The 57,671-nt window shown below is 40.3% G+C and carries 55 protein-coding genes and 7 tRNA genes (2 of these 62 cut by a window edge); 50 read left to right on the forward strand and 12 right to left on the reverse strand.

Annotation, left to right across the window (positions count from 1 at the left end):
- Positions 1–723: the 3' portion of an ABC transporter permease gene (locus AC0YN7_RS14675; RefSeq protein WP_475810761.1), read on the forward strand. Its footprint begins 72 nt before the window's first position; the window shows 723 of its 795 coding nt (coding positions 73–795); its start codon lies beyond the left edge, outside the window; the stop codon is at positions 721–723.
- Positions 724–823: 100 nt separating this feature from the next.
- Here AC0YN7_RS14675 and AC0YN7_RS14680 read toward each other — a convergent pair whose 3' ends face one another.
- The 5 genes from AC0YN7_RS14680 to AC0YN7_RS14700 form a co-directional block, all read right to left on the reverse strand.
- On the reverse strand, positions 824–1,267 hold the full coding sequence (locus tag AC0YN7_RS14680) for a bactofilin family protein (protein ID WP_475810762.1): 444 nt from the start codon (positions 1,265–1,267) through the stop codon (positions 824–826).
- A gap of 29 nt (positions 1,268–1,296) precedes the next feature.
- Positions 1,297–2,307, reverse strand: a complete 1,011-nt coding sequence (locus tag AC0YN7_RS14685; protein WP_475810763.1) for a M23 family metallopeptidase — start codon at positions 2,305–2,307, stop codon at positions 1,297–1,299.
- 178 nt (positions 2,308–2,485) lie between these two features.
- A complete protein-coding gene (locus AC0YN7_RS14690) occupies positions 2,486–4,747 on the reverse strand; it encodes an O-antigen ligase family protein (RefSeq protein WP_475810764.1) in 2,262 nt (753 codons plus the stop codon).
- A 200-nt stretch (positions 4,748–4,947) separates the two neighbouring features.
- A complete protein-coding gene (locus tag AC0YN7_RS14695; RefSeq protein WP_475810765.1) occupies positions 4,948–6,534 on the reverse strand; it encodes an S-layer homology domain-containing protein in 1,587 nt (528 codons plus the stop codon).
- Between the two features lie 140 nt (positions 6,535–6,674).
- Positions 6,675–9,122, reverse strand: a complete 2,448-nt coding sequence (locus AC0YN7_RS14700) for an O-antigen ligase family protein (RefSeq protein ID WP_475810766.1) — start codon at positions 9,120–9,122, stop codon at positions 6,675–6,677.
- 567 nt (positions 9,123–9,689) lie between these two features.
- Between AC0YN7_RS14700 and AC0YN7_RS14705 the strand changes: the two genes are divergently transcribed.
- The 19 genes from AC0YN7_RS14705 to AC0YN7_RS14795 all read left to right on the forward strand — a co-directional run bounded on the left by AC0YN7_RS14705 (position 9,690) and on the right by AC0YN7_RS14795 (position 29,156).
- Entirely contained in the window at positions 9,690–10,625 is a 936-nt protein-coding gene (locus AC0YN7_RS14705) for an NAD-dependent epimerase/dehydratase family protein (RefSeq protein ID WP_475810767.1), read from the forward strand.
- A gap of 22 nt (positions 10,626–10,647) precedes the next feature.
- Complete coding sequence (locus tag AC0YN7_RS14710) at positions 10,648–11,430, forward strand: ABC transporter permease (RefSeq protein ID WP_475810982.1); 783 nt, start codon at positions 10,648–10,650, stop codon at positions 11,428–11,430.
- 18 nt (positions 11,431–11,448) lie between these two features.
- Positions 11,449–12,177 carry an ABC transporter ATP-binding protein gene (locus AC0YN7_RS14715; RefSeq protein WP_475810768.1) on the forward strand — a complete coding sequence of 243 codons (729 nt, stop codon included), beginning with the start codon at positions 11,449–11,451 and terminating at the stop codon, positions 12,175–12,177.
- A 19-nt stretch (positions 12,178–12,196) separates the two neighbouring features.
- Positions 12,197–13,324, forward strand: a complete 1,128-nt coding sequence (locus AC0YN7_RS14720; protein WP_475810769.1) for a class I SAM-dependent methyltransferase — start codon at positions 12,197–12,199, stop codon at positions 13,322–13,324.
- Positions 13,325–13,335: 11 nt separating this feature from the next.
- Positions 13,336–15,369 carry a glycosyltransferase gene (locus AC0YN7_RS14725; protein WP_475810770.1) on the forward strand — a complete coding sequence of 678 codons (2,034 nt, stop codon included), beginning with the start codon at positions 13,336–13,338 and terminating at the stop codon, positions 15,367–15,369.
- Positions 15,370–15,383: 14 nt separating this feature from the next.
- Complete coding sequence (locus AC0YN7_RS14730) at positions 15,384–17,582, forward strand: glycosyltransferase (RefSeq protein WP_475810771.1); 2,199 nt, start codon at positions 15,384–15,386, stop codon at positions 17,580–17,582.
- Between the two features lie 119 nt (positions 17,583–17,701).
- Positions 17,702–19,282, forward strand: a complete 1,581-nt coding sequence (locus tag AC0YN7_RS14735; RefSeq protein ID WP_475810772.1) for a hypothetical protein — start codon at positions 17,702–17,704, stop codon at positions 19,280–19,282.
- 58 nt (positions 19,283–19,340) lie between these two features.
- A complete protein-coding gene (locus AC0YN7_RS14740; protein ID WP_475810773.1) occupies positions 19,341–19,781 on the forward strand; it encodes a GtrA family protein in 441 nt (146 codons plus the stop codon).
- A gap of 24 nt (positions 19,782–19,805) precedes the next feature.
- Positions 19,806–20,615, forward strand: a complete 810-nt coding sequence (locus AC0YN7_RS14745) for a glycosyltransferase family 2 protein (protein WP_475810774.1) — start codon at positions 19,806–19,808, stop codon at positions 20,613–20,615.
- A complete protein-coding gene (locus tag AC0YN7_RS14750; RefSeq protein WP_475810775.1) occupies positions 20,615–21,607 on the forward strand; it encodes a lysylphosphatidylglycerol synthase domain-containing protein in 993 nt (330 codons plus the stop codon). Before AC0YN7_RS14745 ends, AC0YN7_RS14750 begins: the two co-directional genes overlap by 1 nt.
- Before the next feature lie 33 nt (positions 21,608–21,640).
- Positions 21,641–23,098, forward strand: coding sequence for a hypothetical protein (locus AC0YN7_RS14755; protein WP_475810776.1), 1,458 nt, complete (start codon positions 21,641–21,643; stop codon positions 23,096–23,098).
- Positions 23,091–23,510, forward strand: a complete 420-nt coding sequence (locus tag AC0YN7_RS14760) for an HAD family hydrolase (RefSeq protein WP_475810777.1) — start codon at positions 23,091–23,093, stop codon at positions 23,508–23,510. The genes AC0YN7_RS14755 and AC0YN7_RS14760 overlap by 8 nt, the downstream gene beginning before the upstream one ends.
- A complete protein-coding gene (locus AC0YN7_RS14765; protein ID WP_475810778.1) occupies positions 23,507–24,238 on the forward strand; it encodes a glycosyltransferase family 2 protein in 732 nt (243 codons plus the stop codon). Before AC0YN7_RS14760 ends, AC0YN7_RS14765 begins: the two co-directional genes overlap by 4 nt.
- A 210-nt stretch (positions 24,239–24,448) precedes the next feature.
- Positions 24,449–24,892, forward strand: a complete 444-nt coding sequence (locus AC0YN7_RS14770; RefSeq protein WP_475810779.1) for a hypothetical protein — start codon at positions 24,449–24,451, stop codon at positions 24,890–24,892.
- A 104-nt stretch (positions 24,893–24,996) separates the two neighbouring features.
- A complete protein-coding gene (locus AC0YN7_RS14775) occupies positions 24,997–25,740 on the forward strand; it encodes a sugar phosphate nucleotidyltransferase (RefSeq protein ID WP_475810780.1) in 744 nt (247 codons plus the stop codon).
- 13 nt (positions 25,741–25,753) lie between these two features.
- Entirely contained in the window at positions 25,754–26,314 is a 561-nt protein-coding gene (gene rfbC / locus AC0YN7_RS14780) for a dTDP-4-dehydrorhamnose 3,5-epimerase (RefSeq protein WP_475810781.1), read from the forward strand.
- 7 nt (positions 26,315–26,321) lie between these two features.
- Positions 26,322–27,344, forward strand: a complete 1,023-nt coding sequence (gene rfbB / locus AC0YN7_RS14785) for a dTDP-glucose 4,6-dehydratase (protein WP_475810782.1) — start codon at positions 26,322–26,324, stop codon at positions 27,342–27,344.
- Entirely contained in the window at positions 27,341–28,195 is an 855-nt protein-coding gene (gene rfbD, locus AC0YN7_RS14790; protein WP_475810783.1) for a dTDP-4-dehydrorhamnose reductase, read from the forward strand. The genes rfbB and rfbD overlap by 4 nt, the downstream gene beginning before the upstream one ends.
- A gap of 7 nt (positions 28,196–28,202) precedes the next feature.
- Positions 28,203–29,156: a glycosyltransferase family 2 protein gene (locus tag AC0YN7_RS14795; RefSeq protein WP_475810784.1), complete on the forward strand. Its 954-nt coding sequence runs from the start codon at positions 28,203–28,205 to the stop codon at positions 29,154–29,156.
- A 29-nt stretch (positions 29,157–29,185) separates the two neighbouring features.
- On the opposite strand, the gene AC0YN7_RS14800 is transcribed toward AC0YN7_RS14795, so the two are convergent.
- The gene (locus AC0YN7_RS14800; RefSeq protein ID WP_475810785.1) at positions 29,186–30,181 is read right to left on the reverse strand and encodes an acyltransferase family protein; all 996 of its coding nucleotides are present in this window, start codon (positions 30,179–30,181) and stop codon (positions 29,186–29,188) included.
- Positions 30,182–30,355: 174 nt separating this feature from the next.
- Between AC0YN7_RS14800 and AC0YN7_RS14805 the strand changes: the two genes are divergently transcribed.
- The 5 genes from AC0YN7_RS14805 (at position 30,356) to AC0YN7_RS14825 (ending at position 34,785) form a co-directional block, all read left to right on the forward strand.
- Complete coding sequence (locus AC0YN7_RS14805; RefSeq protein ID WP_475810786.1) at positions 30,356–31,762, forward strand: undecaprenyl-phosphate glucose phosphotransferase; 1,407 nt, start codon at positions 30,356–30,358, stop codon at positions 31,760–31,762.
- Complete coding sequence (locus tag AC0YN7_RS14810; RefSeq protein ID WP_475810787.1) at positions 31,752–32,723, forward strand: glycosyltransferase family 2 protein; 972 nt, start codon at positions 31,752–31,754, stop codon at positions 32,721–32,723. The genes AC0YN7_RS14805 and AC0YN7_RS14810 overlap by 11 nt, the downstream gene beginning before the upstream one ends.
- Positions 32,724–32,884: 161 nt before the next feature.
- Positions 32,885–34,315 carry a cardiolipin synthase gene (cls, locus tag AC0YN7_RS14815; protein WP_475810788.1) on the forward strand — a complete coding sequence of 477 codons (1,431 nt, stop codon included), beginning with the start codon at positions 32,885–32,887 and terminating at the stop codon, positions 34,313–34,315.
- Positions 34,316–34,393: 78 nt separating this feature from the next.
- Positions 34,394–34,591: a hypothetical protein gene (locus AC0YN7_RS14820; protein ID WP_475810994.1), complete on the forward strand. Its 198-nt coding sequence runs from the start codon at positions 34,394–34,396 to the stop codon at positions 34,589–34,591.
- Between the two features lie 5 nt (positions 34,592–34,596).
- The gene (locus AC0YN7_RS14825; protein ID WP_475810789.1) at positions 34,597–34,785 is read left to right on the forward strand and encodes an H-type small acid-soluble spore protein; all 189 of its coding nucleotides are present in this window, start codon (positions 34,597–34,599) and stop codon (positions 34,783–34,785) included.
- A gap of 89 nt (positions 34,786–34,874) precedes the next feature.
- On the opposite strand, the gene AC0YN7_RS14830 is transcribed toward AC0YN7_RS14825, so the two are convergent.
- Complete coding sequence (locus tag AC0YN7_RS14830) at positions 34,875–35,186, reverse strand: dehydrogenase (RefSeq protein ID WP_475810790.1); 312 nt, start codon at positions 35,184–35,186, stop codon at positions 34,875–34,877.
- 69 nt (positions 35,187–35,255) lie between these two features.
- Positions 35,256–35,702: a cupredoxin domain-containing protein gene (locus tag AC0YN7_RS14835; RefSeq protein WP_475810791.1), complete on the reverse strand. Its 447-nt coding sequence runs from the start codon at positions 35,700–35,702 to the stop codon at positions 35,256–35,258.
- A 167-nt stretch (positions 35,703–35,869) separates the two neighbouring features.
- Between AC0YN7_RS14835 and uptA the strand changes: the two genes are divergently transcribed.
- The 6 genes from uptA to AC0YN7_RS14865 all read left to right on the forward strand — a co-directional run bounded on the left by uptA (position 35,870) and on the right by AC0YN7_RS14865 (position 41,566).
- Positions 35,870–36,478: an undecaprenyl phosphate transporter UptA gene (uptA, locus tag AC0YN7_RS14840; RefSeq protein ID WP_475810792.1), complete on the forward strand. Its 609-nt coding sequence runs from the start codon at positions 35,870–35,872 to the stop codon at positions 36,476–36,478.
- Between the two features lie 108 nt (positions 36,479–36,586).
- The gene (locus AC0YN7_RS14845; RefSeq protein WP_475810793.1) at positions 36,587–37,153 is read left to right on the forward strand and encodes a thioredoxin family protein; all 567 of its coding nucleotides are present in this window, start codon (positions 36,587–36,589) and stop codon (positions 37,151–37,153) included.
- Positions 37,154–37,159: 6 nt separating this feature from the next.
- Positions 37,160–37,834: an MBL fold metallo-hydrolase gene (locus AC0YN7_RS14850; RefSeq protein ID WP_475810794.1), complete on the forward strand. Its 675-nt coding sequence runs from the start codon at positions 37,160–37,162 to the stop codon at positions 37,832–37,834.
- Positions 37,835–37,934: 100 nt separating this feature from the next.
- A complete protein-coding gene (locus tag AC0YN7_RS14855) occupies positions 37,935–40,115 on the forward strand; it encodes a Tex family protein (protein WP_475810983.1) in 2,181 nt (726 codons plus the stop codon).
- Between the two features lie 123 nt (positions 40,116–40,238).
- Entirely contained in the window at positions 40,239–40,661 is a 423-nt protein-coding gene (locus tag AC0YN7_RS14860; RefSeq protein ID WP_475810795.1) for an Rrf2 family transcriptional regulator, read from the forward strand.
- 233 nt (positions 40,662–40,894) lie between these two features.
- Complete coding sequence (locus tag AC0YN7_RS14865) at positions 40,895–41,566, forward strand: nitroreductase family protein (RefSeq protein ID WP_475810796.1); 672 nt, start codon at positions 40,895–40,897, stop codon at positions 41,564–41,566.
- A 111-nt stretch (positions 41,567–41,677) separates the two neighbouring features.
- On the opposite strand, the gene cmpA is transcribed toward AC0YN7_RS14865, so the two are convergent.
- Positions 41,678–41,821 (reverse strand): cortex morphogenetic protein CmpA, encoded by a 144-nt coding sequence (cmpA, locus tag AC0YN7_RS14870; RefSeq protein WP_475810797.1) that lies wholly within the window; start codon positions 41,819–41,821, stop codon positions 41,678–41,680.
- A gap of 86 nt (positions 41,822–41,907) precedes the next feature.
- Entirely contained in the window at positions 41,908–42,270 is a 363-nt protein-coding gene (locus AC0YN7_RS14875; RefSeq protein ID WP_475810798.1) for a hydrolase/acyltransferase, read from the reverse strand.
- Between the two features lie 113 nt (positions 42,271–42,383).
- Here AC0YN7_RS14875 and AC0YN7_RS14880 point away from each other — a divergent pair, with 113 nt between their 5' ends.
- The 9 genes from AC0YN7_RS14880 (at position 42,384) to AC0YN7_RS14920 (ending at position 44,350) form a co-directional block, all read left to right on the forward strand.
- On the forward strand, positions 42,384–42,857 hold the full coding sequence (locus AC0YN7_RS14880) for a SprT family protein (protein WP_475810799.1): 474 nt from the start codon (positions 42,384–42,386) through the stop codon (positions 42,855–42,857).
- Positions 42,858–42,897: 40 nt separating this feature from the next.
- Positions 42,898–42,973, forward strand: a tRNA-Asn gene (locus tag AC0YN7_RS14885).
- A gap of 5 nt (positions 42,974–42,978) precedes the next feature.
- Positions 42,979–43,069 (forward strand) — tRNA-Ser (locus AC0YN7_RS14890).
- 91 nt (positions 43,070–43,160) lie between these two features.
- Positions 43,161–43,235: transfer RNA gene (locus AC0YN7_RS14895), tRNA-Glu, on the forward strand.
- A gap of 50 nt (positions 43,236–43,285) precedes the next feature.
- Positions 43,286–43,361: transfer RNA gene (locus AC0YN7_RS14900), tRNA-Lys, on the forward strand.
- Between the two features lie 55 nt (positions 43,362–43,416).
- Positions 43,417–43,501, forward strand: a tRNA-Leu gene (locus AC0YN7_RS14905).
- A 234-nt stretch (positions 43,502–43,735) separates the two neighbouring features.
- Positions 43,736–44,050, forward strand: coding sequence for a hypothetical protein (locus AC0YN7_RS14910; protein WP_475810800.1), 315 nt, complete (start codon positions 43,736–43,738; stop codon positions 44,048–44,050).
- 90 nt (positions 44,051–44,140) lie between these two features.
- Positions 44,141–44,215: transfer RNA gene (locus AC0YN7_RS14915), tRNA-Glu, on the forward strand.
- A gap of 50 nt (positions 44,216–44,265) precedes the next feature.
- Positions 44,266–44,350 (forward strand) — tRNA-Leu (locus AC0YN7_RS14920).
- Between the two features lie 211 nt (positions 44,351–44,561).
- Here the strand turns inward: AC0YN7_RS14920 and AC0YN7_RS14925 are convergent.
- Together AC0YN7_RS14925 and AC0YN7_RS14930 are read right to left on the reverse strand one after the other, a co-directional pair.
- Positions 44,562–45,458: a phytanoyl-CoA dioxygenase family protein gene (locus AC0YN7_RS14925; protein ID WP_475810801.1), complete on the reverse strand. Its 897-nt coding sequence runs from the start codon at positions 45,456–45,458 to the stop codon at positions 44,562–44,564.
- 135 nt (positions 45,459–45,593) lie between these two features.
- A complete protein-coding gene (locus tag AC0YN7_RS14930) occupies positions 45,594–46,400 on the reverse strand; it encodes a helix-turn-helix domain-containing protein (RefSeq protein ID WP_475810802.1) in 807 nt (268 codons plus the stop codon).
- Positions 46,401–46,666: 266 nt separating this feature from the next.
- On the opposite strand from AC0YN7_RS14930, the gene AC0YN7_RS14935 reads away from it, so the two are divergent.
- From AC0YN7_RS14935 to AC0YN7_RS14980, 10 genes are all read left to right on the forward strand, one after another.
- Complete coding sequence (locus AC0YN7_RS14935) at positions 46,667–47,395, forward strand: MgtC/SapB family protein (RefSeq protein WP_475810803.1); 729 nt, start codon at positions 46,667–46,669, stop codon at positions 47,393–47,395.
- A 44-nt stretch (positions 47,396–47,439) separates the two neighbouring features.
- Positions 47,440–48,162 carry a glycerophosphodiester phosphodiesterase gene (locus tag AC0YN7_RS14940; protein ID WP_475810804.1) on the forward strand — a complete coding sequence of 241 codons (723 nt, stop codon included), beginning with the start codon at positions 47,440–47,442 and terminating at the stop codon, positions 48,160–48,162.
- A gap of 368 nt (positions 48,163–48,530) precedes the next feature.
- Positions 48,531–49,478 (forward strand): ABC transporter permease, encoded by a 948-nt coding sequence (locus AC0YN7_RS14945; protein ID WP_475810984.1) that lies wholly within the window; start codon positions 48,531–48,533, stop codon positions 49,476–49,478.
- Between the two features lie 103 nt (positions 49,479–49,581).
- On the forward strand, positions 49,582–51,309 hold the full coding sequence (locus tag AC0YN7_RS14950) for an extracellular solute-binding protein (protein WP_475810805.1): 1,728 nt from the start codon (positions 49,582–49,584) through the stop codon (positions 51,307–51,309).
- Positions 51,310–51,402: 93 nt separating this feature from the next.
- A complete protein-coding gene (locus tag AC0YN7_RS14955; RefSeq protein WP_475810806.1) occupies positions 51,403–52,311 on the forward strand; it encodes a carbohydrate ABC transporter permease in 909 nt (302 codons plus the stop codon).
- Between the two features lie 28 nt (positions 52,312–52,339).
- Complete coding sequence (locus AC0YN7_RS14960) at positions 52,340–53,227, forward strand: phosphoesterase (protein ID WP_475810807.1); 888 nt, start codon at positions 52,340–52,342, stop codon at positions 53,225–53,227.
- Positions 53,228–53,255: 28 nt separating this feature from the next.
- Entirely contained in the window at positions 53,256–54,143 is an 888-nt protein-coding gene (locus tag AC0YN7_RS14965; RefSeq protein ID WP_475810808.1) for a metallophosphoesterase family protein, read from the forward strand.
- Between the two features lie 137 nt (positions 54,144–54,280).
- The gene (locus tag AC0YN7_RS14970) at positions 54,281–55,291 is read left to right on the forward strand and encodes a LacI family DNA-binding transcriptional regulator (RefSeq protein ID WP_475810809.1); all 1,011 of its coding nucleotides are present in this window, start codon (positions 54,281–54,283) and stop codon (positions 55,289–55,291) included.
- Positions 55,292–55,343: 52 nt separating this feature from the next.
- On the forward strand, positions 55,344–56,300 hold the full coding sequence (locus AC0YN7_RS14975; RefSeq protein ID WP_475810810.1) for a carbohydrate kinase family protein: 957 nt from the start codon (positions 55,344–55,346) through the stop codon (positions 56,298–56,300).
- Between the two features lie 201 nt (positions 56,301–56,501).
- Positions 56,502–57,671, forward strand: partial view of a leucyl aminopeptidase family protein gene (locus AC0YN7_RS14980; protein ID WP_475810811.1) — the 5' portion only. Its footprint extends 288 nt past the window's final position; only the first 1,170 of its 1,458 coding nucleotides appear in the window; it begins with the start codon at positions 56,502–56,504; its stop codon lies off the right edge, out of view.

Below are 57,671 nucleotides of genomic sequence, written 5' to 3' on the forward strand. Positions count from 1 at the left end.
TCTGGAATTATGGTTCTGATCGTTATAATTATTGCTACATTATGGCTTGTAGTTGGTGGCCGAGATTCATCGATGTGGGAAGTGATGTCGATGGAGTCGATGATACTGTTCATGCTGGTAACGATCTTCACAGTCGTCATTGCAGCTGGCGGAGTAGCAGATGAATTCTCGACAGGCACAATTAAGCTATTACTGATTCGCCCTTGGTCACGGTCAAAAATATTGTTATCCAAATATATTTCGAATATGATATTTGCTATTATGCTCGCTGTACTTCTGTTCACGAGCACGCTTCTCGTCAGTTGGATTTGCTTCGGGATTAATCCAGTGGTGACAGATCAAGCTACCACGATTGCTCCAGAAGGAACATCACCATTTTTGTATATGCTTCAGTATTATGCGATGAATTTGGTCTCATTAGTTGTTACAGTTACACTTGCGTTCATGCTATCAACTGTTTTCCGCAGCAGTGGACTGGCTATTGGGTTATCCTTATTCTTGCTGCTTGGTGTTGGCAGCTTTGTACCGCTTCTAAATATGCTGGATTACAAATGGATCGACTATTTATTGTTTATGCATTTGGATTTAACCAAATATATCGGAAACGCTTCGTTGGAAGACGGATCCAGTCTAGGTTTCTCACTAGGTATTCTTGCGGCTTACTACGTTATATTCATCGCACTGACTTGGTATGTCTTTAATAAACGTGATGTAACGGCTTAGTTAATCACTTGGTTATTACTATGAACGTGAATTAAAAGCCGCTCCCTTTGCTGCTCTCGTTGATGAGAGGCGGTGATGGAGCGGCTTTTTTTATACGTGTTTATCCCGCCTGACGAGACTTTTCTTTTTGCCCCTTAGCATTTGTTTCCTTGCTGTGAATATGCGGAGCCTCTGATTCTGCTAATGCACGGTTTTTCGAATCGGATAGCCGCTCCATTTCACAGCCGCCGTTAATCATGCCGCCATCTTGAACGATAAGCGTATTGGCAGACAGGTTGCCGGTTATATGTCCGGAGGATGTAATGATGAGGCGCCCCTTCGTCTCAATATCGCCGAAAACCTTGCCTGCGATCGTAATATCGCGTGCTATAATATTAGAACGAGCAATGCCGCACTCGCCGATTATTACATCGCCCTTACATTCAATGTCTCCACGGTACTCGCCTTCGATACGAAGATTTGCCTCGCATATCATTTTGCCCTCAGTTAGCGTACCTTGCCCAATTAACGTATCCGTTGCCGCAAGCCGTTTATCCTTGAACATGAGCTTAATCCTCCTCAAAGGTTTGTAATCTAGCTTTCGTTAGCGAGAAATTTCAGTGGATTGACTGGCTCATTTTTTTGCATAATTTGAAAATGTAAATGCGGGCCAGTGCTTCTTCCGCTAGAGCCTAATAAACCGATTTTTTCGCCGCGTGCGACAATGTCCCCCTCTTTGGCTTCAATTCGTTTAAGATGCATGTATTTGCTCTGCAGACCGCCTAAATGATCGATAACGATATATCTGCCGAGTGAGCTATCGTAGCCGGTTTCAGCTATTGTACCTTCCGCCGCGCTGTAAACTGGATCCCCAAGCTTGCCCACTATATCCAAACCTGCATGAAAAGTAGCCCGTCCGGTGAACGGGTCCTTACGGTATCCAAATCCAGATGTCAATTGTTTGGAACGTGTCGGCCAGCCAGAAGGATAGCCATCCACGGATGCTTTTCGTGCCTGTGCTAGATTAAGTGTTAACTCCATCGATTCTTCCAACGTATCAACCATAACGCCAAGCGCTCGCAGATCGAGTCCGGTGTGCTGTGCTAGAGAAGCGATTTTTTTTGCATCCTGCATAACTGGAGTGTATGAGGAAGAGGTGTTTGCTGTCGCAGATCGAGCCTTGATTGGTATCTCATTTGTTTCAGCCGGTGAAAAATTACTGTTTGACGGATTAATTGAGCTTCCGTACTTCTCGATAAACTGCTTCAGCTTCAATTCCAGCTCTTGCAGCTCGCCGACCTTCGTTTTCATTTCCTGCGCTTGACGCGACAATTGGAGTATTTCCTGCTGCAAAGAGACGATCGCTTCATCCTTTCCGGATACCGTTTGCGTGAAGAAGACAGTCTGCTTCGACAATTGTTCCTCCAGATGATTCAGCTCATAAGCTGATTTCATTTGTAGTCCCGCAATACAGCCCGAAACCGCGAGAACGGCTGCCGTTGGCGCAGCTAATACCGATCGCTTCGATACGTGAAACTGTTTGACGGATTTGTCAGCGCCGCGCATCACCACAAATGACCATTTTGGCTTCCGCGCTCGTTTCAATAGGGTACTCCTTCCTATTTCGATCAGACATAGCCTTTCAGAACGTTCTTATGCTATTTATTCTTGAAAGCTATAAAACATGCCATAAAACTTATCAAAAAAAGAAGAAGGACTGGCCAGTTCACACTATTAGTGTGAGCTGGCCAGTCCTATTTGCTGCCCCATAGCAAGCTTTTAGTTAGTCTACTTTTGCTAATGTAAGCTCGGTGATCACTTGCTCCATTCCTGGTGTGAAGCCAAAGGAACGACCTTGCTGCTGTTCAGTCGGCAGTAGGCTGAGCTGATCTATTCGGCGATTAACTTCATTAGTGAGTGAAACAATGCGCTCCTCGTATTTCTTAGCTGATGATTCATCCTTTTTCGCTAGAGCTTCCTTGCTTGCAGCTGAATAGGATGTAAATGCTGCCTCATACATGGTAATGTCCCAAGGGAATTTGACGATTCCTTCCTCTAGAGCCTGTAGAGATTGTTCGAGCTGGCCGCTATCTTTAAGAAGTCTGAAATGGGCCATAATTAAGGAACGATTATATGGATCATATTTTTTTGCTTTATCAATTGTACTTAGCGCTTCTGAGAGTGTGGCTTCATCTTTTGTTTGTGCATATACCTGCTCAAGCCAATCTGCTTTTGTTACCGAGAATGCAGTCTGTTTCGGTGATGCTTTAATTGCTGCATTCAGCATCGGCATCATCTGATTTAAAGGTGTCTGCTGCTGAACAGCTAGTGTATAAACCTCGTTGTATTTTTTGATAGCGTTATTCTCACGGATGACCGTAAACAGCAGTACAACGGCCAGTAGAGCCATTGTTGATGGATAAGCAACTTTACTCCAAGATTTGGTACTTGCATGGCTTAGACGCTCAATGAGAAGCTTACCGCTATAAGGAGCGAGCATGCATCCAAGAGAGAGAAAGACAATTGCGCTAATATACACAAAGCTCATATCGAAATCTATCGCGCTATGTACGAGAAGCGTTAACGATAGGATGAAGAAGATGAAATGGCTGCCTCTCAGCTCTGGGAAACGAATATAAGATCTTATATATAACAGATAGATGAAGCCAAGAAAGCCTATTAACGCAATTAGTCCGATCCAGCCGGTCTCGACAAGCACCTGCACGAAGAAGCTATGTGCTTGCCTGCTCCAATAAGGATTGTTCTGATATTCTTCATACATAGCCTGCCAAGCGCCGCCTCCGCCGCCTAGTAATGGATAATCCTTGGCTACACTTAGACCATCCTTGTAAAAGGTGAACCGTTCAAGCACACTGTGCTGTTGCAGGTTAATATTTTCAAAGCGTGATGCTAATTGGTCTGGTAGTATGCCTCGAATGGCGCTGCTGCTAATAAGGCTGACGAAAGCAATTGCAGAAAGAAGCAAGATAACAACCGGCATAGCTGCAAATGACCATTTATACGAAGCAAGCTTCGTTAACTTGAGCTCCAGCCAAGAACTGGCTTTTGCATGATAGAGCATAACAAGTGCTATCATTACAATGGCTGCTAATATGAGCAGGCCCCAGCTTTGAAGGGGGAGGGAGCTGAACAAAGAGATAGGACTTGGAGCCTTCTCCTCAGTTGGCTGAACAATCTTAGCAATCGCGTCCGCATTTGTAGTCAGCTTACCAAGAACGGCCATCGATATTATAATCGACAAGCCCATATACAAAAGGTAAGTGATTTGTTTGTTCAACTTCATAAATGGCATAATAATAAGCACCATTACCGGAACAATAACAATTGCGCCGCGCGAATAGGTGAACATAAAAGAGATCCAGATAGGTACTAGCATAGCTGCATGGATAAGCCGAGCCGAAGGACGGATACAATGAACAGCATAATAGAGTGTGGCAAAAAATATAGCTACAAGAAAGCCTGCATATGTATTCGAGTACTGGAAAACAGATGTTAATCGATATCCATCATGTGCCAGCCATAGAGCATCGCGGGCATAAGTTTGACCGAACAGATTCAATAACCCAAAGATTACAATGAGATATGCTGAGCCCATCAATGCGTATTCGATCGTTTTGCGAGAATTCTTATTCTCAGCAAAATAAAATCCGCTAATAAATAAGAATGCCATCAGAAAGAATACTAGTGTCATAAACTTCGCGTAATAGCTCGAAACCGCTTGAAAGGAAGACAACCAATAAACGACAGGAAGCACCATGACGGCAATCGACAAAATACCGCGATAGCTATTCAGTTGCCAGCTGCGGAATTGATAGGCTGCTAAGACCAATAATAGAACGCATCCGAAAATAATAGCGTTATAGATGTTTGAATCAAAACTCATCTCATATCCATTGAACAGGGCTTTCTCATATGGAAATATAACTAGAAATAGGGCGATGCCGATCGTCCCGATCCACCTTAGCAAAGGAAAATCGGAGCTTAAAGATGTAGTGCTGCCTCTTGCTTTCTTTCTTGCGCTCATTCGTATTTACTCCTAACATAAGATGATTCACTACTTTCAATATTTTAACAAATAAGTAGACTTATATCTACCAAGTGCAGCCAATCCTATTATTCTAAGCAATATAACAAGATTATACAAGATTTTATAATACCAATGATTCCATTGAAGTTCATAAAAAAAACGGCCCAGAAGGGCCGTCTTTAAAATTAAATGATGAATTAGTTGATGAATTCAGCGTTTGTAAGGAAACGAGCTATCATTGTAGCTCCTTCAGCACGTGATGCGTTGCTGGAACCAGCAAGTTCAGTTGTTGTTTTACCTTTAACGATTCCAGTGCTCAGTGCAGCTGCGACTTCGTCGCGTGCCCAGTCAAGAGCGCTTGCATCAGAGAAGTCAGCCAATGCGGCAGATACTTCTTCATCCGTCAATGTAACTTCTTTGCCTGCGTAAGCAAGTGCACGGACAACGATTGCAGCGACTTCGCTACGAGTGATTTTAGCTTCTGGACGGAATGTTCCGTTATAGCCTTCGATAAGACCAGCTTTTACTGCCGAAGCAATAGCGCCTGCATACCATTGGCTTGAAGCTACATCACTAAATTCGTTTGTTGTTCCAACAGCTTCAAGGCCTAGGGAACGAACTACCAATGCTGCAAACTCAGCGCGTTTAATGTCTTGCTCTGGAGCAAACAGGTTAGCGCCTTTTCCTTCAGCAATCAGCTTGGAAGCAAGTGTCGTGATGTCTTCCTTAGCCCAATGAGATTCAGTATCGGTAAAGGATACATCTGCCAATTGAACAACTGTGTAAATACTTAGGCTGTTACGTTTCAAAGTAGCAATCGTGCTGCCGTCTTTTGTAGCAAACGTTGAAGGCACGAAGCTGAACTCTTTAGTAGTTGGATTGTATACTGCTCCAGTCATTTCACTGTTGTAAACAGATCCTGTAACGGATAGAGTACGGTTGAAGTAAGTGCCAAGGTTGTTAACTTCTTGTTCTTTACCGTTCCCTTTAGCAACAATGCGGAAATCTACCGGATCACTAAGCAATTTTGCGCCGCTAGCTTTCGCAGCATTCGTTACTGCCGTGAGGCTGTCTCCAGTAAGCTTCTTCATTTCAACGATAATTTCAAGGTCCTTCAACGCAACACCTTGCGATTTAGCTAGTTCTTCCAATTTCAGTGCTGCAATTGGAAGTGTAATGGATGTTCCATTAGCAAGCTTAAGTGTAAGCGATTTGCCGGTAGCAAGTGCTTCAGCATTCAAGCTTACTACTTCTGAAGTAACCAGAAGTGTTGCGTTAGCGTCAGCTTTGAACAGGTTCATCAAAGTCGAACTGCTAATGACTTCTACGCCAGTCGTTGGATTTGTTGGGTAGAAACCACCACCACCACCTGGGTAAGTTGGGTTAGTTGGAGCTACATAGCTTAAAGATGAACTTTCTACATATGTTGAATTTATAGGATTTACATATGAGAATTTAAGATTGTTCCCAGTTACAAGGTTACTAGCATCATGGTTAAAATTGAAGTAATATGTGCCTGTTGCTGCATCGTAAGTACTGTAAGTAGCATAGGCCGATTTAGAAGTAGTTTGTGCTCCATTCTCATATACCCATACTGTAATTTTTTTTCCCTGCAATGCGTCATATACAGCTTTTTCGACGTATACAGTTCCAGTTACTGTACCGTTGCTGTTGACTACGACATCTTTGAAACTAGCAAATGCAATTACCGGAAGCAGCATTGAAATACTCATGATTGCTGCGAGAAATCCGGCTGTTTTACTGAAAAAAATCTTCTTCTTCAATTCTTTTCCACCTCCATTTAAGATCAGCAAAAATCACTGTCGAATGGTAAGTATACACGAGATTTGGGAAAAATTACAGATAAAATTACATTATTCCTACATTTTTTCATATATTATGTATTTGAAAGATTGAGATCTCATCATCCTATTAACGCCTCCATATAATCTTTCTCTAATGGATCTGCATTGATTAACTGGTTGTAGAGTGGTTCATCCATTTTTCCAACGGCATAAAGCGATGCCAAATAGTAACGGACAGCTATACGAACATAGCCATCGGATAAATCGGATTGAGCAGCCTTTTGAAGAAGGTTTATAGCCGTCTCGTAGTCTTGATTGAAGTAATAAACTTGACCGATCGCCTGCAGCATCATCGACGTATAATCGAAGCTGCGACCTTGCTGCTGTTCATCAGGTAATGTTTGAAGCTGATCCATTCGATGTTGTACTTCTTCGGATAGCAACAAAACCCGATCCCGGTATTGTTCAGCCAGCTTTGGATTACTCGCTTTTTTCCGTTCGCTTGCCTCGAAGTATTCTATTACAGCCACTTCATAATACTTAATGTCCCACTGGAATTTACGTATACCTTCTTCCAGCACGAGCAGCATCTCGTCAACCTTTCCTTCGACCTTCAAGCTTTGATATTCTGCTAACAGAACACTGCGATTGTATGGGTCGAAGCGTTTGGCTTGCTCAAGCGTCATCAAGGCTTCATTCCAATAGGCTTGGTTCTGGGTCTGATTGTACGCTTGCTTCAGCCAATCTACCTTTGTCATTAAATAGGCTGGATGATCGGGAGAGATGTGTATCGCTTCATTAAGCATTGGAAGAAGACCTTCTAAGCTCGTCTGTCCTTGTGCTGCAGAATGGACCGCATATTGATAGCTGCGATTCGCATTGTAATCTCTAATGGAGATAGTTAACAGAGTCATCGAAAATACAACCAATATTGCAGGGTATACATATTTAATAGGGAGACTGCTGAATCTAGCAAAGCGCTTGATTGTCATGTGTGAGGCAACAGGTGACAGCATGCAGCCTAAGCTTAAGAACACGAGAGTGCTCAAATAAATGTAGCTCATATCAAAGTCGATCGCGCTGTGTAGAAGTATGCTTAACGCATATATAAAAAACACAAGGTGGCTTCCGCGCTGCTCGGGAAAACGGATATGAGCTCGAATGTACAAAATAAATGTATAAGCTAAGAATCCAATCAGAAGGGTAAGTCCAACCCAGCCGATCTCCACAAGTGTCTGCACAAAGAAGCTATGCGCTTGTCTGCTTGAATACGGATTATTCTGATAGGTCTCGTACAAAGCCGGCCAAGCGCCTCCGCCGGCTCCAAGCAGCGGATAATCCTGAGCGATTCTGACACCGTCCTTGTAGAACGTCCATCGCTCCAGTACGCTGTGCTGCTGCAAATTAATATTTTCGAATCGAACGGCGATTTTGTCCGGCAGCAAATTCCTCACCGTACTGCTTACGAACAGCACGACAACTGCGATGAGGCTTATGCTGATGACAACAGTCGGAATCACTGCAAATGACCATTTGTAAGTGGACAACTTACTTGTCTTGGCTTCAAGCCATGAATAGAGCTTTAGATGAATAAACGTAATAATAACAGTGACGATAACAGAAATGCCGAGAAGAAGAAGCCAGCTCTGTAACGCCAATTCACTCCATAACGAGATTGGAGCAGCGGCGCGATCGGAAGTCGGCTGAACGATGGCAGCAATAGCATCAGCATTGGATGACAACTTTCCGAGAATAAGGAAAGAGAGCAGCACGGTTGCTCCTAAATAAAGGGTGTATAATAATTGACGAGAAACACGAAGGAACAGTAAAATAACGAGCACGACGATAGGGATAATGACAATCGCACCACGCGAATAGGTAAGCAAGAACGAAATCCAGATCGGGACAAGCATGAGAGCGTGAGCAGCTCGAATATACCACCGTTCACAGTGAACGACATAATAGAGACACATGAGAAACGCAGCCGATAGAAATCCAGCATAGGTGTTCGAGTATTGAAATACAGAAGCAAGACGATACCCATCATGAGCCAGCCACAACGCGTCAGGATAATAAAGCTGGCCGAATAGATTGGCAATGCCGAATAAAACAATTACATAAATCGACAGCATGATCATAGCTTCGAATGTTTTGCGAGAAAGAATGGTATCAGCAAAATACAAACCAATCAGGAAGAAACCTGAAAGCATAACGATAATCAAGGTGATAAAGCTGGCATAATAGGTCGAAACGGCTTGCATAGATGACAGCCAGTAAATAAAGGGCAGGATCATACTTACAATCGATAGAATACCGCGATGAGTGTCTAAACGCCATTTCAACAGAAGGTATACGGCTGTGAGGACAAGCAGTACGTAACCGAGAATAACTGCTTCATAAATGGCGGATTCGAAGCTAATTTCAAATCCGTTGAACAACGCCGACTGGTAAGGGAAAGCAAATACAAATAGGGCCGTGCCTATAATCACGATCCACTTGATAAGTGAAAAGTCAGGCGTTTCTGACTTCGATGTAGCTTGTTTTTTTGCAGTTTTGTTCCATTTCATTTTCGTGAGCTCCTTGCGATATAAGTTTGAAATAATATAAACCTGACTGTAAAGGGTTAATTATACGGTTCTGAGAAACATCTCTTTGTATTCTAGCAAATGGAAGTTTGGATTACTATATGAGGAGCGAGAAAAGGAATACAGTTTACAGATTTGTACAGATTTGTATGGAGTGAAAAATAACAAAAACAGACATATAGTCCGCGAATTCTACTAATTTTTCGAAAAGAGTAGTAAAATAAGGTATCAAATTGGAAGGGACTTTGGTAAGATAGCAAGGGGAATTCGACATTTTTAATTGGGGGATTTGAAGGGGAATGAAAATACATATAATAAGAATTCCTGTGCAGAACTGGAAATAAGATGTCGTCTAGCGACTAAAATCATTCAGAGGGAATTAAAATGGGTTTCGGTGAACCTAACATTCAATGATGTAAGACGTAGATGAAAGATTGATTTCTTAAGTTACAATAACATTACTAAATAACGATCAAAATTATAAATTGGTCAGTTACATAATATAAGCTTAATGAAATTTATAGAGATGATAATTAGATTCTGGAGGTAATGATATTGAAGGTACTAGTTACGGGTGGTGCAGGTTTTATAGGTTCTAATATTGTAGATGAACTGATTAATCAAGGACATGATGTTGTTATTGTAGATAATCTATCGACAGGTAAAAAAGAATTTATTAATGAAAAAGCAACTTTTATTAAAACGGATATTAATTCTGATGCAATCGAAGAAGTATTTAGACTGCATAACATCGATATTGTAATACATCATGCGGCTCAAGTTAGTGTGAGTGAATCTATGAAATATCCTCTACTAGATCAAGAAATAAATATAAGAGGTACTCTTAACGTTCTTCAATGTTGTGTGAAATATAATGTAAAAAAAATAATCTATGCATCCTCTGCGGCAATTTATGGCACACCAAATTATTTGCCAATTGATGAGGTACATGCTATTTGTCCACAATCATTCTATGGAATATCGAAACATGTGCCTGAGACATATATTCAAACATTTGCTAGGTTATATGGTCTAGACTATACAATATTAAGATATGCTAATGTCTATGGCCCTCGCCAAGATCATTTAGGAGAAGGTGGTGTAATTTCAGTTTTTATAAATAAAATACTGAAAAATGAGATTCCAATTATTCATGGGGATGGTAATCAAACACGTGATTTTATATTTGTATCGGATGTAGTGAGCGCAAATTTATGTGCTCTTTCACTAGGGAGCGGAAAAGTAATAAATATAAGTAATAACACAACTATCTCACTAAATGAGCTTGTTTATACTATGGGTGAAGTAGTTAACAAAAAAATAAACCCCCATTACACAGATGTAAGGCAAGGCGATATAAAAGATAGCAGCCTTAATAATGTGCTAGCCAAAACTGAGTTGGGATGGGTACCTAAGTACAAATTGTATGAAGGGCTATTAAAAACATTTGAATTCTATAATAATTATCAGAAAATTTTAATTTGAAAGGGTCACATAAATGAACTCAATGAATCGATCTCGATATCTAAATAATTTTATAAAGTATAGATACCTGCTTATACAACTTGTGCAAAGAGATTTTAAAGTCAAATACAAACGTTCCGTATTAGGTATCGTTTGGTCTTTATTAAATCCATTGTTTACTATGATGATTTTGACGTTGGTGTTTTCTACTTTGTTCAAGTCAAATATTCCGAATTTCCCAGTATATTTTTTATGTGGATCCATAATGTTTAATTTCTTTTCAGAATCTACCAATCTTGCTCTCGGTTCTATCTATTCAAATGCATCATTAATAAAAAAAGTGTATTTCCCTAAATACATGTTTCCATTCTCGAAAAATTTGTTTAGTCTTGTTAACCTTTTCACTTCGTTTCTTGCAGTTATCATAGTAATGATCGCAACGAAGACTGCTTTTCACGCAACTATGTTATTAAGTTTTATACCTATCATGTATTTATTTATTTTTACGGTCGGAATCAGTTTAATACTGTCAAGTGCAGCTGTATTTTTTAGAGATTTAGCTCATTTATACAGTATATTTATGACAGCACTAAGTTTCTTAACTCCTATTTTTTATCCAATAGAAATTTTACCTGAAAAAATATTACCTTTAGTTGAATTAAATCCAATAACACAAGCCATTCAGATGATACGGCAACTAATATTGATGCAGGAAATTCCAGACTTTCAACAAAATATAACTATGCTAGGATTTTCGTTAATTACATTATTGCTAGGAGTTTTGATATTTTATAAAAAACAAGACAAATTTATACTATATATTTAAGTGTGAAAGAGGAATAAAATGGACAATATTGTGATTTCAATAAAAAACGTATCTATAAAATTTAATATGCAGGTTGAGAAAATTGACTCTTTAAAAGAGTATTTTGTGAAATTACTTAAAGGTAAGATTAAGTATAAAGAATTTTGGGCACTCCAAGACATTAGTCTAGATATCCGAAAAGGCGAAGTTTTTGGGTTAGTGGGGTTAAACGGCGCTGGAAAAAGTACGTTACTGAAGGTTATTGCGGGTGTGATGAAACCTACCTTGGGGAAAATAAGTGTGTCAGGTTCAATTGTACCTCTTATTGAACTTGGCGCTGGATTTGATATGGAATTAAGTGCACGGGAGAATATTTATCTTAATGGTGCAATTTTAGGGTATAAGAAAAAGTTTATAGAAGAAAAATTTGAAGAAATTGTTGATTTTGCGGAAACGAGAGAGTTTTTGGATGTACCACTTAAAAATTATTCATCCGGAATGCTTGCAAGAATTGCATTTGCTATTTCTACAGTTGTGGAACCAGAAATATTAATAGTGGATGAGATACTGGCGGTAGGAGATTATAAATTTCAAGAAAAATGTATGGCTAAAATTAATAACATGTTAGCAAACGGGGTTACAGTGTTATTTGTATCGCATAGTTCTTCGCAAATTGAACAGCTTTGTAATCGTGTTGCATATCTAGACAAAGGTAAGCTAATAGAGGTAGGCCCAACAAGTAAGGTGTTAGAAAGATATCTTAAATAATATTAAAGGGTGGAGTTCCATGTTTATAGAGCGTTTGGAATTCGGTAATGAATCAGAATATAGTGCGCTGGAAGGATCTATACATCTGGGAAGATACTTACTGGCAAAACAATATTGTCATAATAAAAAAGTTCTTGATATAGCATGCGGAGAAGGCTACGGTTCCTTCGTAATGGCTGAAAAATGGGGTGCTAAAGAAGTTGTTGGAATAGACATTTCTAAGCATGCAATAGAAAAGGCGAATAATAACTTTAGATTGAACAATACTAGTTTCTTCACTATGAATGCTGAAGAAACTGGTGGTTTTTTTGCAGCAAACTCTTTTGACGTGATTGTATCTTATGAAACGATTGAGCATCTAGCCAATCCAAAAGCGTATTTAGCCAATTTGAGAAAATGGATAAAAGAAGATGGCATCATCATTATTTCTTGTCCAAATGATACATGGTATTATTCTTCTGATAATGAATCGAATCCCTTTCATGAAAAAAAATATACTTTTAGTGAATTTACTGATTTATGTGAATCTGAATTAGGTGAACCAAGAGGGTATCTTTACGGGATGCCAACTAGTGGGTTTTCAAATATTAGTATAAATTCTAGTTTACTTAAAAATAATCAATTCAGTATGAATGATATGTTTAACTATAAGTTGCCTGATGTAGCATTATTACCATCGATGCACAACATAAATGAAAAAAATGTTAGTTATTTTATAGGTGTTTGGGGACCCGATCAAATAGGAATACAAGATACTTCTTGTATATATGGTACTTCAATGGATGAGTCTCGAATTGTAGCTCATTCAGATTATATTAAGATAAAAGAGAAAGTTAGTTTATTTGATAATGAAAAGAAACGATTATTGTCATTGATTGAACAATTAAATGAAGAAGTGACTGTACTAGAGAAGAAATATGTATTAGCTGAAAGACAAAGTAAAAAGCTTGCACTGGCTGTCAAAGGAACAAACAAAGAGAATGATTATTTAAAACATATAATAGGGTTGAATCAAAATTCAATTCCGCAAAACGATATAACTGCTAGAACAATAGCTTTGGAAAATGAATTACACAGTTTATTAAATTCGAAAAGTTGGAGAATCACCACACCATTAAGGAAATTATTTGGGTTATTCCGACGGTAGGAGGCAACTATATGTCTAATCTTAATTACGGAGTGGATAGGACATCCTATTTTTATAGTGCATTTGATAATATGCTAGAAAGTGATAACTTTGTACTCCATGGTAGTAATATTGGCGATCAAGGTGAAAATCTTACTATAACCTTTTTATCCTTAAATAGACCACTGCTTTCAATTAGGTTATTACAGTCTATTAATACGTTTATAGCGAATTTTAAAGGTGAAGTTGTTATAGTTGATAATGGTTCGGAACAAGTGGAATTAGAAAAAGTAAGAGAGATTTGTACGTCACTTCCATTCAATTGCAGAATTATCGAGTTGAAGACTAATTACGGGGTAGCTGGCGGACGAAATCGAACTATGGAATTTATAAACACTGAATGGGTAATGTATTTGGATAATGATATTTATTTTATTAATAATCCTCTTTCAGCGTTACGTAATGAAATATCACTTTTAGGTTGTCACTTTTTGAACCTTCCATTGCTGGATAGTGATGAAAAGCAAATATTTGCATTGGGTGGACACTTATTTGTGGAATCTAGTAGGGGAGAAATTAATGTTGGCGGTGGCTCCTGCTTCAAACAGATGGATAGTCAACAATATATAGCGGAGCTTGATAAGCCTTTTCTATCGAATTTTTTATTTGGTGGAGCCTCTATTGTGAAAAAAGAAACTTTTTTAAAGCTTGGTGGCTTTGATGAAGGTATGTTTATTGGTTTTGAAGATACAGATTTTTCAATAAGATTATTTAGAGAAGGTTATAAAATTGGGAATTCAAGTACCTTTGCTCTCGTACATGATCATCCAGCGCCTGAGTTAAATGCTGATATTGATTATGAGAAAAAAAGATTCTCAGTGAATATTATTGAAAAATCAGCTAAATATCTAGAAAACAAATATGGATACAAAATATGGAGTACAAATTTAATAAAGTGGTTAGAAGAAAAGAATAAACTGGTTGGAAATGTTGTAGATTTAGAACAGGCCGAGCATATTATAGCTCAGAAAAAGCCGAAAATTGCTCTTATTACTGATGTTGATTATTGGGCATTCGGGAATATTGCGCGCCAAATAGAAAAACATCTTAGTGAAGATTTTGAAATAATTATGGTTAGTTTTCAGGATTGTGAGTGGGATCCAGTAAAGTTGTTATTTAGAACAGCTGATTGCGATATCCTTCATTTTTTTTGGAGAGAGATGATACCACATTTTACAAATCATTTATCTCAGAACTACTTTTTTAAGGTTAACAATGTATCCTCAGCTGATTTCATAGAGGAGTATCTTTATAATAAGATCCTTTCTACATCTGTATATGATCACTTGTTCTTGACTAATACAGAAATAAGTAAACGTATTGATCTATATGAAAAATTTAATTATTACGTATGCTCGAATAAGCTAGATGAGATTTACAAAACGATTAACAGTTATCCTAATCCACACATGGTTATTGAAGATGGAGTGGATCAATTATTATTTTACCCTATAAGCTTAGCTAGATTTGAAAGGTATAATAGACCATTAGTTATTGGTTGGGTTGGTAATAGCGAATGGGCAGCTGATAGTTTGGAGGATTATAAGGGATTTAGAACAATTGTTGAACCAGCAATCGCGGAACTTCAAAAAGATGGGCTGATAATAGAAGGGAAATACTGTGATCGTAAAGATGGATTCGTTTCTCATGAGGAAATGGTGAACTATTATGCTCAGGTTGATGTAATTGTTTGTATGTCGAAAATAGAAGGAACTCCTAATCCGGTATTGGAAGCAATGGCATGCGGGGTTCCGATTATAACTACAGATGTAGGGATAGTTCCTCAGGTGCTCGGTCCCAAGCAACAAGAATTTATTGTAGCGGAAAGAACAGTGAGTTCTCTACAAGAGAAAATAATGCAGATTGATCAAAATAGATATCTATTAAAAGATTTGTCCGAAGAAAACCTTAAGTACATAACGCCATGGTATTGGACTAACCAGTGTTTGAAATTTAAAGCTTACTTTGAGTTATTGCTTAGTAAAGTTAAACAAAATAATAAATAAACAAGGTGATTTCAGTGAAAATATGGATACTAACAAGTGAATATCCTCCTGATTATGGTGGAGGAATTGGAATGTACGTGAATCAGGCAGCATCTATGTTTGCAGGTGCAAATCATGAAGTTACAGTTATGGTAAGGGATCCTCATAATTCATCAATAGAGCATCCAGAGATAAATTTACGGTTAGTTAGATTCTTGCATATGCAGGGTGAGTATTATTCATACTTAGGTTATTGGACTGCTTTAGCCTATCAATACGCAGAAGAAGTAGTAAAACAAATCGAATTAGACGGTGTAAAACCGGATATTATTGAAGTTCAAGACTACAATGGTATTGGTTACTATTTGCTATTACGGAAATGGCAATTTGATCCTATCTTAAAAGATATACCGATCGTATTACATCTTCATACGCCAACATTTGAACTAGACAGAGTAAATCAAGCCCCCCAGTATAAATACCCAAATTACTGGATTGGTCAAATGGAAAAGTTTTGTATGAAAGCAGCAGACGCATTGCTTAGCCCAAGTTACTTTCTGAAAGAACAAATACAGCATATAGCGCCTAATAATCCAATAGAGGTAATTCATCTTCCTTATGAATTAGATGAGTATAATGCTGGATATAAACGTGAGATCGATTCTGATACCTTTCTCTACTTCGGAAGAACAGAATATAGAAAAGGTGTTCTTCAAATGATTAAAGGGGCAGAAACGCTTTGGAAAAAAGGTGAACAATTTAAACTTAAGATAATCGGTGGTGATTCTTACTTTCATCCAAAATCCAGGATGCTTGGTGAAATACTTAAGGAACAATTTAGGAATAGGATAGAAGAAGGGAAATTAATTTTTCAAGATGCTATTCCACCTAGAGATTTAAATCCGGAGATACTAAAGGCAAGAGCGGTTATTATTCCATCTTTATATGAAAATTTCCCATACACATGTTTGACATCGATGTGGCTAGGTGCCCCTATGCTTGTATCTAAAGCTGGAGGACAAGCTGAAATGGTAGGTAGTGATGGAAGTGCTGGTTTAATATTTGATTGGGGAATAGAAAATGATTTTAGTGAAAAACTAGAATCATTGATTCATACAACTTCAGATCAATTAGAAAGCTTTAGTCGTAGTTCACATGGTAAAATAAGGGAATTATGTAGTATGGACAAAAATGTTGGAATGAGAATAGAGTTTTTTGAGAGAGTTATTCATTCCAGCCTACAAAAAAGTACTCGTGTGTTTCCTTCTATGTTGGAAGGAGTACTAGAAAAAAACTATCATACCGCGGTGGATAGTTCAAAAGGATTACTATCTATTGTAATACCTTACTACAATCTAGGGGAACATGTAGAAGAAACAATAGATAGCGCTCTTCTGACGGAATATAAAAACTTTGAAATTATTATTATAAACGATGGTTCGACTGACATCCAAAGTATAGAGGTGTTGAATAAATATAGAGATAATGATAGTAGAATAAATGTAATTGATATAGAGAATAAAGGATTAGCAAATGCACGAAATATAGGAGCTTCTATCGCAAAGGGAGAGTATATTGCTTTTCTTGATGCCGATGATCTAATTGAACCTACATTCTATCCTAAAGCTATTAATATTCTTGAGAGTTATGAAAACGTATCTTACGTATATTGTTGGCTGAGATACTTTGGAAATTTAGATAACGTCTGGCCGACCTTCAACGTAGAGTTTCCATATATGCTTGCTTCTAACATGCTTGCGGCGTTTGTGGTTGTGAGGAAAAAGGATTTTGTGAATTTCGGCCAGAACAAATTAGACATGGAATATGGTATGGAAGACTATGAAGGTTGGATGGCTATGTCAGCAAGAGGTTGTATCGGGGTTAGTATCCCAGAAGCACTCGTGAAATATAGAGTGCGGAGCAACTCGATGTCTAGACAGTTTAATCGAGAGATGATTCTTTATCTAAGACAACGTCTTGCTCAATTTAATCCGGAATTATACCAAAAGTATGGTTTAGAGCTGTTTAGCTTAATTGATGCAAACGGACCTGGTTATTTGTGGGATAATCCGACCTTGAGTTATCCAGAGATAGGTTACGGCTCTAATGATGCAGCAGCAATAAGCGATATTAATTCAAAAAAACATGAGCTAATGAGAATTGCACATTCAAAGTGGGGCTCTCGTATTATTAGGCTTTGTTTTAAGTTGAAACTTAATAAAATATTGAAATGAGATTAGTATTGTGAAGGTTTACTTTATGCATGTAAATAATTAAAGGGTAAAAACTAAGATACTACTCTAAATAGAGAAAACAAGAGAAGTATACCTATTTAAATCTGAGGTGGGAATAATTGAGTGACAATCCGCTTGGGGAGAAAAGTGAATTAAGATTTAGTTATTATGCATTTGGAATTTCTGTTTGCTTATTACTGTTATCTTTTTTTACTGAAACATTCTTTAGTCAAGGCATTAATAGTCAGTTTGGTTATATATCATCGAAAATACTGTACTTTATTATATGCTATTTTATATCCAAATTCTTATTAGAATTCATGGGATATCTAAGTGAAGCATTTTATAAAGAATGGGCTGTTAATTTTTTGTGTGTTTTTATTCCTTTATGTGTTTGGTTATTCATGAGTTGGCCTGGTATTTACACTTGGGATGAATTTTGGGTCTATGAATCTGCAACAAAGTTTATAATAGAGAATTGGCAGTCCTACATGACTTCTTATTTTTATATTATGAGTATGTACTTATTCCCTTCTGTCGGAACAATTGTTTTCATACAAGTGTTGTTTATGTCATTTGTATGCTCGTGGTTCGTTACTAAGCTTAATGAGAAATTTAAGATAGGCAATTATAAATACTTGATTTTTATATTTATAAGCTTATGGCCAGCAATTGTATTTAGTACGTTATTAACCTTTAGAAGCACGATGTTAGGTATTTTTGAGCTATGGTTAATAGGCATTATTTATTTTAATACAGATAAGTTATATACTAAAAAATCAATGATTTTATTACTATTATTGACTGTAATCTTATCGACTTGGCGTGTAGAAGGTATATATCATATAGTCTTTATTACGTTGTTTCTATTTGTAAGACGAGGTAAAGTTGTAATAAAACAAGTTTTAATTTTTGGTATAGCTGGTCTTGTCACTGTACTTTTTTTGAATAATATATACGGAACAATAAAAAAAGATGATTATACAAAAATGAAATATGAACTAACTGCTTATATGAACCCCTTATCAAATTTGTTAGCAGATAAGAATGTGAATGTTAGTAATATTAATTTTGATATACTTAATTTAGTGGTGGATATTGAAAAGACGAAAGATCAGGCATATCACTATGAAACTCCAAGTTTCTGGGGTGGCGCTGTTAGAGCAGAGTTTTCAAAAGAACACTTCCTTGAATTCAAAAAGGAGTACATAAAGCTAGTCATACAAAATCCGGATATCTTTTTGGCTGCGCGAATGAGAACATTATTAGGAGCGTCTGGATTTTCGGATAATGGATATTACACGAGTGATTATATCAATAATTATTTAAAAAATAAGCCAGAGAATAAAGCTGCAGAACTTATGATGAGCAACAAGATGAATTACCCACTAAATACATCTTTTAGAGAAGCAGCAGTATCATACTTAGAACGTAGTAAGTCCAGAATGGGATATATTGATTTAAAATTAATATTTTGGAATTTTATTCCTATTATATTCATTCTATTATTTATTATGATTAGGGTAAAAAGTCTTAAGGATCCGCTTTTGTGGATGTGTTTGTTAATTTTAGGACGATTGCCTATCCTATACTTGACACAGCCAGGAAGTTATTTCATGTATTACTATCCGCTGTATCTTTCTGGAATATTTATTATTATTGTTTATGTTATTGAACGACTATATAAGAGTAAGAATTAAGTTGTGAATAACTAAAGTGTTTGAATCTACTTGTTTGAATCTACTGTAGGAAAGCTGGATGGAAATGATTAATGAGTGGGCAAAAATTAAAAACTTTATTGTAGTATCCGGAATAGGGTGGATGATTGATTTACTTGTTTACTCATATTGTATCCATTATTCGGAAATGAGACCACTCTATTCAAACTATATCGGTGCTGTGCTAGCAATAACGTTTGTCTATTTTACCTCGAGTCGAAAAATTTTCAATGTAGATAATGGATTCCTAATCAGAGGCTTCACTGCTTACCTAGTGTACCAAGCCATTTCAATTACATTTTTCTCACTTGTTATTGATTTAGGGGTAAATGAGTTATTAAATTTGAATATCATTTTAGAAACATGGGCGGCGCTTATGGTCAAAATAACTGTAACGCCAATTACATTAGTTACAAATTATTTATTTATGCGATATATTTCGAAAAAATACTTAAAAGTAAATTTAACAAATTCACTATAGAAAATAAATCGGGGAGTTAATATAATGAAAGAAAAAATACTTGTGTTTATTCCTATGTATAATTGTGAAAAGCAAATAGTACGTGTATTAGATCAATTTACGGAGGATATTAATCAAGTTATTGATGAAGTAATTATTGTTAATAATCGAAGTACAGATAATGGTGAACAGGCTGCAATAAACAAAATCCATAAAATATCAGGAGTGAAAGTAACCTTACTTAGAAATGTTGGGAATTATGGCTTGGGTGGTTCACATAAAGTAGCGATTGACTATGGTATGAGGAATGAGTTTAATTACTTAATCGTTCTTCATGGGGATGATCAGGGAGATATTCACGATATCCTTCCACATTTAATTAATGGGGAACATATGGAATTTGATTGTTTACTTGGTGCCAGATTTCAAAAAAATTCAAAACTCCAAGGATATTCTTGGTTTAGAACTTTTGGAAATCGGGTATACAATACTTTGTTTTCGGTGGTTAGTAAAGAAAAGATATATGATCTCGGTTCAGGTTTGAACTGTTATAATCTTGAACTTTTCAAAAACAAGTACTATATTAAGTTTCCAGATGATTTGACATTTAATTATTGTATGATTCTTGCAAGTATATATTACAAACAAAAAATAAAGTTCTTTCCTTTAAGCTGGCGTGAGGATGATCAACAATCTAACGTAAGGTTGTTTCGTCAAGCATTTAGGGTTCTAAATTTGTTATGGCTATTTGGTAAAAACAAGTCCAACTTTTTAAAGTCTGAGCATCGAAGCAAAGAAATCGCATCCTATGAAAGTGAGCTAATAGCTAGTAATTTGAAGGAGACTTTTAGTTAATGGAGTCAGTATACCAAAAGGTGATAGTTAACAAGTTTTTTAATCTAATTTTCTTTGTGTTTATTGTTGCAGGTACTCTATTTACGGTAAAATCATTATACAAAATGAATTTTACAGAGATATTTGATACGGAATATATTAGGTCTATTGTTTTGTTTTTGATATTATATTTCACTGCCCATTTGCTAAGGGTAATTAGGTTATACATATTATTGATTGAAAATAAAATTAGCGTTACTAGGCTACTATCTGTTTACTTTATTACATCATGGGTCAATTTTTTTATACCATTTAAAGTGGGTGAGCTATTCAGGGTTACTGAAATTGGGCGTTTATGTAATAGTATACGTAGAGGCATTGTTGCAATTTGGATCGAACGTTTTTATGATACAGTTGTATTATTTTCATTAATTACAGGATATCTGTTATTATCGAATAACTCTATTGCTAAGTATTCTCCTATTTGTGTATTGTTTATTATGTTTATTTCATTTTCAATATTGTATTATCTTGAGTTCCCGTTTACGAATAAATATATTAATAGATTGATCATGAGTCGAAGCCATTCAATTAGGGGCGTTTACTTGCTTAAATTAAATGGGTTTCTAAAAAAAACTCATGATGACATGAGAGATCTGATACAAGGTAGATCTGCTTTAGTTTTGTTTATTTCGATTTTTATTTGGTTATTAGAAATACTTGCAATCTCTTCATTCACGAGCAATATTAGCTTACAATCATTAGTCAAAAGTTTTTTGGTTTTAATAAATGATTCTTTCTTCTCCATTTCAAATACAGAAATAGATTCTATTCAATTATACAAGACTATTGGTCTTTTCGCACTGACACTTACTGCATGTCTATTTCTTGTAGTCGTTATTAAGAGACGGTTTATTGAATTGTTTGGTAATACTAATAGCGCAGCGGGCATCAGTAGGTACCGTATAAAACCAAATACGTTTTATCAAGATAATATGGAGGATGAATCTTGACCTAACTTTAGATGAAATGGAGTTTTATGCGATATGAAACAAACTGTTTATTTTATTTATGACGATAGTGATATGTTACCTAGTTCTATCTCGTCTGTTGTAGGTGAACGTCAATTTGGGGACATTATCTATAAAAAGATTAGGTTAAAGGATAGAATAAAGCAGTTAGTTGATCAAGTTGGTAATAATAAATATATCTGTTTTTCAACGCAAGAGGATAAAAAAATAATAAGTAATTTGATTAAAGAAAGGAATGAAAATTGTTTAATTATACATTATTATTCTAAGGCAGTTATTGTAGATTTTCAAAAGTTTGAAATATTGATGAATAAAATTATTTTCTCACAATCTACGCTTGTGAATAGAGAATATGATCCATTCATGTTGGTTTTTAATGATATCAATAAGTATGCACAATACTTACAGTTAATAAATCATGATGCAATAATAACCAAGGATGATCTAGGGTCAGATTGTCAAGTATTTAAGCCTAGCGAGTTTGCTATTGATATTTCAGACATTTCATCATTCTTAAACTTTTTTACTGGTGGTTTCGAGGCTCGTTACTTCAATCAACTGATGGGGGATAAACATACCTTAACAAAAAAATCGTCGGACAAAGAGAAGATAGAAAAAGAATATAAATTTTATCAATTAATTCCGGTTAGTATGAAATCATGGTTTGTTATGCCCTATAATTTCACAACGGAACAAAGTTATGCAACCTATACAATGGAACGGTTGAATATTCCTGATATGGCATTACAATGGATTCATAATTCTGTTGAGATAAATCAGTGTAATATCTTTTTGGATAAAATATTTACATTCATCACTTCAAGACCTGTACGAGAAATAAATAGAGGTGAATATATCTCAAGATTCTCAAAGCTGTATCTTGAAAAGATAGTTGAAAGAATTGACAAACTTAAGCAAATGGAAGCTTTCAATAAACTTGATATGTATATCACTCAAGGTACTTCATTCACAATAGATATGATTATAGAGCGTTATGTTTCGTTATTTAATGAATTAAATCACCAAGTGAAGTCTTACAATGAAGTGATTGGTCATGGAGATCTGTGTTTTTCCAATATTCTTTATGATAAAAATACAATTATGATGAAGTTTATTGATACAAAAGGTGCACTAAAAGAAGCAGATCTATGGACAGATCCATATTATGATTTAGCTAAACTATCACATTCTATTCTGGGTAATTATGATTTTATCAATAATGAACTTTTTACAATTGCACTTGATAACTCATTAGCGCTTCAATTGAGCATAAAATCAAAGAATTCGATGCATCATCAACAGCAGTTTATCGAATGGGTAAATAAAGCAGGATATGATATTAGAATTGTTCGTCTTTGCGAAGCTTCGCTCTTTCTGTCTATGCTACCTTTACATATTGACAATCCAAGAAAAGTACTGGGCTTCATATTGAATGCAATTAAAATAATGGAGGAGTTGGAACAGAATGACTGAGCAAAATAGAGGGACTTTAGTTGTTGATCTGGATGGGACATTATGCCCGATAAGAGGGCAGGACGAATCATACGATGAATTGATACCTTATCAGAAAATGATTGATAGAGTGAAGGAATGGAAAGAAGAGGGGTTTACAATATTAATATTTACTGCACGTAGTATGAGAACATATGAGGGGAATTTAGGACTAATTAATGCTAAATCTGCGCGTAGTATAATGAATTGGTTGGATAAATGGGAGATTCCTTATGATGAGATATTGTTTGGAAAGCCATGGCCTGGAAGGGATGGCTATTATATCGATGATCGTGCAATTAGGCCTGATGAGTTTTTGAAATATAATGAGGAAGAATTAAATGAATTATTGAAGAGAGGAAAGGATTACCTAACTAAGGAGGAGATTTTGTGAATATTGTAATTACTATGGCAGGTATGGGAAGCCGCTTTAGAAAAGCTGGATATGATGTTCCTAAATTCATGATAAATGTTAAGGGTAAGTCTCTCTTCTACTGGTCAATGATTAGTTTGAAATCATTTGATTTGTATTCATCTAATGTCATATTCATAGTACGTAAAGAAGATATGGCGTCCGAATTTATTCAACATGAATGTGAGGGCCTGGATATAAAGAAGTTTCAAATTGTTGAATTAGCAAGTTTAACGGATGGTCAAGCGACCTCAACATTACATGCTGAACCTCATTGGAACAATGATGAACCTCTGTTGATTTATAATATTGATACCCATGTAGACCCGAAAGAACTACACAAAGATATCCCTGATGTTGATGGTTGGATTCCTTGCTTTGAAGGTAAAGGTGACAATTGGAGTTTTGTAAGTGTAAACAATGGAGGGTTGGCTACAGAGGTTCGAGAAAAAACAAGAATTTCTAATCATGCTACCATTGGTTTATATTGGTTTTCTTCAGCAGCTTTGTATAAGAATATATATACAAAATATTATACGAAACCAAATAGGGAAGAAAAAGGGGAGCGTTATATTGCACCTTTGTACAATCAGCTTATTGAGGATGGACTTGCAGTGAAAATATTATCAATTCCAATAGATTCAGTTCACATACTAGGAACACCCGAAGAAGTGAATCAATTTTCTGAAAATAATTACGAACTAATGTAATAGTTGAAATGAACAAGAACAATCTTAAAAATGTATTTCATAGCTGTTGATTAGTCAAAAGGATATTATACCTGATAGCAGACCACACCACTTATGGTTTGAAAAATGAGATGTATGATCATACGAAATCGTTATTCTTTTGATGAGAAAGAATAACGATTTTTGGTTAATTTTAAATGAATGATCATTAATATAGGTTTAATTGGCTAAATGAGTTTATTTTTGCTGTTTTACCTATCACTTTTAAAATTTATTTGGGGTTATATATTACCTTTAATCAGTAAACATCCAGACACAAAATTTATTATGTTTTATTCTCCTTACTCTATTATTGAATTTAGACATTGGTATGATGCAGATCGTCAAGTTATTTTAGACATGTTTGAAGCTAAGCGTTACTCTTTTCAAGAGCTGAATAAGTTTGAGAATGTGGAGTTATACGATTTTTCTTCAAATCCCAATCTAACATCTGATCTGAATAATTATAAAGATGTTGGTCATTATTCTCATGAAATTAATCAATATATGGTTGAAGCTATAAATCGTAAGGAGTATATTGTTAATCATGAGAATTTAGAAAAAAACCTTAATAAAATAGATGAAAAAATCCGGAATTTTGATATGGATATGTTTTTGAAATTAAATACTACTTAGTAAAATCTAATCTGGTGAAGCTTTGTTGTGTAAATTGGTTTATTATAACAACTAATAATTTCTACAATTTTAATGAAAATATGATATTTTAGATGAGGTGAACTATGAAAGGAATCATCCTAGCTGGAGGAACAGGCTCCCGTCTATTTCCTTTAACCAAAGTCACTAACAAACATCTTCTTCCCGTTGGCAAATACCCGATGATCTTTCATTCTATTGCGAAGCTAAAGGAATCGGGAATTGATGACATTCTCGTAGTTACAGGCAAGGAGCATATGGGGGATGTCGTCAGCTTGCTTGGAAGTGGGAGAGATTTCGGCCTTTCGTTTACTTATAAGGTACAGGACGAAGCGGGTGGGATTGCACAGGCATTAGGAATGGCAGAGCAATTTGTTAATAATGAAAGAATGGTGGTTATTTTAGGTGATAACGTATTCGCTGATCGAATAACTGACTTTGTATCAAGCTATGATCGTCAGTCTCATGGAGCGAAAATATTAATTCAAGCAGTGAATGATCCACAACGTTATGGTGTACCTGAATTAAATGGAGACAAGATTGTATCAATCGAAGAAAAACCCGCAACGCCGAAGAGCAATTACGCAGTTACAGGCGTATATATGTACGATTGCCAAGTATTTGATATTATTCGCTCATTAAAGCCTTCTAATAGAGGCGAGTTAGAGATTACGGATGTTAATAATGCTTATATCGCTGCTAATTCCTTGTCTTACGATATATTGCAAAATTGGTGGACTGATGCAGGGACGCATTCTTCATATAGTCAGGCTAACGAACTTGCTAAAGAGATCGATTACGGTCCGCGATTTGGCGAGTTCAAAACGTGATTGGCGGTGATTTATGTTGAAGGTTTCGGACTCGAAACTATCAGGTGTGAAAATAATTGAACCAGTGGTATATGAAGATGAACGTGGTTTTTTTATGGAAAGTTATAATCAAGACGCATTGCATAAACACGGCATTGTTAATCATTTTATTCAAGACAATCACTCGCTCTCCTTAGAAACCGGTGTACTGCGAGGTCTCCATTATCAATTAATTCCCAGGGCGCAAACGAAACTTATACGAGTTACTTCGGGTGAGATTCACGATGTCGTAGTAGACATCAGATGGGGTTCACCTACTTTCGGGAAATGGCAAGGTTTTATACTATCGGCAGCGAATAAGCTGCAACTTCTTGTTCCACATGGATTTGCACACGGTTTCTGCACACTCGCACCTAACAGTGAAGTTCAATACAAAGTTGACGAGCTCTATTCTCCCGAACACGACAGAGGTATTGCCTGGAATGATCCTGCCTTAGCGATCGATTGGCCAACGTCCAATCCGATCACTTCCGACAAAGATGGGAAGCATCCAGTTCTTGCCGATGCAGAAATCAACTTTGTATATGAAGGGTGAGTTAAACGTGAAATTATTAATTACTGGCGGTGCCGGCTTTATTGGTAGCAACTTTGTACTGTATATGATCAAAAACTATCCGCAATATGAAATCATTAATGTAGATGCACTCTCGTATGCAGGCAACCTTGAAAATCTGCGTTCGATTGAGCAACATTCTAACTATACGTTCGTAAAGGCAGACATTACTGAACGTACTGCACTAGAACCGCTATTCACAGCTGGAGTCGATGCTGTCATTAACTTCGCGGCAGAGTCACATGTGGATCGCAGCATCATGCATCCGGAGATTTTCGTACAGACTAACATTGTAGGTACACAAACTTTACTTGAGTTGTCGAAGCAATACAATGTTGCTAAATTTGTTCAAGTCTCAACGGATGAGGTATACGGTACACTTGGTGAAACAGGTTTGTTTACTGAAGATACGCCGATCACTCCGAACAGTCCTTATTCAGCGAGCAAGGCTGGTGCTGATTTACTGGTACGCGCCTATCATGAGACTTTTGAATTAAACGTTAATATTACACGATGCTCCAATAACTACGGCCCATATCAATTCCCAGAGAAGCTCATCCCGTTAATGATTCAAAACGCTCTTCAGGATAAACCGCTCCCTGTATACGGTGACGGGCTGAATGTGCGTGACTGGCTATACGTAGAGGATCATTGCAGTGCAATTGACTTGGTGCTACATAAAGGATTAAACGGTGAAGTATATAACGTTGGAGGTCGCAACGAGCGGAACAACATCCAGGTAGTTCGCACCATTTTAGAAGAATTGAACAAGCCTGATACTCTTATTTCGTATGTCAAAGATCGTCTGGGTCATGATCGTCGTTACGCAATTGATGCGGATAAAATCCGTAATGAGCTTGGCTGGGAGCCAAAATTCGACTATGTGAATGGCATGAAAGAAACGATTCGCTGGTATCTTAGCAATAAGGATTGGATGAAGCAGGTAACATCTGGTTCTTATCAACATTATTATGATACGCAGTATAAGGAGCGTTTGGAGGCTGAGAAATGACAGCATCTAACTTGAAAATTGTCATTACCGGTGCAAACGGTCAGCTAGGTCGAGAGCTAAAGGAATGGTCTTCAGAAAAAGTGGAGATTGTTGGATTTGGTAGAGAGATGTTGGATATTACAAGTTTAACTGTATGCCGCAGTCTCTTTGCTTTACACCGTCCAGATGTAGTTATACATTGCGCAGCTTATACAGCCGTAGATAAAGCCGAGTCCGAACCGGATGAGGCTTTTCACGTGAATGCAGCTGCAACTCGTAATGTCGCGATTGCAGCTCGTGAAGTAGGTGCTAAGCTCTGTTATATTAGTACCGATTATGTGTTTGATGGAACAAGTGAAACACCGTACAATGAGTATGATCAGACGAATCCTCAGACTGTTTATGGCAAATCGAAGCTAGCGGGCGAGCAGATGGTGCAATCGCTGCATGATCGTTACTATATCGTTCGTACATCGTGGGTTTACGGAAAATATGGAAATAACTTTGTGAAGACGATGCTGAAAATAGCTGGCGAACGTGATCAACTTACAGTTGTAGCGGATCAAGTCGGATCTCCAACCTATACGTACGATCTAGCTGCTTTTCTGCTTGAGCTTGTAGAAACTGATTATTACGGTATTTATCATGCCTCTAATAGCGGAACCTGCTCTTGGTTTGAGTTTGCAAATGCGATCTTTGAGGACAGCGGCATCCATATCCAAGTAGAGCCATGTACAACAATGGACTATCCAAGACCTGCACCTAGACCTACTTTCTCAGTAATGGACCATTGCGCAATCAGAATCAACGGACTTAAAGACTTGCGTCCATGGAGAGAAGCGTTGAACCACTATCTCAAAGATAGGGAGTGATGAAGATATGCCTACAGCAAGTGTCTGTATCGTAACTTATAACAGTGCCGAAGATATCGAGACGTGCTTGAAGGCCGTTCTTGAGCAGAGATTTCCGCTCGACAAAATTGTTGTCATCGACAATGCGTCATCAGACGGAACGGTCAATCGAGTACTTCCGTTTGCAGATCGAGTCCAGCTAATAGCGAACAAAGTCAACAACGGGTTTGCCGGTGGCCAGAATCAGGCCATCCGTCAAACCCGTTCGGATTATGTGCTCGTATTAAACCCAGATGTGACGCTGGATCCACACTACTTATCTGAAATTATCGCATTCATGGAACGACAGCAGGAGGTAGGAAGTGCGACAGGGAAGCTTGTACTCGCAGATGATCCAGGTGTAATGGATAGCGCTGGATTAGCAATGAAGCGAACGAGACAAGCTTATGACCTTGCAGCGGGTGAAAAAGCATCGCTCTGGAACGTAGAAAAAGCCGTATTCGGTGTATCTGGCGCTGCGGCGGTCTATCGAACAGCGATGATTCAGGATATTGCCTATGAGGATCAGTTTTTCGATGAACAATTTTTTGCATACAAAGAAGATGTAGATGTCGCTTGGCGCGCGGGAACGCTAGGTTGGAAGTCATACTTTGTTCCTACTGCCCATGCCATTCACAATAGAGGCTGGAAAAAGGGAGGGCGCAGCAATATGCCATTGTTCGTGCGCAGACACTCCTACCAGAATCGATTCTTCACCTTGTTGAAGAATGAGCCCCTCGGCTGGCATTCCTTCACGATCCTCCCAGCCATTCTTGCAACAGAGCTTGTTAAGCTAAGTTATATCGTTCTTCGTGAGCCTGGCCTGTTAGCATGCTGGCCGTTTATCCTCCGCTCGCTTCCGAGCATGCTGCGTAAACGCAAATGGATAATGAACAAAGCAAAGACTTTACATGCTGAAGGTGCTGCAGCAAACAGAGAATAATATGTTTACAGAATATGATTTCTGAGTATTCAGTGAAAGAATCGCTCTACTTTAGGAACGACTGCGTGTTTGGTTGTTAACCTTACAGCCGGTAATAAGAGAATGAGCGTTATTAGCACCCCGACCACGATTAAGCTGATCTTTTCGCCCATTGTATTAATGCCGGAATAGAAGCCCTTATAGTCCAAGTACTTTATGATAAACCCATGCAGGAGATATACATAGATTGTTCTCTCGCCCATTTTACTGATTAACGGAATAGTCCGTCTAGGTGTTAACGATAAAAAGCAAATCGAAAGTATAAGGGTTACTGCATAAATGGCAGCTCTATAAATACCTGCATACCATTCATTATGATCAAGAGTGTGATAGGGAAACGATCCATATAACCACTCTACTCTAATGACTTGTCCGTAATAATAAATGAGAGCTAGGGAAGCGGTCATGATGATAATCGCTGCTGCTCTCATGGGAACTAGGAATAATTTATTCAGGTATTTCTTATCAAAATAATAACCGGCTAGAAAAAAAGGGAAAAATACAAACGCTCTGGAAACACTGGCGTAATAACCTGTGTCGATTGCGTAACCTATTAATATGGCCGCGATGATGGATATGGGCAATGAAAATTTAATTTTTACAACATAAGGAAGAATAACTTTCCATATAATCATGCTGAACATGAACCACATGATCCAGTAGGGTGTGAAATAAGTGAAAAATAGTTTTTCTCTATTAAAAATGAAATAATCAAACACTGAGTATGCTGATTCAAAGATAAGGTAGGGTATCAAAAGTTTACTAATGACTTTTTTTGCATAGTCTCTAGTGTTTATATTCTTAGAAAAATAGCCGGATATGAAAATAAATAAAGGCATATGGAAGAAATAAAGGAATAAGTAAAAGGCCTTTAATGTGGGACTCACCCCTATCAATGGCTCAATCGTGTGTCCAACGACTACAAGCAGTATGAGTATGATTTTGGCGTTATCAAAATAATAATCTCTCTTGTTCGGTCGATTCATTTGGTGTTCTCCTTTCCACATCACTCTTTAAAACTTATCTCAAAATGCCGCTTATGTCCAACCGGCTGCATACTCGTTAGTCAAGAGGAAATATTTGGGGTTCTCTTAACTTTCCATTTTTGTTACAATACTAATAGAGTCGAAATTTAAGAGAATGCAGGTGAAATCGGCGAAATGCTCCGACAAAACCAACGGTTTTTGACGCAATTATATATGTTGGCGGATTTAGCATGCACACTACTTGTGTTTTTAGCTGCTTATTGGCTTAAGTTTTATAGTGATTTGCTGCCGCATGTTAAATCTGTTCCTTTCTCTACTTACTTGCTGTGGGGAACGATTTATTCATTTTCAGCTGTCCTGGTGGGCTTTTACTTGCAGTTTTATTCACCAAAGCGTCGCAAGAATTATTCCTATGAGGTATTAAGAATATTACAGATTCAAACGATTAGTTTCTTGGGTCTGCTGAGCTTGTTTTTCTTCACTCGTGAAGTACATATTTCTCGTGAGTTTCTCGCCATCTTTTTCATTATGAATTTTATGTCGATAACGGCTTACCGATACTGGCTCAAAGCTGTACTCTCAAACCTTCGCCGCCGAGGCTTCAATAAACGGTTTATCCTAATTGTAGGCGCAGGCTCATTAGGACGAAGCTTCTATACGAATCTTAATCAGCGTCCCGAGCTTGGTTATGAGGCGGTTGGCTTCCTCGATGATTATCAAACCAACCATGCACCGGAGCACCGCCAGATGAAGCCAATTATCGGCAGGCTGAATGACTTAAAGAAGATGCTGGAGAAGCACCCAATCGATGAAGTAATCATCGCTCTTCCGCTTGATGCCCATATGAAATATCCAGAAATCATCGAAATTTGTGAGCAAACTGGTGTGAAGACGTTGATCATCCCTGATTTTTTCGATTTGCTGCCAGCGCGTCCTTTCTTCGATAATTTTGCGGGCATTCCGCTAATCAATGTGCGTGATGTGCCGCTTGATGAATTAAGTAATCGTATTTTGAAGCGATGGTTCGATATTGCTTTCTCAATTGCAGCTATTATCATGACATCACCAGTTATGCTATTCGCGATTATTGGCCTGAAGCTGACCTCACCCGGCCCTATTCTGTTCAAGCAGGAGCGGATGGGTCTTGACCGCAAAACCTTCCACATGTACAAATTCCGCTCGATGCGTGTGTCGTTGGATACGGTATCCGATACACAGTGGACGATAGAAAATGATCCGAGACGAACGAGATTTGGAAGCTTCTTGCGCCGTACGAGTTTGGATGAGCTGCCGCAGTTTTTTAATGTGCTGCTTGGCGATATGAGCGTAGTTGGCCCACGTCCGGAGCGTCCTTATTTCGTTAATCAATTCAAAGAGGAAATTCCTAAATATATGATTAAGCATCAAATCCGTCCAGGTATTACTGGTTGGGCACAGACGAATGGGCTGCGAGGCGATACGTCGATTCAGGATCGGATTATGCATGATATTTTTTATATTGAGAACTGGACGTTCCTGTTTGATATCAAAATTATTTTCAAGACAGTACTGAAGGGCTTGATTAACAAAAATGCTTACTGACAACCTATCTTCAAGCCGAGTATCGGTTATTATTCCAACATTAAATGCCGGCGCTGAGCTTGGGACACTTCTAGAGTTATTGCAGAAGCAAACGGTTCGTCCCTGCGAAATTATTATTATAGACTCGGTCTCTGATGATGGAACCCCTGAACTAGCGCGTAAGGCTGGCGCTCATGTCATTAGCGTGCTGCGAACGGAGTTCGATCATGGCGGTACACGCAACGAAGCAGCAGCGCAAGCAAAGGGCGATATTCTGCTATTCATGACACAGGATGCGCTCCCATACGATGATAAACTTATTGAGCATTTGATTAAGCCTTTGCTTGAGCATGATAGAATTGTTTACGCATACGCTAGACAACTAGCCAGACCAGAAGCGAATGTGCTGGAGCGTCTGACTAGACAATATAACTATCCAGTGGAGTCGGAAGTGAAGTCATACGAGGACATTGAGCGGCTGGGTATAAAAACATTTTTCTGTTCTAATGTTTGCTCGGCTATAAAGCGTGAAACGTTTGAGGGTATGGGACACTTCCAGGCACCGGTCATTTTTAATGAGGATTTGTTTATGGCAGCCAGATGTATACTGGCCGGACATAAGGTAGCTTACAGTGCAGAAGCAATTGTGTATCATTCACATCATTATTCAATAAAGCAGCAGTTCAAGCGTTATTTCGATAACGGAGTGTCGATGCGATGTAATACTTGGATCATGCCGTATAGCGGAGTAGGCAAGGCGGGCTCAAAGCTAGTTAAGCTCCAACTTAGCGAGCTTCATCGTACGCGTAAATGGAGTCTTATCCCGAGATTAGTGGCAGAATCGGCAGCCAAGCTGATTGGTTATAAGCTAGGAATCAACTATCGACGACTTCCGTCCTTCATCAGCCGTAGACTCAGCATGCACCGAATAATATTTACGCAGATGGAAAACAGCAGCGAAGGCGTAACCTTGAAGCAATAGAATACTATAATCCCTAAAAGTAAGCCAGTAAGCCCATGCGATCATATCTGATCGGTGGGCTTTTTTATTTTTTCATAAGTATACGTCTAACGCAATCCGTTCAAACTAGAGACACTTTGACAATGTCATAAGGGACGTAAGGAAATGAATGAGGTGTTCTTATGCAAGTGGGACTCATTTGGCTGATTGTAGTTCTCGTCTTCTACATTGCTACTCTCGCCAGCATAATGCTAATGGAACATCATCGCCCGGTTTCAATGACCGCTTGGTTGTTTATCGCACTCGTAGTCCCTTTTGTAGGTTTTGCTGTTTATATTATGCTGGGAAAAGATTTTACGAGACGCAGGCTTACGAGTGGCTTAAAGCACGATGAGGTTCGTGAAGCTAGTCACAGATCTGAAGTGGTAAGAGGACCCTATGATATCGTAAATGAGCAGCTTGAACAGCAAGAAAAGCTATATGAGATGCTGACGGGGCTTGCACCTTTTCCTATTACAAAACGAAACCAGACTACTGTACTTACGAACGGCAACCAAACATTCGATGCGATGCTTCAACAGATGGATCAGGCGAAGCATCATATCCATATGGATTACTATACGATTCGTGACGATAACGTTGGCCGCAGGTTTCTCCAAATCCTTGTGCGAAAGGCCAAAGAAGGTGTAGAGGTACGTGTACTTTATGATGGGATAGGCAGCCTACACCTTAGCAAGGAGTATGTCCAAGAGCTGCATGCTGCCGGAGTGACGACATGCTGTTTCTTGCCACCGCGTGTTGCATTTTATGCTCGACGCCTCAATTATCGTAATCATCGTAAAATCACAATAGTAGATGGTCAAGTCGGTTTTGTAGGCGGTATTAATATCGGAGACGAGTACCTTGGCATGGATCAAAAGCTAGGATTCTGGCGAGACACACATTTGCAGTTGGAAGGGGACGCGGTTTATTTTTTGCAGGAGCTGTTTATGAACGACTGGGCTTTTGCTGCTAAGGAGTCATTGGACAGAGGAAGGTATATGCCGGCGCATAAGTGTGAGGGAAATGAGCGGACTTTGATTGTCTCGAGTAAGCCTGGTCGTTATGATCACAAAATATTAGAGGTTATGTTCGCGGCAATTACAGCGGCTAAATTTCGGATTTTTTTGACGACACCTTATTTTATACCTGATCCTAGCTTAATTATGAGCCTTAGAACGGCTGCGCTCAGCGGAGTTGATGTGAGGATCATTATTCCAGGCATACCTGATTCTAAATTGGTTCTCCTGTCAACCTTGTCTTACGTGCAAAATATGTTGGAGGCTGGCGTTCGTGTTTATCGCTATCAGACAGGGTTTGTGCATGCCAAGGTTATGATTATTGATCAAATGCTTGCTTCGGTAGGCACGGCGAATATGGATATGCGCAGCTTGTACAGCAACTTTGAGCTGAATGCCATTTTGTTTGATATAGGTACGATTGCTCGGCTTGAGGAGGATTTTATGAACGATCTGCAGGATAGCGTGGAGCTGGAGCTTCAGTCCTTTGCAAAAAGGCCATGGAAACAGAAAGCAGCCGAGTCTGTACTTCATATCCTCTCTCCTCTGCTGTAATGGATGCATGGATATTGGTGATTTCGGGTATATTTTGTCATGAAAGACAAGGGTTGAAGTCCAAGGAGGCATGCGTAAATGAGTGATTCGAACAAGGAAGTCCAGCAAGAAGAAGCAGCGGCAGGTGAGCTTATGAATGAAGGCCGAGATGATTATTTTATGGACATTGATCGTATGGTGAACGAGGGATTGGGTGGCGGCAATGTGACGTTGCAGAATGGGCTCATCGATGAATCCACTACGGATACGATGTACGGTGAGCAGGAGGAGGGATAAGCTTTATGGACACAAAGCGTGCAAAACAGATCTACGAGTCTGAGCAGACAGTGGCCGTCCATCTTGGCGACGATTCGGTTTGGATCGAAAATGTGGATGAGGCGAATGGTATGGCAACGGTACAGGTTGGCGGGAATCCGCTTAATACGCTAACAGTAGCGTGCGATCGACTGAAAGAAGTAAGTAAGCGTTAGCTGCTAGACGGTTTGCTTAACAAAAAAAGTCGTGGTTCTCTACGTTAAGTAGAAATCACGACTTTTTTTCAGTATCCTCAACCTATATCTCATCCGCCATACGCTTCGCGGAAAGCTATGCAGAGGCTGTCTCGGTCGACCTCCCACAACTCAGCGATTTCAGCGCTGACGTTCTCATCCCACCAATCGGATTGGACCTTGCGATTACTTTCATTTTCAACAATCCAGGTAAGATTAAGAATCACTTTTTTGAAATAGATTGATTCGGCTTGATCCATCTTATCCTTTGGGACCCAAAGCTTCATACGTTTGACGGTGCGATAGAGCTCATTGCTGCAGGCTCTTCGGATTTTGCGCGCGCTCGGATAGCCGGCGGTATGCTTTTGCGCGTTGTGCTTCATATTAACCGACTCCTCTCTACCCCATATGTATGCGCCGGGGGAGGAGAAGGTCACTCGAAGAAACGTAGTCTAATCTACGACAATATAGCCGACCATTGGACCGCTATGCCGCATATCCGTATGGGTCAAGCATAGAACAGGATAGGTGCCTTCCTTCTGAGCAGTAAACCGTACAACGGTCGTCTTGCCCTTCGTAACCTCACCGCGAACACCTAGACCCTCAATAACAAAAGGATGGCTTTTTCCATTCACGCCGGTAATTTGCAATTCAATTAACTCCCCTTTTTCCACGAGGATAGTACCCGGATGCCATACGTATACTTCCTGTTCTTTACCATCTTCGGTTGTCGTCTTGTATTCGCCTGTGACTAGCTGGATAACACGAGCTTCTGCTGCCTGTCCGCTTGCTGGACGCGCTTGATTCCAGCTTAAGAAAACACCAGTCAAAATAATAAGCGCCGCAACTACGATGAACAGCTGAATTTGTCGTTTCCTTACGATAAATACTTTGGACATGGAACGATCACCTCATCTTTTCGTATCATTTAAGGCTAGTCTATGCTGGGGCTTGTCAACCCATGACAAAAGTGGAAGGATATCTGTTCCATGTGTTAAAATAGCTTCAACGTTGGCGTTGTAAGAACTAGCTGGCACTTATAATGAGAGGCGGAGAGATAAACAGGATGGAATGGATTAAGGAAATTTTGCATGAGGTGTTATTATGGGTTGAAAGCTTAGGGTATTTTGGTATATTAATCGGTCTATTAATTGAAGTCATTCCAAGTGAAGTCGTATTGGGCTTCGGAGGCTACCTTGTTTGGAAGGGGGACATCACGTTTTGGGGCGCCGTGCTATTCGGAACAATTGGTGCTGTAGGACAAAACTGGATATTATACGCGATTGGCCGATTCGGTGGTCGTCCCATTGTCGATAAGTACGGCAAATTCATTAAAATTAAACAGAAGCATGTGGATATCTCTGAAGGATGGTTTAAAAAATACGGTCCAGGAATCGTATTTACCGCTCGATTTGTACCTGTTATGAGGCAGGTTATATCGATCCCAGCTGGCATGGCGCGCATGAATTTTGGATTATTTACGCTTCTTACAGCGCTTGCCTCCCTTCCATGGTCGATATTATTCATCTATTTGGGGAAAGAGCTCGGTGATCAGTGGGAGAAGGTTGGCGAGGAAGCAGCACCATACGTTCAACCTGCTATCTTAATTGCGATTGCATTGCTAATCGTATATGTGCTCTTTAAATTTGTAAGATCGCGCAAAAAATCGGAATAATAATCATTCATTTTGCATATTCGCAGAGCCAAAAGGTTTACCGTATAATATTAGAGGTGCAATGTTCGTTTTTCATTATTTAATAACACAGTCGAAAGAGGGATACATATGAGTAAAAGTGTAGCTGAAAAGATTGGCAAAGGAATTAGCCCGCAGCAATTTATTAATGGTATGACAAAAAATAAAGAAGCGTTTACCGAGTGGTATGAAAAATTTGAATGGACGGATGAAAGCGACCGGGAGCTGTTCGAATCGATGAACAACCGGGATGACTTGCGTATTCTTATTTTGATGGCGGACTGGTGCGGTGATGTGGTTCGCAATATTCCTGTCGTATTCAAAGCGCTTGAGAATAGCGGCATCCCAACGGAAGTTCTTATTATGGAAGATCACTTAGATACGATGGATCAATTTCTAACAATGGGCGGACGTTCTGTTCCGGTTGTCATTATTGCGGATACTGGCGGAGCTGTGCTTGGAACATGGGGACCTCGTCCGAAGCATGTACAGGAAGCAATGATCGCATTTAAACAAGAGAATCCAGACCGTGAAGCAGCGGATTATCAAGAAAATCTGGCTGTCACTCGCCAAGAAATGGGTCGCCGTTACGGCGAAGGCACGGGCTATCAGTCCGTTATTGTGAAGGAATTGCGCAATCTGCTGGAGTCCTTCTAAGAAGCCATGACAACTACAATGCGGATAGAGACATTTGTATTAGGCCCTATGCAGACGAATTGTTATTTACTTACGGTAAAAGAACCAGCGCAGGCAGACGGAGATTCCTCAGAGAATGTGAAGGAACGGGGTATCATCATTGATCCCGGCATGAATCCGAAAAGCCTGCTTAAACGGATTGAAGGCGTACAGGTGGAAGCTATCTTACTTACCCATGCGCATTTCGATCATATGGGCGGTGTTGATGAGGTTCGCAAGGCAGCAGGCTGCCCAGTTTATATCCATGATCTAGAGGCTGATTGGCTAACGGATCCTAAGAAGAACGGATCAACCCGATGGCAGGATATAACGCCTCCGTTATCAACGGATCCGGCAGAATTTGCACTTGCGGAAGGTCAGACGCTGAAGTTTATCGGACAAAGCTTCCGTGTTATGCACACGCCAGGTCATTCGCCTGGCAGTGTTAGCTTCTTATGCGGCAACCATCTATTCTCCGGAGATGTTCTGTTCAAATTGTCGGTTGGACGAACGGATCTTCCAGGCGGACGCGAGCGCGACCTCTATGATTCCATCCGTACGAAGCTGTACAAGCTTAGTCCAGAAGTAATCGTTTATTCTGGGCATGGCGGACGTACGACAATCGGCTATGAAATGGCGAATAACCCGTATACGGGTGCATGAAGCAAAGGACGGTGTATGGTGTTTGGCAGAATCTAAAATACAACAGCATGGATTAGAACAAGAAGGATCAGCAGGCAGTACGAAGCTTACAGCCGGACAGATGGCTGTTGAAAGTGAACGAATCGTTAAGGCGATAGCCGCACAGCTAACCATTCCGATTACGAAAGTGAAGTCTGCGGTCGACTTGCTGGACGAAGGCAATACAATCCCTTTTATCGCTCGTTACCGTAAGGAAATGACCGGTGAGCTGGACGAGAATGACTTGAGATTTATTGAAGAGAAGCTGCAATATATGCGAAATCTAGAGGAACGCAAGCGCGAGGTCATCCGGCTTATTGACGAGCAGGGTAAGTTGACTGAGGAGCTGCGGGAAGCGATCAACAAGTCCATCAAGCTGCAAGAGGTTGAGGATCTTTATCGTCCTTACCGTCAAAAACGCAAAACACGCGCAAGTGTCGCTAAGGAACGAGGCCTGGAGCCGCTTGCTGAATGGCTTTGGTCCCAGCCTAGACAAGGCGATCCACTTATAGAGGCAGCTCGTTATATAAACGCAGACAAAGGCGTTGCAGCGGCTCAGGACGCCTTGCAAGGTGCGATGGACATTATAGCTGAAAATATTGCTGACGATGCTTCTATTCGCGCGTGGGTACGTAAATTCACTTTTGATCAGGCGCTGCTGCGTACAGAAGCGAAAAACCCGGCTGAAGAAACCGTATATGAGATGTACTACAGCTATCAAGAGCCGGTGAGGAAGTTGCCGCCGCACCGAGTGCTGGCCATCAACCGCGCGGAACGCGAGGATGTGCTTCGCGTTACGTTCGACGTGCCTTCAGACCGCATACATGAGCAGATTGGGCGTAAGCTTCTTCGAAACGGTACGGCTGCTTCCGTTCGCGATGTGTTGGTTGCTGTTATAGAGGATTCGTATAAAAGATTAATTTCGCCATCTATTGAACGCGAAGTACGAGGAGAAATGACGGAGAAAGCAGAAGAGCATGCGATTTCTATTTTCTCAGAGAATCTGCGTAATCTGCTGCTCCAGCCTCCCGTTCGGGGCAATGTTGTGCTCGGCGTAGACCCTGCTTTTCGTACCGGTTGTAAGCTGGCGGTCATAGATGATACCGGCAAGCTTCTAGAGGTAGCTGTATCTTACCCAACCCCGCCTAATAATAAGGTTGCTGAAGCAGAACGTCTTATTAACGGATTGATTGATAAGTATAAGGTCGAGCTTATTGTAATCGGCAACGGTACAGCATCACGCGAAACAGAGCAATTTATAGCGAGCCTTATAGGGAAGCGCAAGTCCGCTTCTGCAGGCGGAGAAGAGCTCAAGTATATTATCGTCAATGAAGCGGGCGCGAGCGTCTATTCAGCTTCTAAGCTGGCTCAAGAGGAGTTTCCTAGCCTCGATGTATCGGAACGCAGTGCGGTTTCAATCGCGCGCAGGCTGCAGGACCCGTTGGCTGAGTTGGTTAAAATTGAACCGAAGGCGATTGGTGTTGGACAATACCAGCATGATGTCAGTCAAAAGCGTTTGGATGAGACCTTAGGCGGCGTAGTCGAATCGGCCGTTAACCATGTCGGTGTCGACGTGAACACCGCTTCAGCATCGCTGCTCTCTTATGTGGCGGGCATCAACGCGACGATAGCTCGCAACATTGTGAAATATCGCGAGGAGAATGGACGCTTCATCAAACGAACGCAGCTGCAAAAGGTACCACGCCTAGGCGCTAAATCGTACGAGCAATGTATCGGTTTTCTTCGTATTCCGGAAGCGGGTAATCCGCTTGACCGTACTCCGATTCATCCGGAATCGTATGGCGTAGTAGACAAGCTGTTCAAGGAGCTTCAGCTAGAAGTTAAGCAGCTTGGTTCTGATGAACAGAAGCTAAAGCTGACACAGGTGAATGCTGAGCTCGTTGCGCCTACGCTTGGCGTTGGTGTGCCGACGCTGCGTGACATCGTAGAAAGCCTGCTTAAGCCAGGCAGAGATCCTCGTGAGGAGCTGCCTCCGCCTATTTTTCACACGGATGTGCTTAATATTGAAGATTTGACAACAGGAATGGAATTACATGGGACGGTACGTAATGTCATTGACTTCGGTGCCTTTATTGATATCGGCATTAAAAATGACGGTCTCGTTCATATCTCCCAAATGAGTGATAAATTCGTAAAACGCCCTATGGATGTTGTATCCGTGGGCGATACGGTAACCGTATGGGTTCTAAGTGTAGACTTGAAGAAAGGCCGCGTGGGACTAACTATGCGAAAGCCGGACTAGTAGGATATCGTGTAAAGGGCTTGCCAGTCACATGGCAAGCCTTTTATAATTAATTGGGCGGAGTTTGTGAAAAGGTTATAAGGGGCGATGATGATGGACGAGAATAAAGGGAGATGCAGCAGCTTGACCAGTCACAAATGGTTTGGATTGTCACTGCAGGCACTCGTTGTATTATCGGGTAAAACCGACATCTGTCCAAGCGCAAAAATCGCCGAATGCCTGAAATCGGAAGCAACCGTACTTAGAAGGGTTCTAGCCAAGCTTGCACAGGCGAACCTAATCGAGACGAGAGAAGGCCGTGATGGTGGATACAGGCTGAAGCAATCGGCTGAGACGATTACGCTTGCTGATGTTTATATAGCGATGAAGGTTGGCGAGCCGATGAGCAACGGGCTGCTCGACACAATTGGTATGGATCATTTCGGACAAGAAATGAAGTCGGCCTTTATTGTTATCACTAATGAGGTGGAACGAAAGACGATTGAGGCACTGCAACAATACACAATAGCACAGCTTGCGGAGAATAAGCTAATTGCATCAACATAAAAACACAACTGGTAATTAATGAAGCATATTAATTTAAGTAAGCTGATTGACAAAAGTAAATTGAGATCTTATACTGTGTATATTATTAATACAGTTACCGATTTATTAACTGTGAGAATTTTAACACAGTATTCGTTCGGATTTAACTGTGCTTACTAAAACACAGTATCCATCTGAATTTAACTGAGTTACTTTACGCACAGATAATTTTAATTCCGTAGGAGGAAAACAAAATGACAACCCAATTGGATACACAAGTTAATAACCAAACGAAAGAGCAGCTTGAGGCTTCATTTGACAATGTAGTAACTAGCCGTCGCTCCGTACGCGTATTTGATAGCAGCTTTGATATTTCACAGGATGAAATAAAGGAAATTATTGCAACTGCAACGAAAGCGCCGTCCTCGTCTAATATGCAGCCGTGGCGTTTTCTTGTAGTGACGGATCCAGAGTTGAAGCAAAAGATACTTCCAATCGCATTTAATCAGAAGCAGGTAGGCGAGGCTTCAGCAATTATTATCGTGCTTGGTGACTTGGAAATGTACACCCTGTCGGATAAAATTTATGGAGCTGCTGCTGCAGCTGGGTTTATGACAGAAGAAGTGAAAGACAGCATGATTGCTAATTCAACGAAGATGTATAGTTCGCTTCCGGCTGAAAGACTGAAGGAAGTCGTTGTATTTGATACGGGGCTTGTAGCGATGCAGCTAATGCTGGCTGCTCGTGCGAAAGGCTACGATACCGTGCCTATGGGCGGATATAATCGAGATCAATTAAAAGAGCTGTTTAACATCTCGGATCGTTATGTGCCGACGTTGATGCTGCCAATCGGCAAAGCCGCTGCAGCTGGACATCCGACTACTCGTATGCCTCTTGACGATGTATTATTTTTTAATGGTATGTAATCAATAGTTAGCAGCAATTCATTTAGATAAAAATATCCACTTATAAATAAAAACCGGCCCTATCCGCATGCGGTGGCCGGTTTTGTTGTATTGAATTGCTGTGCTGTATAATCATTGAATCTCGATGCCGTCACTTTGCTCCTTCGAGCCTTGTTTATTACGGTAGAAATACCAGCAATCATTCAATAATTTTATTTGTCGTCGATCTTTCTTCTGAAACGCGTGGATCAGTTGGTTGCACAGCCACTGTGGCATACGCTTCGTCCTCCTCCTGGGCCTAACTTGTTGTAATACTACAATATGGAGGAGGGCGAATGTCCGTGCAGGTCCACTCTAATTCATTAATTCATTTGTTCTTCTTCATACTCCTCATACCACTGCTCAAGCTGCGCTTGCAACGCTCGGATTTCGGTTAGCAGCGAGATGAGGGGGTAGGATTTTTCTTGAACAGCGGCGAAATCCTGTTCCAAATTATTGATGTAATCAAGTCCTGTAATAATGTTAATGGACGTGTCATGCAGTTCGACATCATTACATTCCGCTACCGCGTAAGGTAGGCTTGGGACATGCTCAGCCGTTAATTTATCGATCTCTTTATGGAGACGCAGATTGAGCGCGCTCAACTGGTAAGCATGTGAAGCGGGCATTTCAACGAAATAAATGCTGTCCTGCTGTTTTAATAAGACGTAACGCATAGTTGCCATAATAATTTATACTCTCCCCCCGGTATGTTACCGTCCATCATATTTAATAATTCCTACTTGACAGTGTAGCGTATGGAGGCTTTAAAATTCAAGTAGTTGGGGGAGAATAAACAATGACAAACGAAGCGCTGCAGCAATGGGTTGAACAAATATCGATAACCTTCTTTAATCGTCCGTTTCTGCATCAGGCGACATTCAACAGCCGCCTGAAAGCAACGGGTGGGCGTTATTTTACACGTTCGCACAATATAGAGATAAGTCCGCATCAGCTCGAAACCTTTGGACATGAAGAAACGGAAAAGATAATTAAGCATGAGTTATGCCATTATCATTTGCATATTTTGAAGCGGGGCTATCAGCATCGCGATGCTGATTTCAAGGGGCTGCTTGCGCATGTAGGCGGTGCGAGGTATTGCCAATCACTGCCTGATCGTGCACAACGCAAGGTGCAGCCGTATCGTTATAAGCTTATTTGCAAGAAATGTGGGATGGAGTATTTGCGTAAGCGGAAGATCGACCCAGCAAAATATGCCTGCGGAAAATGCCGAGGAAAATTAATTGTTATTTTTATTGACAATAAAGATTAACAGTGATATATTATTACTTGTCACTTTTACTTTTTAATTTTCCCTGATAGCTCAGTTGGTAGAGCACTCGACTGTTAATCGAGTTGTCACAGGTTCGAGTCCTGTTCGGGGAGCCAAGTTTGGAGAGATACCCAAGTGGCTCAAGGGGACCCTCTGCTAAGGGGTTAGACTGCGTAAGTGGTGCGAGGGTTCGAATCCCTCTCTCTCCGCCAGATTTTTCACAAGTGTTTGCAACGGTGAGACCGTTCATCCGGTCTTTTTTATTTGCCTGATGAGCTTTAAAGCAAACATGAGTAATCGTACGGCCCGTTGGTCAAGTGGTTAAGACACCTCCCTTTCACGGAGGTAACAGGGGTTCGAGTCCCCTACGGGTCACCATTAATCCTCAAAGTGAACAGCTCTCAAGAGTTGCTTTACAGTCACAATGAGAGCCATTAGCTCAGCTGGTAGAGCACCTGACTTTTAATCAGGGTGTCGAAGGTTCGAATCCTTCATGGCTCACCATTTACTTCATCCTCGAAGTGAATGTGAGTGAAGGATTTTAAATAACCCTAAATGTGCGGTAGTGGTGGAACGGCAGACACGCTATCTTGAGGGGGTAGTGTCCAATGGACGTGCAGGTTCAAATCCTGTCTACCGCACCATAACATACTTTTTGCCGATGTATTAAGGTGAACTTAGGAAGTGTGCGTCTAGTCACACGATTCTGATATACGATGCCACTTTATATTCAGACCATAAATCTGATTAGAGAGTGGCTTTTTCTTTTATTAATCACCGCAGGCATTGAGAGCCTTTTCTCTGTAAGGAACCATACGAGCAATGAAGTTACTGATTACAACATAAAAATGGTTAATTAGAAAAGGGGTAATGTTAAAGTGAAAATGAATTTGAACTTTACGAATAAGGGACAAGCAGCAATTCAAAATTTTAATAATGAGGAATTGCTTGAGATTTTTGCGAGATACAGCAACACATTGACCAAAAAGTACTCCATTGACGTGAATGTTCCGGCTGATATTAATCCAGACATAATCGGTAAAGGTGAATTAGTTGTAATTTTGGATAATGTGCAATGTGATGTAGAAACATTCTTCAAAGAATTGGGAAGAGATGTTAAAGTTCCTTTGAAGAAAAGACTTACACCGACTGATAAATTGGATAATGTATTTAAAGCGGAACTTATTAAATAAAGTTTGAAAATAATGCTTGTATTCTGAGCGAAAATTTGATATTATAATTTTTGTTGTTTGACGGAATGCATATTTCCAAACGACATTAATGGCCCGTTGGTCAAGTGGTTAAGACACCTCCCTTTCACGGAGGTAACAGGGGTTCGAGTCCCCTACGGGTCACCATCTACTTCATCCCTCGAAGTGAATGCGATTGAATGCCTATTACGACATGTGCGGTAGTGGTGGAACGGCAGACACGCTATCTTGAGGGGGTAGTGTCCAATGGACGTGCAGGTTCAAATCCTGTCTACCGCACCATAACTTAAATTAAACTTCGGAACTCTTACTTTGTAGGGGTTCTTTTTTGTTATTGGTTTTGTTATGGAGAATAAGACCTATTCCTATCGTTATCGAGTTATTGCTGAATACACATAGTGAATATGAAACGATAATATATATACTTAGAAGCACGATGTATATAAAGCAGCCTACTATGACGTAGGCTGCTTCTTCAAATTCTACTGGTTCTTTATACTCCCCATTCCTTACGAGCTTCTGAAACAGGCTTCTCCGGTGTTTTGCCCCAGGCATAATGTCCTTTAGGCTTAGCTCCTACCCATCTATCATCTACAGGCTCTGAGGCGAGCTGGTAGCGTGTGTCGGAGCTGATTCTGTAGTGATTGGTCGTATTATTTAAGGAAGCGTGCATCATGTACATACCGAAGATGATAGCATCACCAGCGTGAAATTCTGTCGTTGCCCACTGGCCGCCAAATTTATCTACAATTTCTATCGGATCCTCTGAGAACCAACCCGTTGCCACGTTATCGCGATCTACGTCCATCTCACCGTAAGTTCTTTTTACTTTATCATAATTCTGTGAGCCCAGACACATAGTGAGTGTACCTAATTCAAGTGGTATGTCGCCGAAGGGTGTCCACATTGTGTATACATCCTTAGTGCCTCTGCCCATGTATACAATATCGTAATGCGCCCCAGTATTTCCACCTTGCGCGATTGCGCGAGGCCATTTGTAATCATAGGTCATCGTTGGGCCACCCAACAAACGATCAAAAAAACTCATGACAGCGGGGCTATTGACGACTTCAAGGAAGTTGGGGAAGTCATCTTTCAGATCCTCTGCGCTTTTACCCCACATCGCACTCTTATTTTCTGAGTGTATTACACCTTCTTCAAGTGAAGAATTAGGATCCAATCTCCCCATAACTGCAAGCTTATTTAGAAAATCATTTCTTGCAGAGAGCACCTTGTCTCGGTTATGAAAACCCCGAATGAGTAAATAACCGTCTTCACGAAGTCTCTCTCTGAGCAGCTCAGTATCATCAAAAATATCATTAGAGTTCCTTAATTCTGTTAGATACTTGCTGCCGAGCTGAAGTGTTCGGTTTCCTATTTGTACATTCATGCGATTATTACCTCCAAGAGTTATGATCTTGTTCCTAACTTAATGGTACCTAAAAGGGATAGAGGAAGTAGTTAGTCAAAAACATACACAATTTACGTAAAACCGACGAGGAGTCCGCAGATGAAGATGAGACGATTAACTATGATACAATCTTTGGGTTTTCCGCCATTCGGAAGGTGGAGTACCTTCCAGCTTTTTAAACCAGGTTGAGAAAGAATGCAGTAAAGAAAAACCAACAAGCTCTGCTATAGCTTGCATATCTTTATCCGATGAGCTTAACAGCCATTTAGCTTCGGATAATCTGCACATTTGGTGATATTGCTTAGGTGTCATTTGATATACATAATAAAAGTGCTTGCGAAAGCCGTCCTCAGTGAACCCGGCTAACTTGGCTAGCTCACCGATGTGGATGCCACTTTGTAAATTATCTCGTATATAGTCGGCAGCCCGCGTCATAGAGAGAGCTTGTTGATCAGACTGGGCATGTTCATTGATAAATAGCAATAATACTTGAATCCACGCAGCGTAATGCAATTGTGGCTCCTTTAATTTCGAAGAGACTATACGTAACCATTGACGAAACAACAACTCATATTGCTCTTTATCTAACTTAGATAAAGAAATGATACGCGGAAGAGTAATAGATTCATCAGGTTCAGTTGAAAGTAATTGATTGAATAGCAGCTGTGCTTCCGATGATAGTCCTTCAATAAGCAGTACGCCGAATCGAATCGGTGATAACGCGTGAAAAGAGTGAGGGATATTTGGCGGAATGAGAACGATGTGGCCAGGCTCTAGGGTATGCTGAGCAGCTTTATAGCGAAACAGACCATGGCCTTCGAGTATTATCGTAATTTCTACACTATCATGCTCATAATATTCAGCGTCTTCCCAGTATTTATGATGTGTTCCAATAAAGCTCTTGATCATCAGTTGACTCAATTGAGGCTCCTCCGCGTTAATAAATTTAGATGAACCAAAGACATGAAGTATTAGAAATCATATTATCATATTTCTGCTCAATGGATGTTAGCGTATCTATTTAAAAATGTAGCATATCATGTAAAAGAGACTGACGGTAATCGTTTACAAATTTGAGAAAAAGCAGTTGTGAAATAGAAAGAAGTCTAGTAAAGTAAGAAATACGTTTCCATTAAAAAGCCAGATAGATATCGATACGAAGGTGAAAGGAGGCGAAAAGTAACAAAATGGCCCTCGAATTTGATCCGACTGTATGGCAAATTAGCTTATCTGAGATGACTCTTAGACTATTATTGGCTTTGGCGCTTGGTGGTTTAATCGGTCTAGAACGAGAGCTTGGCGGGCATTCCGCTGGTTTCCGGACTCACATTCTTGTTTGCCTTGGTTCTGCTGTTATTGTCCTGTTATCCATGTATGGATTTGCTGATTTTGCCGCAGAACCAAATGTTCGACTAGATCCGGCACGGTTGGCAGCGCAAGTGATCAGCGGAGTAGGTTTTCTCGGTGCAGGTACCATCATGAGAAATGGATTTGGGGTATCTGGATTGACAACGGCAGCCTCATTGTGGGTATCGGCGGCAATCGGGCTTTCTGCCGGGGCGGGATTTTACTATGGCGCTGTCATAGCGACCTTCTTGGTGGTGGTAAGTTTGTTTCTACTGAACAAAGTCGAGAAGCTATTCTCTCGAACGAAAAAGGTGCGTGAGCTATTAATTAAGATCGAAAAAACATCGTCGGGTCTGAATTTGGTTTTAATGCACTTGAATCAAAACGGATTGCAAATCAGTAAGCTTACGATTGACAACGATGAAGTGGGTGATCAACAAAACAATCGTCATTTAATTATTCGACTTCAGTTGAAGTTAAAGAAAACAAAAAATTACGAGGTATCAATCGCTGCATTAGCTAGTATGGATGGTGTAGTAAGCTTGGAAACAGAAGGCGTCTCAGCGTAATATGAAAGCGAAATCATTTTATTATTGGAAAGAGGAGACATCGCATGCTTAACACGATGATAGCGGCCCATACGGGCTGTGGTATTCATCCTGATAACACAATGGCTTCATTTGATGAAGGCATTCAATTAGGCGCAGATATCGTTGAAGTCGATGTGCGTGTATCCCAAGATGGCATAGCCATCCTAATGCATGACGACTCGCCTTATCTTCATACGCACACGTTCGAACAGCTGAATAATCCAGCCGTCCGGCCGCTGCTCGATCCGATGTATAGAGATCATGAAATCTCGACTGTTGAACAAGTGCTGCGAGTGTCGGATTCACTTGGAATGAAATTGAATTTAGATATAAAAACGGCGGATGCTATTGATCCTACAGTTAGACTTATTCGCCAATTTGGAGCGCAAAAACGGGTTTTCATTACAGGATGTTCTGATAACATTACATTGCGCTATCCTGATATTCAAGTAATGCTGAATACGCCGGATGAATTATCCATCAAACAAATGGAGCGATACGGCGATTTCGCGGAGGCTATATGCAGTGAAGCTCTGCAAGCTGGATACGTAGGGCTTAACATGAATGGCTTTACTTGCCTTCCCCCTGTAGTAATTAGAGCTCATGCCATAGGCTTGATGGTATGGGTTTATACCGTTAACTTTCGGTCAGAGATGGAATGGTTTCTTAGGATGCAAGTAGACGCCATTACTACAAGAGAACCAAAGGATCTTATTGAACTGAAAAATGAATTAAATAAACTGTAGCCAATTGGAAAAAAGTTTGGTATAATCTGTTCATGGTAAGCGCTTACTTCAAGTGGCGCATTTTATTTTAGTCATCATGGTATCGATTCCAGAAAAAACTGTATCTGATTAATGAAGCACATAGTTAACAGGGAAGAAGGTGAATTCTGTCGTAATCCTTGATACCATTGAGAGAATGAATCTTAACAAAAAGTTTACTTGTTGATAACAAATATTGGTTTAAAAAACAAAATTTAACCGCTATAATCCAACTAGCATACAAATTCAGCATTTCGCTAAGAGGGTGATTGGATAGAAATTATTTAATCATTAGTCTCTTTGTGGTAGCGATACCAGATAGTAATCAGAAAGAAGGTGATTTCCGTCTTATGAAGCAAATGACTTTACAACAAGAGCGGAAAAAGAATGGAAGCAAGTTAGGGAAAAGAATTGTACAGCATCGTTATTTGTACTTCATGTTATTGCCGTGTGTTGTGTTCTTCGTCATATTTAATTACATTCCAATGGGCGGATTGTTGTTAGCCTTTAAGGAATACAAGTTCAACGAGGGAATCTTGGGAAGTCCCTGGGTCGGCTTCGAATATTTCCAAACGTTTTTCAATTCGTATCAAAGCGGAGAATTACTCAGAAATACACTTATTATTAGTGGTATGAAATTGTTTCTGTACCTGCCATTTCCAATAATAATGGCGCTGATGTTTAATGAAGTACGCAACAAATGGTTTAGGAACGTGTCGCAGAGCATTCTTTATTTGCCACACTTCATATCATGGGTTGTTGTTGTGGGCTTAATTCAACGTGTTCTAGCTCCCGATACAGGTTTGCTGAATCAAGCAATTTCAAGTATGGGCGGCGATGGTGGTACCTTCTTCATGATGGACCCACAATACTTTTACCAGATCATGTTCGGTAGTCATCTATGGAAGTCTATTGGTTGGGATTCGATCATCTATTTGGCAGCGATTGCGGGAGTTAATCCGGATATGTACGAAGCGGCCAAAATGGATGGAGCCGGTAAACTCAGGGAAATTTGGAACATTACTTTACCGTCTATTGCCCCGACTATCGTAATCCTCTTCATTTTGTCGGTGGGTAGTATATTGTCCGCTGGATTCGACCAACTTTACTTACTTCGAACACCGGGAAACATGCATCTCTCCGATATTTTGGATACCTATATTATTCGAGTTGGTTTGCGAGAAGGCCAGTTTGGATATGCGACTGCCATTGGCATGCTGCAAGGCGTAATTGGATTGATCCTAGTCATTATGGTGAATAAGATCTCCCGCAAGGTTTCTGATACTTCACTATGGTAATGTCTATGAAAACGTTACCATATAATCGGTATGACCATCCATTCAGTGGGAGACGTCTTCTGGCGTATTTCATAAAAAACATTTTTGAAAAGGGGAAAAACGCATGAGCAAGAAGTGGGCAAAGTATTTTGCAATTCCTTTAGTGGCAAGTTTGTTGATCGCGGGTTGTTCCAATGGCAACAAGAACAACGTCCAAGATCCAGCCCCTAGCGGCACGGATTCGGTTAAACCTGTACCTGAAGGAAAACCGGCTACTTGGATTGCCGACCGTAAGATCAAAGGGCTTATCTTCATGGGTACAGACGATTACACAGAAGATATGAACCCAGAAATCAAAGCAAGAATCAAACAGCAGACAGGTATCGATTACGAGATCGAGATCATGAAGGCTGAACACTCTATTGATGGTTTGATTGCAGGTATTGCGGCGAATGACTTACCAGACTTCGTTGCCTTTTACCTTAATAACAGCGGTAGACCGGAAATGCCAGTCGTGCTGAAGGCAGCCCGTGAAGGCATGTTCACCGACCTAACACCGCTCTTAAAGAATACGAAAATATACAGCAAATATTTGCAAGATGACTACTTACCGCTTGATACGAAATACGGCGTTATGTTCCGTCCGGAATTTAATGGTTCATCATACTTTGTCCATATGAACATTAACCGAGAAGGCGGTGCTATCACAAATAAAATGGTCGGCGGACCTTTCATTCGCAAGGATATCGCAGAAGCCTTGAACCTCGATCCGAGCACAATTACAACGAGTGAGCAAGTATATGAATTGGCTAAGAAAATTAAAGCCGGTAACTTCAAAGACAACAACGGCAAAGACGTAACACCGATCGGCCCTGGATATTGGGGAATGAATGGTCGTGAGGATGCTGGACAACTGTTCACTGACATGATGTGGGGAAGTCAAGATCAGCGCATCAATCAAACGAAAGATGGGCAAATACTTCATGAGGCAGAGACAGAATTTGCTCTGAAAAAAGCAGAGTTTTTCCAAAAAATGCTGAAAGAAAAGTTGATTTCATCTGAAATGTTCACAATGGATGAAAGCCGTTCATCGGAAGGTGCTATTAACGGTACTTGGGCGATCATCTCCAACACACACAGTTACCAAGACTACAACCAAGATCTGCACTACCTGCCGCTTGGTCCAATCAATGATGTAAATGGCCCTTACAAAATGAAAGTGTCATTCAAATCCGGTGGTGGCGCATGGGCGATTCCTGCAACAACGAAAAACCCAGAAGATATTGTTAAACTAGCCGACTTCTTCGCAAGTAGAGAGGGTAAGCTGCTTTGGAAATACGGTTTAGAAGGTCGCGATTATACGCTTAATAAAGACGGTAACCCGGTTGTCAACCAATCAGTGCTCGATTTGTTAGCGAGCGATCCGAATGAAGCCAAAAAACTTGGGTTCAGTGGCGTAAACAATGGCTGGGGAAATATACTCGGCGGCACAGACTGGGATGCTATGGCTGATTTCGGCGAATTGGAAAATGGAGACAGTCTGAAAGAGGAGAAAAGAGGGCAATTGGCGCAGGAATTCTGGCATTGGGATGAGAAATATAAAAATGCAGTTATCACCGACGCGTATTCGCCGATTGCGTTCCTCGGCGAGTTCGATAGAAGTACGGAACTGAAAGCTGCGCTAGATAACTACAACGATAGCCTCATCCGTTCTTATTATAGTAAGAATATAGATGAAGCGAAGAAGATTTTGGATTCCGCGTTGAAACAACTGAAAGCTGCCGGATTGGACGACTATCTGAAGCTTCTTACCGAGAAAAACGCCGATCCTAAAACACCAATCGGTTTCTGAGCGTATTAATTATTAATAAATAGGAAGGTAAAGCGGCTTTATTCCTAGTGGAATAAAGTCGCATTACCTACCACAAGGAGGAGGGGGAGGAACGTGGGAAACGATTTTTATAAACTTAGCGTAGGCGAAAAAGCGTTCAAATTAGTAAACTATTTGATAATTATTGCATTATGTCTATCGATTATTCTTCCTTTTTTGAACATTCTTGCGCTAGCTTTCAATGCTGGAAAAGACGCTGAAAGAGGCGGTATTTACTTCTGGCCGAGGGTGTGGTCATTGGAAAACTTTGGTAAGGCATTTGAGGCGGCCAATATCACAACAGCATTCGGGATTTCTATATTTCGTACATTTGTTGGTACGATTGCTAGCGTTTTTTTGACTGCGGCTGCAGCTTATGCATTAAAGAGCAAAACATTGCCTGGTGTGAAATATGTTATGATGTTTATTTTTTTCACAATGCTATTCGGTGGGGGCATTATCCCTTACTACATGTTGCTTCATTCGCTCCATTTGACGAATACGATTTGGGTATATGTCATCCCGAGCTTATACAGCGCATGGAACTTGATCATTTTCCGCACATTCTTCCAACAAATTCATATAAGCTTGGAAGAATCGGCACGGATTGATGGATACAATGATTTCTCCATCTTTTTGCGCATTATATTGCCACTCAGTCGACCGGTTATTGCGGTTATTGGTTTGTTTACGGCCGTTGGTCATTGGAATGATTGGTTCACCGGCGCCTTTTACGTTCGCAAAGCCGAGCTACGTCCGCTTTCCACGCTATTGCAAGAAATGCTGGCGAGTGCGGAAGCGATGCGGGATATACTCAGCCAAGCAGCGGGAGTCAGATACGATTTGCTTGATAAAATAACAGTTACCGGAAATTCGCTAAAAATGGCCACGATTATCGTCGTCGTAGCTCCAATTATTATGATTTATCCTTTCGTGCAGCGTTTTTTCGCCAAGGGTGTTATGATCGGTTCCATAAAAGAGTAAATTAGCCTAGGAGAGGTTGGGAATACAGATGAAGATAACGAATCCTTACATAGAGACAGGTACTTGGTTAAAAGGAAGCTTTCATAACCACACGACGAACAGTGATGGTTGGTTTCCGCTCGAAACAGTTTATAAAATGTACGGTGGATACGATTTTCTCGGTATTTCTGATCATGATAAAATTACGAAGCACGAAGGCGAAAGGCAGATCCCGACTGTTTTCGAAGCCATTGAAGTTAGCAGTCGGCAAACTCACATGCTGCTCGTGAAACCGCCGCATGTGATTATGGAAAACTACAGCAGTGAGTTTACGATTGAGAATTATCAGCGTTTTGTGGACCTAACGGTAGCTAATGATGGATTTGCGGTACTGGTGCATCCGAATCGGTATTTCTCGAATTTTTGGGAGCTAGAAGATATGCTTAAGATGGAACACTATCTTGGGGTTGAAGTCTATAACGGAGACGGCAATCCGGAGTATGATATTGCTTTCGATAAGTGGGATGCTGTTTTATCGACGGGGCGTAAGGTTTGGGGTTTCGGCAATGACGACTCGCATGTATATGGACAAGAGAAGCGTGCCTGGAACGTAGTTAGGGCCAAAGAAAACACCAATGATGCTATTATTGACGCGATTAAAGAAGGCAACTTCTACGTATCAACAGGGTATGGATTTGATGGAATCAGAGTGGAAGGCAACACGATAGTTGTTGATCTTCGTTCCAACGAATTGCTTGATAAAATGTACAAATACGTTACTTTCTTCGGGAAAGACGGACAGGTACTGAAAGAAATGACAGGCCGAATCAAACAAGCGAATTATGAGTGTAAAGGCGATGAAGCGTACGTTCGTGTCGCGGTATATTTGGAAGGTGGGTATTCCGCATTTTCTCAGCCATTATTTATTGGGAATTAATGGGGTTATAGGTCGAGGAGGAGTTAAGGTGGAGCACAACAAGTTAAGATTCCGATCAGATGGGACATTTACGATCATTCAATTTACCGATATGCATTTCAAAGATGGGATTGATCCTGAAAAGGATGCTCGAACGTTAGCTATTATGCAGCAATTGATTGCGTCTGAGAAGCCGGATTTGATCGTCCTTACTGGCGATGTAATATCTAGTTATGATACGGAGGATCAAGAAAGAACATTCCGCCGCGCGATCGCGGGTGTTGTCCAGTCAGCAATTCCGTTCGCTGTCATTTATGGTAATCACGACTCAGAGCGAGGCATTACGCGTCAACGATTGAATGATATTTTAAAGGAATTTGATAATAACTTATCTGAGGACGGTCCTAAGGACATCCATGGAATAGGTAACTATGTACTTACCGTTGCGGGTTCTGCGACTGAAGAAGAGGCAGCTGTTCTATACTTTTTTGATTCGGGAGATTCAGCACTGGAGTCCGTTGGTGGATACGAATGGATACATCCGGATCAGGTTTATTGGTACTGTAGGGAATCAAGTAAACTTGCACAGAAGAATGGCAGCGCTTTGCCAGGGCTCGCATTTTTCCATATTCCAATACCAGAATATGAACAAGTCTGGCAGGAAGGCAAAAGTAAAGGTAATAAAGGCGAGGAAGTCTGCTGTCCCAAGTTGAATAGCGGTTTATTCACGGCCATGCTTGAGCAGGGAGATGTCATGGGGACCTTTGCCGGACATGATCATGATAATGATTACGTAGGAGATCTTCATGGGATTCGATTATGCTATGGACGTGTGACCGGGATCGACACTTACGGTGAACTTGAGCGCGGAGGAAGAATCATCACCTTATTCGAAGGAAAGCGGGAGTTCGATACTAGGATAGAAGTAGCGAATTAGAAATAAGCTTATAAGGATTAGTCTTCATGGCTGAATAATAGTGAAGAAGAAATTATGAGAAAGTTTGTCGAAGTCGAAGTATATCTTATATAATTCTAATATATGAAAGAAATATACTTCCACGAAGGGTGAATAATGTGCAACCAAAAATCAAAGATGTGGCCCGAGTAGCGGGAGTTTCGGTCACAACTGTGTCCAGAGTGCTGAATGGCGAGAGGTATGTGAAAGACGATCTCAAAGAAAAGGTAAATCAAGCCATCGAGCAATTGGGATACGCTCCGAGCCAAATCGCCCGAAGCTTGGTTCGTAATAAAACGAATCTCATTGGGGTTATTGTTCCCGATCTTACCTCAAGTTTCTATTCGACAATTTTAAGCAGCATCGAAGAAGCGGCTAGCTCAAATGATTATAACCTTTTGGTATGTAATATCATCGAGGATATAGATAAAGAACTGAAGTATATAAATGTGTTTCAGGAAATGCGGGTAGAAGGCATCATTATTATGCATGAGAAAATCAATGAGGAAATCCGTGCTTTAATTCATAAGATGAACATTCCCGTTATTTTTTCTAGTGTCAAACCGATGGACCAAGAATTCACTTCTGTAATTATTGATGACTACAAAGCTGCATACGATGCGACGAAATATTTGATTGAACTTGGTCATGAGGAAATAGGGTTTATCGGCGGCGACATGCGCGATATTACATCGGGTCAAAACCGGTATAGCGGATACCGAAATGCATTGTCAGATAATTCCATTAAAATCATATATGAAAATATCCGGTTCGGTGATTATAAAGTGAAAAGTGGATACGAGCAAATGAAAGATATGCTTCGTAATAAACAAAAGCCTACGGCTGTTTTTGCTGTAAGTGATGATATGGCTGTCGGAGCGATGAACTGCATCTGGGATCATAACCTTCGAGTACCGGAGGATATTTCCATTATGGGCTTTGACGGAAGTCAACTGACGGAGCTTGCCCGTCCGAGGTTAACCTCGATGGAACAGCCCATACAAGACATGGGTAAAGTGACGATGGAAGCGCTGCTGAAACAAATTACGAATAAGGAAACGCCAACCGAGGATATCATCATGGATCATAAACTAGTTGTCCGTGAAAGCTGTATAAGAAGAGATTCATAGGGAATAGAGAGCACATCAGTGTATATCGGAAATAGATGGAGATGAGACACCATTGAAAAATTACGATGTCATCGTGATTGGAGACGCGAATATTGATTTAGTTGTTGAGGGCTGCAACGAACTGCCAGCACCTGGACAAGAGGTATTTGTTCAAAATATGACCATTCACGTCGGAGGAGGGGCAGCTTTGTTTAGTTTGGCGACAGCCAAGCTAGGCTTGAAGGTTGCCTTTAACGGGGTACTAGGTGAAGACGGATTTGGTCAGCTAATAAAAGAGCAATTTTCTCAATATGGAATCGATACCAGCTATATAAAAAAGAGCAGCAGCAATACAGGCATTTCCATTGCTATTAACCCAGAAAATGACCGTTCTTTTATTACATATGCAGGTTCAAACGCCGAGCTTAGCTTGCAGCAGTTGGACATGAATAGTGTTATATTAGGACGTCACGTTCATTTAACTTGTTATAAGGGAAGCCGCAATCATGCTGAATTTTTGGAAACAGTAAGAAAACTTAAAGCACTCAACGTTACGACCTCTATTGATATGGGGTGGGATGACACCGGGGAATGGTATCCGGGCATTTTTGAATTAATGAAGGATATCGACGTCTTCTTCATGAACGAAACCGAAGCGATTCACTACACCGGTTGTACAACGGTAGAGGAAAGCCTTAGAGTTCTTTCCAAACACAGCAGCCATATCGTACTCAAATTGGGTTCGAAAGGTGCGGTGTCGTCGGTAAGCGGGCAGCGGGCATACCGTTCGAGCTTCTCTGTTCAAGTCGTTGACACGACTGGAGCGGGTGATTCCTTTAATGCCGGTTACATTTACGGATATTTGGCAGGAAAAAATCCAGAGGAATGCTTGATATATGGAAATGCTTGTGGCGCGCTGTCTGTAAGTGAATATGGTGGAAACACAGGGACGACAAACATACAACTGCTAGAGAAATTTATCGCGGATAGAATTGGTGAAACAAATGAAACTCTGGAAACTACACTATGAATTTAATGATTCATAGTGATGGATTAGAGCAAAGCTTATTTTGTCGATACGTCAGAACGTCCTGTAGCTGAGGGGGGTGTTGCCATAGACGGTTCCCAGATGGAGTTTGAGGTTACGGCTCATGCTGTTGCGAGCTTATGTGTTGAATTCGAATAGTATTTCGTCATAGGAAGAGTTCTGAATGATTTGGAGGGTTATCCGATGAGTATCGATGATGAAGTTGATGAGAAGGCGCAGACATTAATATTTCCTGTTTATCAAGAAACCTTAGAGCGAATCTTGGATCTACCGCAGGTCGGACAGCTATTTGATTCGTCTGTTTTGCGACTTCATATGGGGGCTAAAGATTCCATTACGTGGTTTTATGGTCGACAGGGACAGCCGGATGTTGTTCTTGTAGGTATGGGCGAAGCTGCTCATATTCAACCAGCTCGTATTCGAGATGCGGCCGGCAATACAGGACGAGCGGTTGCCAAAGAGCGGTGTCTTAAAGTTCATGTTTCCTTTCAGGCGCTGTGGGATGGAAATTCGACTTCTGATCAAGAAACGGAAGCAATAACGGCATGGGTGGAAGGTTGGAAACTGGGTACTTATTCCTTTCATACATATAAGACAAAGTCAGAAAAGCAGGAAGTCCCTGTCCTATCTTTCGACGGACAATCAAACGTGCAAATCCAAGAGGCCATTCGCCAAGGGGAAATTCATGCTGAGGGAACCTTATGGGCGCGAGATCTCGCGAATGAACCAGCGAACCACTTGCGTCCGTTAGTATTGGCAGACAGAGTGACAGAACGTTTTGCTGGAACCGCCGTTGAGATTAAAGTGTATACTGGCGAGGAGCTGGAGCGACTTAACTTTGCAGGCGTAATAGCGGTTGGTAAAGGGAGTACATTTCCACCTGCTTTTATCGAGCTTCGTTATTGTACAGACGATGCGAAGCCGCTTACGGCTCTGATTGGCAAAGGAATTTCGTTCGACACTGGGGGAATCAGCCTTAAACGCGATCACGATATTAGCAATATGAGGATGGATATGGCTGGAGCTGCTGGAGTACTTGGAGCGTTGGATATCGTGGTTAAGAGCGGTGCGTCCGCCAATATTGTGGTGCTGGTGCCAACTGCTGAGAACGTAATATCGGGAGACTGCTTGCTGCCAAGCGATGTGATTCGATATGCAAACGGTCTTACCGTTCAAGTAGGCAATACGGATTCTGAAGGACGACTCGTCCTTGCTGATGCATTAATCTATGCCCATCGTATAGGTGCAGCGGAAGCGATCGATATGGCGACGTTAACTTACGCTGTAGTTGGTGCGCTTGGAACTAAGATCGCGGGCATTCTCGGTGATGATGAACTGGTGCAATTGTGCAAA

The sequence above is a fragment of the Paenibacillus sp. J31R122 genome (genome assembly GCF_056269185.1).

What these genes read in the sequence shown, in the direction of transcription:
- AC0YN7_RS14680 (WP_475810762.1), bottom strand. Translation starts at nt 1,267, where the DNA reads ATGTTCAAGGATAAACGGCTTGCGGCAACGGATACGTTAATTGGGCAA.
- AC0YN7_RS14690 (WP_475810764.1), bottom strand. Translation starts at nt 4,747, where the DNA reads ATGAGCGCAAGAAAGAAAGCAAGAGGCAGCACTACATCTTTAAGCTCC.
- AC0YN7_RS14700 (WP_475810766.1), bottom strand. Translation starts at nt 9,122, where the DNA reads ATGAAATGGAACAAAACTGCAAAAAAACAAGCTACATCGAAGTCAGAA.
- AC0YN7_RS14705 (WP_475810767.1), top strand. Translation starts at nt 9,690, where the DNA reads ATGATATTGAAGGTACTAGTTACGGGTGGTGCAGGTTTTATAGGTTCT.
- AC0YN7_RS14710 (WP_475810982.1), top strand. Translation starts at nt 10,648, where the DNA reads ATGAATCGATCTCGATATCTAAATAATTTTATAAAGTATAGATACCTG.
- AC0YN7_RS14715 (WP_475810768.1), top strand. Translation starts at nt 11,449, where the DNA reads ATGGACAATATTGTGATTTCAATAAAAAACGTATCTATAAAATTTAAT.
- AC0YN7_RS14720 (WP_475810769.1), top strand. Translation starts at nt 12,197, where the DNA reads ATGTTTATAGAGCGTTTGGAATTCGGTAATGAATCAGAATATAGTGCG.
- AC0YN7_RS14725 (WP_475810770.1), top strand. Translation starts at nt 13,336, where the DNA reads ATGTCTAATCTTAATTACGGAGTGGATAGGACATCCTATTTTTATAGT.
- AC0YN7_RS14740 (WP_475810773.1), top strand. Translation starts at nt 19,341, where the DNA reads ATGGAAATGATTAATGAGTGGGCAAAAATTAAAAACTTTATTGTAGTA.
- AC0YN7_RS14745 (WP_475810774.1), top strand. Translation starts at nt 19,806, where the DNA reads ATGAAAGAAAAAATACTTGTGTTTATTCCTATGTATAATTGTGAAAAG.
- AC0YN7_RS14750 (WP_475810775.1), top strand. Translation starts at nt 20,615, where the DNA reads ATGGAGTCAGTATACCAAAAGGTGATAGTTAACAAGTTTTTTAATCTA.
- AC0YN7_RS14755 (WP_475810776.1), top strand. Translation starts at nt 21,641, where the DNA reads ATGAAACAAACTGTTTATTTTATTTATGACGATAGTGATATGTTACCT.
- AC0YN7_RS14760 (WP_475810777.1), top strand. Translation starts at nt 23,091, where the DNA reads ATGACTGAGCAAAATAGAGGGACTTTAGTTGTTGATCTGGATGGGACA.
- AC0YN7_RS14770 (WP_475810779.1), top strand. Translation starts at nt 24,449, where the DNA reads ATGAGTTTATTTTTGCTGTTTTACCTATCACTTTTAAAATTTATTTGG.
- AC0YN7_RS14775 (WP_475810780.1), top strand. Translation starts at nt 24,997, where the DNA reads ATGAAAGGAATCATCCTAGCTGGAGGAACAGGCTCCCGTCTATTTCCT.
- rfbC (WP_475810781.1), top strand. Translation starts at nt 25,754, where the DNA reads ATGTTGAAGGTTTCGGACTCGAAACTATCAGGTGTGAAAATAATTGAA.
- rfbD (WP_475810783.1), top strand. Translation starts at nt 27,341, where the DNA reads ATGACAGCATCTAACTTGAAAATTGTCATTACCGGTGCAAACGGTCAG.
- AC0YN7_RS14795 (WP_475810784.1), top strand. Translation starts at nt 28,203, where the DNA reads ATGCCTACAGCAAGTGTCTGTATCGTAACTTATAACAGTGCCGAAGAT.
- AC0YN7_RS14800 (WP_475810785.1), bottom strand. Translation starts at nt 30,181, where the DNA reads ATGAATCGACCGAACAAGAGAGATTATTATTTTGATAACGCCAAAATC.
- AC0YN7_RS14805 (WP_475810786.1), top strand. Translation starts at nt 30,356, where the DNA reads ATGCTCCGACAAAACCAACGGTTTTTGACGCAATTATATATGTTGGCG.
- AC0YN7_RS14810 (WP_475810787.1), top strand. Translation starts at nt 31,752, where the DNA reads ATGCTTACTGACAACCTATCTTCAAGCCGAGTATCGGTTATTATTCCA.
- cls (WP_475810788.1), top strand. Translation starts at nt 32,885, where the DNA reads ATGCAAGTGGGACTCATTTGGCTGATTGTAGTTCTCGTCTTCTACATT.
- AC0YN7_RS14820 (WP_475810994.1), top strand. Translation starts at nt 34,394, where the DNA reads ATGAGTGATTCGAACAAGGAAGTCCAGCAAGAAGAAGCAGCGGCAGGT.
- AC0YN7_RS14825 (WP_475810789.1), top strand. Translation starts at nt 34,597, where the DNA reads ATGGACACAAAGCGTGCAAAACAGATCTACGAGTCTGAGCAGACAGTG.
- AC0YN7_RS14830 (WP_475810790.1), bottom strand. Translation starts at nt 35,186, where the DNA reads ATGAAGCACAACGCGCAAAAGCATACCGCCGGCTATCCGAGCGCGCGC.
- AC0YN7_RS14835 (WP_475810791.1), bottom strand. Translation starts at nt 35,702, where the DNA reads ATGTCCAAAGTATTTATCGTAAGGAAACGACAAATTCAGCTGTTCATC.
- uptA (WP_475810792.1), top strand. Translation starts at nt 35,870, where the DNA reads ATGGAATGGATTAAGGAAATTTTGCATGAGGTGTTATTATGGGTTGAA.
- AC0YN7_RS14845 (WP_475810793.1), top strand. Translation starts at nt 36,587, where the DNA reads ATGAGTAAAAGTGTAGCTGAAAAGATTGGCAAAGGAATTAGCCCGCAG.
- AC0YN7_RS14850 (WP_475810794.1), top strand. Translation starts at nt 37,160, where the DNA reads ATGACAACTACAATGCGGATAGAGACATTTGTATTAGGCCCTATGCAG.
- AC0YN7_RS14855 (WP_475810983.1), top strand. Translation starts at nt 37,935, where the DNA reads ATGGCTGTTGAAAGTGAACGAATCGTTAAGGCGATAGCCGCACAGCTA.
- AC0YN7_RS14865 (WP_475810796.1), top strand. Translation starts at nt 40,895, where the DNA reads ATGACAACCCAATTGGATACACAAGTTAATAACCAAACGAAAGAGCAG.
- cmpA (WP_475810797.1), bottom strand. Translation starts at nt 41,821, where the DNA reads ATGCCACAGTGGCTGTGCAACCAACTGATCCACGCGTTTCAGAAGAAA.
- AC0YN7_RS14875 (WP_475810798.1), bottom strand. Translation starts at nt 42,270, where the DNA reads ATGGCAACTATGCGTTACGTCTTATTAAAACAGCAGGACAGCATTTAT.
- AC0YN7_RS14880 (WP_475810799.1), top strand. Translation starts at nt 42,384, where the DNA reads ATGACAAACGAAGCGCTGCAGCAATGGGTTGAACAAATATCGATAACC.
- AC0YN7_RS14925 (WP_475810801.1), bottom strand. Translation starts at nt 45,458, where the DNA reads ATGAATGTACAAATAGGAAACCGAACACTTCAGCTCGGCAGCAAGTAT.
- AC0YN7_RS14935 (WP_475810803.1), top strand. Translation starts at nt 46,667, where the DNA reads ATGGCCCTCGAATTTGATCCGACTGTATGGCAAATTAGCTTATCTGAG.
- AC0YN7_RS14940 (WP_475810804.1), top strand. Translation starts at nt 47,440, where the DNA reads ATGCTTAACACGATGATAGCGGCCCATACGGGCTGTGGTATTCATCCT.
- AC0YN7_RS14945 (WP_475810984.1), top strand. Translation starts at nt 48,531, where the DNA reads ATGAAGCAAATGACTTTACAACAAGAGCGGAAAAAGAATGGAAGCAAG.
- AC0YN7_RS14950 (WP_475810805.1), top strand. Translation starts at nt 49,582, where the DNA reads ATGAGCAAGAAGTGGGCAAAGTATTTTGCAATTCCTTTAGTGGCAAGT.
- AC0YN7_RS14960 (WP_475810807.1), top strand. Translation starts at nt 52,340, where the DNA reads ATGAAGATAACGAATCCTTACATAGAGACAGGTACTTGGTTAAAAGGA.